This is a genomic window from Dyella kyungheensis (assembly GCF_016905005.1).
Taxonomy (GTDB): domain Bacteria; phylum Pseudomonadota; class Gammaproteobacteria; order Xanthomonadales; family Rhodanobacteraceae; genus Dyella; species Dyella kyungheensis.
The window spans coordinates 57,672-100,930 of sequence record NZ_JADIKC010000011.1 but is presented as its reverse complement, the minus strand read 5'-3'; the positions used below and the strand labels follow the sequence as shown (position 1 = coordinate 100,930).

The 43,259-nt window shown below is 63.8% G+C and carries 27 protein-coding genes and 1 pseudogene (1 of these 28 only partly in view); 1 reads left to right on the top strand and 27 read right to left on the bottom strand.

From position 1 onward, the window contains the following. The 26 genes and pseudogenes from ISP20_RS19875 to ISP20_RS19750 all read right to left on the bottom strand — a co-directional run. Window positions 1–233 (bottom strand): annotated as a pseudogene (locus ISP20_RS19875) (type II secretion system protein GspM); the annotation flags it as partial. Further along, a complete protein-coding gene (locus tag ISP20_RS19870; RefSeq protein ID WP_204637877.1) occupies window positions 230–1,381 on the bottom strand; it encodes a PilN domain-containing protein in 1,152 nt (383 codons plus the stop codon). The pseudogene ISP20_RS19875 and the gene ISP20_RS19870, both read right to left, overlap by 4 nt. Next, window positions 1,378–2,277, bottom strand: coding sequence for a type II secretion system minor pseudopilin (locus ISP20_RS19865; protein ID WP_204637876.1), 900 nt, complete (start codon window positions 2,275–2,277; stop codon window positions 1,378–1,380). The genes ISP20_RS19870 and ISP20_RS19865 overlap by 4 nt, the downstream gene beginning before the upstream one ends. 79 nt (window positions 2,278–2,356) lie before the next feature. Continuing rightward, on the bottom strand, window positions 2,357–3,022 hold the full coding sequence (locus tag ISP20_RS19860; RefSeq protein WP_204637875.1) for a prepilin-type N-terminal cleavage/methylation domain-containing protein: 666 nt from the start codon (window positions 3,020–3,022) through the stop codon (window positions 2,357–2,359). After that, the gene (locus ISP20_RS19855; protein ID WP_204637874.1) at window positions 3,019–3,429 is read right to left on the bottom strand and encodes a prepilin-type N-terminal cleavage/methylation domain-containing protein; all 411 of its coding nucleotides are present in this window, start codon (window positions 3,427–3,429) and stop codon (window positions 3,019–3,021) included. The genes ISP20_RS19860 and ISP20_RS19855 overlap by 4 nt, the downstream gene beginning before the upstream one ends. Then, window positions 3,426–3,917, bottom strand: coding sequence for a GspH/FimT family pseudopilin (locus tag ISP20_RS19850; protein WP_204637873.1), 492 nt, complete (start codon window positions 3,915–3,917; stop codon window positions 3,426–3,428). The genes ISP20_RS19855 and ISP20_RS19850 overlap by 4 nt, the downstream gene beginning before the upstream one ends. A gap of 2 nt (window positions 3,918–3,919) precedes the next feature. Beyond that, window positions 3,920–4,345, bottom strand: a complete 426-nt coding sequence (gene gspG / locus ISP20_RS19845) for a type II secretion system major pseudopilin GspG (protein ID WP_204637872.1) — start codon at window positions 4,343–4,345, stop codon at window positions 3,920–3,922. A 29-nt stretch (window positions 4,346–4,374) separates the two neighbouring features. After that, window positions 4,375–5,592: a type II secretion system inner membrane protein GspF gene (gene gspF / locus ISP20_RS19840; protein WP_204637871.1), complete on the bottom strand. Its 1,218-nt coding sequence runs from the start codon at window positions 5,590–5,592 to the stop codon at window positions 4,375–4,377. A gap of 201 nt (window positions 5,593–5,793) precedes the next feature. Further along, window positions 5,794–7,521 (bottom strand): type II secretion system ATPase GspE, encoded by a 1,728-nt coding sequence (gene gspE, locus ISP20_RS19835; protein ID WP_239536193.1) that lies wholly within the window; start codon window positions 7,519–7,521, stop codon window positions 5,794–5,796. Between the two features lie 348 nt (window positions 7,522–7,869). Further along, window positions 7,870–9,135 (bottom strand): substrate-binding domain-containing protein, encoded by a 1,266-nt coding sequence (locus ISP20_RS19830; protein ID WP_204637870.1) that lies wholly within the window; start codon window positions 9,133–9,135, stop codon window positions 7,870–7,872. Between the two features lie 261 nt (window positions 9,136–9,396). Then, window positions 9,397–9,849 (bottom strand): hypothetical protein, encoded by a 453-nt coding sequence (locus tag ISP20_RS19825; RefSeq protein WP_204637869.1) that lies wholly within the window; start codon window positions 9,847–9,849, stop codon window positions 9,397–9,399. A gap of 178 nt (window positions 9,850–10,027) precedes the next feature. Beyond that, window positions 10,028–23,173, bottom strand: a complete 13,146-nt coding sequence (locus ISP20_RS19820; RefSeq protein ID WP_204637868.1) for a filamentous haemagglutinin family protein — start codon at window positions 23,171–23,173, stop codon at window positions 10,028–10,030. Between the two features lie 232 nt (window positions 23,174–23,405). Continuing rightward, window positions 23,406–23,816 carry a hypothetical protein gene (locus ISP20_RS19815; RefSeq protein ID WP_204637867.1) on the bottom strand — a complete coding sequence of 137 codons (411 nt, stop codon included), beginning with the start codon at window positions 23,814–23,816 and terminating at the stop codon, window positions 23,406–23,408. Next, a complete protein-coding gene (locus tag ISP20_RS19810) occupies window positions 23,813–24,436 on the bottom strand; it encodes a hypothetical protein (RefSeq protein ID WP_204637866.1) in 624 nt (207 codons plus the stop codon). Before ISP20_RS19810 ends, ISP20_RS19815 begins: the two co-directional genes overlap by 4 nt. Before the next feature lie 11 nt (window positions 24,437–24,447). Further along, window positions 24,448–26,211, bottom strand: coding sequence for a putative porin (locus tag ISP20_RS19805; RefSeq protein ID WP_204637865.1), 1,764 nt, complete (start codon window positions 26,209–26,211; stop codon window positions 24,448–24,450). 61 nt (window positions 26,212–26,272) lie between these two features. Continuing rightward, window positions 26,273–26,947 carry a TonB C-terminal domain-containing protein gene (locus tag ISP20_RS19800; protein WP_204637864.1) on the bottom strand — a complete coding sequence of 225 codons (675 nt, stop codon included), beginning with the start codon at window positions 26,945–26,947 and terminating at the stop codon, window positions 26,273–26,275. 17 nt (window positions 26,948–26,964) lie between these two features. Then, complete coding sequence (locus tag ISP20_RS19795) at window positions 26,965–27,369, bottom strand: ExbD/TolR family protein (RefSeq protein WP_046973016.1); 405 nt, start codon at window positions 27,367–27,369, stop codon at window positions 26,965–26,967. 10 nt (window positions 27,370–27,379) lie between these two features. Continuing rightward, the gene (locus tag ISP20_RS19790) at window positions 27,380–29,173 is read right to left on the bottom strand and encodes a DUF2341 domain-containing protein (RefSeq protein ID WP_204637863.1); all 1,794 of its coding nucleotides are present in this window, start codon (window positions 29,171–29,173) and stop codon (window positions 27,380–27,382) included. Between the two features lie 59 nt (window positions 29,174–29,232). Further along, window positions 29,233–30,831, bottom strand: a complete 1,599-nt coding sequence (locus ISP20_RS19785) for a ShlB/FhaC/HecB family hemolysin secretion/activation protein (protein WP_204637862.1) — start codon at window positions 30,829–30,831, stop codon at window positions 29,233–29,235. Between the two features lie 544 nt (window positions 30,832–31,375). Continuing rightward, complete coding sequence (locus ISP20_RS19780) at window positions 31,376–32,344, bottom strand: FecR family protein (RefSeq protein WP_204637861.1); 969 nt, start codon at window positions 32,342–32,344, stop codon at window positions 31,376–31,378. Window positions 32,345–32,348: 4 nt separating this feature from the next. Next, on the bottom strand, window positions 32,349–32,858 hold the full coding sequence (locus tag ISP20_RS19775; RefSeq protein WP_239536205.1) for an RNA polymerase sigma factor: 510 nt from the start codon (window positions 32,856–32,858) through the stop codon (window positions 32,349–32,351). 42 nt (window positions 32,859–32,900) lie between these two features. Beyond that, the gene (locus tag ISP20_RS19770; RefSeq protein WP_204637859.1) at window positions 32,901–33,536 is read right to left on the bottom strand and encodes a secretin and TonB N-terminal domain-containing protein; all 636 of its coding nucleotides are present in this window, start codon (window positions 33,534–33,536) and stop codon (window positions 32,901–32,903) included. Between the two features lie 389 nt (window positions 33,537–33,925). Then, entirely contained in the window at window positions 33,926–34,420 is a 495-nt protein-coding gene (locus ISP20_RS19765; protein ID WP_204637884.1) for a hypothetical protein, read from the bottom strand. A gap of 460 nt (window positions 34,421–34,880) precedes the next feature. Further along, complete coding sequence (locus tag ISP20_RS19760; RefSeq protein ID WP_204637883.1) at window positions 34,881–36,500, bottom strand: alpha-L-fucosidase; 1,620 nt, start codon at window positions 36,498–36,500, stop codon at window positions 34,881–34,883. 182 nt (window positions 36,501–36,682) lie between these two features. Next, window positions 36,683–39,694: a TonB-dependent receptor plug domain-containing protein gene (locus ISP20_RS19755; protein WP_204637858.1), complete on the bottom strand. Its 3,012-nt coding sequence runs from the start codon at window positions 39,692–39,694 to the stop codon at window positions 36,683–36,685. Window positions 39,695–40,165: 471 nt separating this feature from the next. Then, window positions 40,166–41,245, bottom strand: coding sequence for a sialidase family protein (locus ISP20_RS19750; RefSeq protein WP_204637857.1), 1,080 nt, complete (start codon window positions 41,243–41,245; stop codon window positions 40,166–40,168). Between the two features lie 84 nt (window positions 41,246–41,329). On the opposite strand from ISP20_RS19750, the gene ISP20_RS19745 reads away from it, so the two are divergent. Next, window positions 41,330–42,697, top strand: a complete 1,368-nt coding sequence (locus ISP20_RS19745; RefSeq protein ID WP_204637856.1) for an alpha-L-fucosidase — start codon at window positions 41,330–41,332, stop codon at window positions 42,695–42,697. 32 nt (window positions 42,698–42,729) lie between these two features. On the opposite strand, the gene ISP20_RS19740 is transcribed toward ISP20_RS19745, so the two are convergent. Beyond that, window positions 42,730–43,259 carry the end of a glycoside hydrolase family 3 C-terminal domain-containing protein gene (locus ISP20_RS19740; RefSeq protein WP_239536203.1) on the bottom strand. Its footprint extends 1,918 nt past the window's final position, so only the last 530 of its 2,448 coding nucleotides appear in the window; its start codon lies off the right edge, out of view; its stop codon occupies window positions 42,730–42,732.

Genomic DNA, 43,259 nt, shown 5'->3' with positions numbered 1-43,259 from the left:
GCCTGCCCCGCGCCCATCGCGGCAATGCGTTGCTGCAGTTGCGGCTTCTCGGCGATGGCGGCGGCGTAACGCGCATGCGTGTCGCGCAGATCGTCCATCTCCGCGCGAATCGACTGCAGCGGCGCCACGAACCACCAGTGCAGCAAGGCGAAATAGGCGATCACCAACACCACCAGCAACAGCAGCACGGCGGCGATGCGACTCTCGCGCGGCTTGAGCGCGGTCAGCTTCATGGCGCGCTCCCTGCGGCGGCCGGCGCTTTAGGCTTCGCCTCGGCGGCCTTGCGCAGCTGCGCGACCATGTAGAAGCGTTCCTTGCCGGTGGATGGCTCCTTCTGGATCGATCCCTGAAAAGCAGGCTCAACCAGCCACTGCGATCCCTTCAGTGCTTCCAGCAACGACGCTGCCTGCGCGCCCTGCCCTTGCATGCCGATCTGGCCGGCGTGATCGATGGTCAACCGCTCCAGCCATGCATTCTGCGGAAGCCGCGACGATAGTTCCTGCAGAATCGACAGGGCACTCGTGTCTCCCTTCTTACGCTGCGCCAGGAAGCCGGTTGCTCCCGCGTGGTCCTGCAGCGTCTGCCTCAAGGTTGAAACCGCCTGGACATCGCCTTGCATGCGCGCCACTTCGTCGCGCATGACCTGGAGCGCGGCCTCACGGTTGTGCAACCACTGCAGCAAGGAAAGAACGAGCAAAATGCAGGCACCTGCGAACAAGCAAAGATTGAGCCGCAGCCGGCGGTTGACACGCCTCGGCCGGTCGCCCTCCGGAAGCAGGTTCGCCCCAAGCCGCCCGCCATCGAGTCGAACATCCACTGCGTCCAGCGATATGCCCAGCGCACTCAGCTTCACCAGCAACGGTTCGAGCATCGCGCGCGGCACTACCACCAGGTCCGTTTGCAGCCGCGTACCATTCGCCACCAAGGTGGTGGCACCCAAGGCATGGAAGACCTGCGCGGCTCGGAAAGGCGTCTGCCGATCGATCTCATACGCGGCCGCCTGTTCCAGCCGATCACGGCTGGCAACCGGAAATGCGATGCGGCGACGCAAGCCCCATGCACCGGGCACGAGCAACACCAGCCGCAAGGTGTCTGGCGAAGTCCCATCAAACGCCTTCCCGATGATCGCCTGTTGCTGATCGATGGCTAGCGCGTCGCTCCAGCTGGCCATGGGCATCGCGTCATCGGCACGGCGCAGTTGCCACTCCCCTTCCATCCACTCGATGACATGCCAATCGGCATCTTGCGAGAGTCGGTGGCGCATCGAAACCGGAACCATGGCCGCCAGTTCTCCCAGCCACCAGCGGCATAGGCGCGATAAGGGCCAGCGTTGCCACAGGCGTACGGCGGTATCGCGCCACATCTGCATCGACGCGTTCATTCCGCGGCGTCCTCTTGCCAGCGAAGCACGGAATAGCTTCCGCGACCGGGCTGGCGTGGCAGCCGAATCGTGGCACTGATACGCGCGACAGTGCCGTCCGGCGACGAGGCGGATGCCACAATCGTTCTTACCACGCCGCCACGCGCGCTTCCCATGGGAGTGCCATTGGGAAGCATCGGCGGTGGCATCCGCGGATTCAAGGAAGCTCTCAGTGAAGCAAATCGCTGGGCGGTCGCCAGGTCCATACCGGGCAGCGACGCCAACGCCAAGGTGGGCGCAAAGGCAGGCGCCGGTTGCTGGCGATGCGACCACACCGTGAGCAACGGCGCGATCGTTCGATACAGCGCCGGCGTCATGCCCAGCACCGACTGAATTTCGTCGGGCATGCTGAAAACGCTGTATCGAGGACCCTGCGTCAGCCCCGCTTGCGCGTAACGCTGCGTACCTTCTTCCCGATTGAACGCGCCGGTGGGGTCTCGCGATTCGCGAACATTGTCCGCAAGCGTCGATGCCGCCCCCGCATCGAGGCCCGCCGCGACAAACAGGTTCCGCAGCACCGCGGGGTCGGCCGTGTTGATATCGACCTTGCCCAGATCGTCCACGATGCGGACTTCCACGCGCTGGCCGTCGATGCTCAGACCGTACGTGCGGCCATCGCCGATCCATCCGCCGCCATTCTTTGCGGTGATCTCCGCGAGTGCACGCGACACGCCTGCCTCGGCGAGATATCGCAATTGTGCCCGCGTCGCCAGGTAGCGCGTCTGCGTTGCCTCGGTGCGTGCCAATGTGGCGAATCCGCCGAGCAGAATGGCCAGCAGCGTGCAGGCCCACAGCACGACCAGCAAGGCAATGCCGCGCTGGCGATGACCAAACGGATCGAACTGAGCGGCGGGCATCCCTGTCTTCCCGTGGAAACTCGAGTTTGTGCAGCGAGGAACATCCAGCATTGCAGTGTAAGACGACATTTTTGTGCCATCAGTATTGCGTGGCGTTAGGCAACAGCCTCGCCAACGCGCGACTGTTTACCGCATCGGCGCTCTGGCGGATCGGCGTTTGCACCAGCAGCCAGGGCTCGCCGTCGTCTCCGCGCTGAAGCTCGACGCTGACCAGCTCTGGCATGCGGCCGGCGACATGCCATTGGTTCATCCATGCCTTCGCGCTTTTCCCGTCCACGCTTCCGTAGTAACGAAAACGCCCTCTGGCAATGCCTTCCGCCAACGGTTCCGGCGAGAACCCAATGCCATGCGTGGCGCCCGTCGGGCTCATGCCGTCGCTGCTGAGTTCGAGCTGGAATGCGCCGTTGCCGTCGCTGGCCAGCGCAAGGGTCTGCAACTGCGGGCCATTGCGGTCGAGGTAGCCGGGGAGTGGCCCAACGAACTGGATGCGCTGCTCGTCGCCCTCGAACACAATAGGGACGCCCTTGCCGTCCACCTTCCATGGAATGGCGCGCGCCTGGAGCAGGTCATGGCGAATGAAACGCTGTGCGGAGCGCATCTCGTCGACTTGCTCCATCGCACGCGACCCGGCACCGACCATCTTCGTAGCGGTCCGTATGCCGGATAGCACGCCTACCAGCAGGATGCTGAGCAAGGCCAGTGCGCTGAGCACTTCCAGCAGACTGAAGCCACGGACGCGTTTCATCGCGCACTCCGCACAAGTGACACAGGCTCTTCGATGGCCCGCAGCGTGGTATAGCGAAGCGTGTGAGGACGACGCTTCGAACCCCACCGCACATCCAGATCGACGCGGTATAGCGCGAGCGGACTGTCCGCGGGAAGAGTGTCGTCCTGCCAGGGAGCAACGCGCAGGTGCCAGCGATAGTCCTTGCCGAAGTCGCCATCGCTTTCGCCGACGACCAGCGGCTCGGCCACGCCCAGGGCGTCGAGCTTCGCCTGCGCCCACATATCGGCCCGGCTGATCTGGCCCGACTGGTCGGCCAGATGCAGAGACGCCCCCGCCACGTGCAGGAGCGCCGCGAACGCAAGCGCCAGCAAGAGGATGGCGGCGATCACCTCCAGCAAACTGAAGCCGCGCGCGTGCCGCGTCATCGCTTCGGACTCACATCAGCCACACTCACCGCACCGGTGAGCCATGCCACGTTGACGCGCCACTGGCGCTGCTCGCGCTGCAGCGTGATGTGGCCGCCAGTAGAACTGCCGTCCGGAAAGAAACGGATGCGGCCGGTATGGCTGTTGACCTGATCTTCCTTCGCGCTGGTGATCCCTAACTTCATACCCGACGGCAGGCGCACCGAAGGACCGTTGTCGGCGCGATAGGTGTTGTCACGCGTATCGACATCGAAGGTATGTTCATTGCCATGCACGATCGCCTGCGTGCGCACGCCACGCAGCGCGGCGGCCAGTTCGCCGCTGGCCGCATTTACGCGCGCACTGGCCAACCCTTGCGTGACCGACACGGCGACAGCGGCCGCCGCGATGCCGATCAGCAGGATCACGGCGAGCATTTCGAGCAGGGTGAAGCCGCGCGCCGCACGTGACGTACGGTCGATACCGATGCGTGGCGACTTCACCTTCATGCCTACTGCCAGTTGCCTACGTCGGCGTTGTAACCGTCGCCGCCGGGCTTGCCGTCCTGGCCGTAGAAGACCAGGTCGAACGCACCGTGATCGCCCGGCACCTTGTAGCCGAACTCATGGCCCCACGGATCGTGCAGCTCCGACTCCTTCGCATACGGCCCCTGCCAGTTGCGCGCATTGGCCGGCTTCACCATCAGGTCCTGCAACTGCTGCGGCGGGGCGCCGTTGTCGAGTGCGTAGTTCTCGATCTTCTGGCTCAGCGTGGTGAGTTGGGCCTTGCCCGCGCCGTACTTGCCCTTGTCGACGTTCTTGCCGACCTGGGTGACCACCACGGCGCCGATGATGCCGATCAACACGATCACCGCCAGCATTTCCAGCAGGGTGAAACCGCGTGCCGCCGGGTGACGGCCGAAAGTCCTTTGTCGCATGGGGTACCTCATCGTCGTTCGAAAGGGATTTACTGAATGTGGCTGGTGAGATCGAGCATGGGCAGCAAAATCGCCGCCATGATCACCGCCACCAGCAAGGTCATCACGATGGTCAGCGCCGGCACCAGCGCCGCCAGCAGGCGGTCGATGGCGCGGCGGCTTTCCAGCTCGAAGGTATCGGCCACCTTCAGCAGCATGGTGTCGAGCTGGCCGGCCTCCTCGCCCACCTGCACCATCTGCAGGGCGAGGCGGGGGAAGCGTTGCGATTGGGCCAGCGCGAAGGACAGGCCGGTGCCCTCCTTCACCTGCTCGGAGGCCTGCGCCAGCGCCAGGTCGAGTGCCTTGTTGGCGGTGACCTGGCGCGCGATGCCGAGCGAGGTGAGCAGCGGCACACCGTTCTTGAGCAGCGTGCCGAGCGTGCGGGCGATGCGTGCGGTTTGCACTTTGAGCATCAAGGGACCGATCACTTTCATGGTCAGCAGGCGCGTATGCCAGGCCAGTAGCGCGGCCGGATCGCGCAGGCGCGAGCGGGCGATCAGTACGCCCACAATGAGCACGATGCCGATGGCCCACCACCAGGTCTGCAAGGTGTTGCCCACCGCCAGCACGATCTGCGTGATCAGTGGGATTGGCACCTGCATGTCTTCGAAGATCGGCACGAACTGCGGCACCACGTACGCCAGCAACAGCAGCAGCGAACCGAGCACGCCGACCATCAGGAAGGCCGGATAGATCAGCGCATTGATGATGCTGCCGCGCAACTGCTGCGAGCGTTCCAGGTAATCGGCCAGGCGGCGCAGCGTGTCCTCCAGCGAACCGCCCGCCTCGCCCGCACGCACCAGGCTGATGTAGAGCTTGGGAAACACGCTGTGTTCATCGTCCAGCGCCTGCGACAGCGGTGTGCCGCCGCGCACGCGATCGCGTACACGCTCGATCAGTTGCTTGGCGCTGGCACCTTCGGGCAGATCCATCAGGATGCCGAGCGCGCGATCCAGCGGCTGGCCGGCACCCAGCAAAGTCGCCAGCTGATGGGTGAACTGCGCCAGCTGATCGCCGGTAAAGGCGCCGCGCTTGAACCAGCCCGCCATGCCGCTGCCACCGGTACCGCTGTCGGCGGCGTGCGCATCGAGCGGCGTGTGGCCCTGGTCCTGCAGGCGGCTCACCACCTCCTCGAGGCTCGCCGCTTCCATCTGGCCCTGCAGTGTTTCACCGGCGGCGCTGACGGCGCGATAGCGGAATTGCGTCATGGCGATGCCACCCTCCTCTCCCCTTCGGGGAGAGGATTGAGGTGAGCCCCGAAAAGGGGGTAAAGGGTGGGTGCTCGCGGGAACGTCACAACGGGCGACGCTGCAAGCGCGGACGCTCTCGCAAGCACCCGCCCTTTACCCCCTTTTCGGGGCTCACCCCAGCCCTCTCCCCGGAGGGGAGAGGGAGCTAGAGCCAATGCCTCAGCCTTCCTGCGTAACACGCAACACCTCCTCAAGGGTGGTGACGCCGGCCACGGCCTTGGCGATGCCATCCTCGTACATGGTGCGCATACCCTCGGCGCGCGCGGCCCGTTCGATCTCGCCCGCGTCCGCCCGCTGCATCACCAGCCGCCGCAGCGGATCGGTCATCACCAGGAATTCCATGATGGCGCGGCGGCCGCGATAACCGGTGGGATTGGCCGCACTGGTACCCGGCTTCCACAACCGGATCGGACGCTCGTCGGTGTACTTGTGCAGCTCGAACTGCTCGATCACCTCGGGCAGCGCTTCATAGGACGTCGCCGTCTCCGGATCGAGCCGGCGCACCAGACGCTGCGCCAGGATGCCGTTGACGGTGGAGCCGAGCAGATAGTCCTCCACGCCCATGTCGAGCAGGCGCGTGATGCCGCCGGCGGCGCTATTGGTATGCAGCGTCGACAGCACCAGGTGACCCGTCAACGCGGACTGGATCGCGATGCGGCAGGTCTCCAGATCGCGCATTTCGCCGATCATGATCACGTCCGGATCCTGGCGCACGATGGAGCGCAAGGCGCCCGCAAAATCCAGCCCGATCTGCGGCTTCACCTGGATCTGGTTGATGCCCTCGATCTGGTATTCCACCGGATCTTCGACGGTGATGATCTTCACGTCGGGCGTATTGATCTGCGACAGTGCGGTGTACAGCGTGGTGGTCTTACCGGAGCCGGTGGGACCCGTGACCAGCAGAATGCCGTGCGGCCGCTCCAGCACGTCGACGAAGCGCTGCTGGAAGTTATCGGTGAAGCCGAGCGAGGCGAAGTCGAACACCACCGACTCGCGGTCCAGGATACGCATCACCACCGACTCGCCGAAACTCGTCGGCACGGTGGACACGCGCAAGTCCAACTCCTTGCCCTGCACACGCAGCTGGATGCGGCCATCCTGCGGCAGGCGGCGCTCGGCAATGTTGAGCTTGGCCATGATCTTCACGCGCGAGATCACCGCGGCCGTCGAACTGGATAGCGGCGCTTCCACTTCGTGCAACACGCCATCGATGCGGTAACGCACCTTCAGGCGATTTTCGAACGGCTCGATATGCACGTCCGACGCACGTTGTTCCACCGCGCGCTGGAGAATGAGATTGACCAGGCGGATCACCGGCGCCTCGGAAGCAAGGTCGCGCAGGTGCTCCACATCGTCTTCCACGGCAGCGCTGCCGTCGAGGTTCTCAACGATGGTGCCCATCGCGGAACGGCCGGAGCCGTAATAGCGCTCGATCAGATCGTCGATCTCCGAACGCAGGCCGATGCGCATTACGACCGGTCGCCCGGCGGCCAGTTGGATCGCCTGCAACGGGTACGGATCAGCCGGGTCGGAGACGACCAGGCCCAACCCATCCTCGTCCACTCGCACCGGCACCACATGCTGTTGCTTGAGGAAGCGGGCGGAGATGTCCAGCTCCGCCGGGGGCATATCCGGCGCATCGCGCATCGACAGCAGAGGTGTGCGCAGCAGCTCCGACCACGCTTCGGCCAGATCGCGCTCGGACACCAAGCCCAGGCGTGCCATCAGCGCAGTGAGCGTGCCGTCAGGAGATTCCTCGTGCAGGCGACGGGCGCGCACAAGGTCCACTTCCTTCAACCGGCCCCGCGAAAGCAGTTCGCGGAAGAGCGACGTCTCGTCCGCCGGCAACACATCCTGTTGGGCACGGGTAGCGACCTGCGAAGACATGATCCATCCATTACGCAGTGAATGATCGCAGGCTGGCACACGAGGATGACAGATTGCGTTTCCTATCCATGCAAAAACCTTCCCTCCGGCGTGGATCTTGCGTGTGCCGCTGAAACAACATGGTTCCGGCGAACGCGCCATGAGGCGTCTTCACACACGAGCATTCTTGAACGGGACAAGCATGTCGAACTCCTTGCAGAGAAGACGGAAGCAGCCCGATATCCGGATTCAAGACAGCAACCTCGTCCAGTCAACTGAGGCAACGACAAATGGCGAGGCACCTACGCGAAAACGTGGGAGAGGACAAAAGCCCTCTCCCACATTCCACGGCAAACTACTTACGATGGATCAGTTCATGCAGGCGTTGAGCTTGGTCTGGTTGGCGGTCGTGTTGTTGAGGAACGACAGACCGGTGAACGGGCCGACGGTCTGCACCGGAGCGCCCGGGGTACCGGCATTGGCCGTGATCGCGGTGTTGTACGGAGCCCACATCAGGTTCCGCACAGCGGTCAGATCCGAACCGTTGTTGGCGCTGTTGGCCAGGAAGTACGAGATGGCAACGATCGGGTACGTGCCGGCCGGCTGCGTGGCGTAAGCGTCCGGCTTCACCAGCGCGATGCAGGTGCTGGTCGGGCTGGTGCCGCTCATGGAGGCGAGCACCGGGCGGCCGTTGGCGTCCGCACCGTTGATTGCCTGGTTATAAACAACGTCGGAGCTGCTGATGGTGACCGGCGAGCCACCGAAGTTAGCGAACGGGTCCAGGCCATTGATCGTCGCGTACTGGCTGAGCAGAGCACCCGCGTTGGCGGACTCGACGTAGGCGATGGTGCCCGGGTTGTTGGCAACGAAGGTCGCCACGGCCGGGTTGCCGCTCTGACCAACCGAACCGCTGGGCAGACCAAACAGGCTGTCCACGGTGGTGAAGGCCTGGTCGGTCACGAAGTGGTTGGCACCTTGGGCGGCGCACACCTGCGACAGGTGGTTGCTGAAAGCGAACGTGGTGCCGCTGCCATCCGAGCGATACACCACCGTGATCTTGCCCGTGGCACCCGGAGCAAGATCGCTCCAGTTGGTGATCGCGCCACTGAACACGCCGCAAACCTGCTCTTCGGTCAGGTCCAGCGAACCGATGTCCGGGTTGTTGAAGGCGATGGCGACGGAGCCAGCGATCACCGGCTGCTGCACCGGCAGGCTGGAGACGTTGGAGACGTAGGTGTTGAACTCGGTCAGCGACAGCGGAGCATCGGCGCCGGCGAAGTTCGGACGGACCAGGTCGCTACGGCCAGCGGCCGGAGCGCCGAAACCGGTCGGGGTGGGCGTGCCCACGGCGAGACCAGCGCAGGAGTTCTGCACGTTGTTGCCGGCAGCACCCGCCAGGATGTTCTTGCCCGCGCCGCTGCCCGTCTGGCAGTAGGAAACCTGCGGGTTGCCCGACACGGCGGAGTAAGCACCCAGGAACGAACCGGAGATGGGCGTGATCTGACGATTCGTGACGTCACCACCGTAACCAAGCGCCGGCAGCGTGGCACCGCCACCCACCAGGGTGGTACCAGCCTGAGCGGCCGATGCAACAGCGGCCATACCAAGAACGAGCGCACCCGCCAGCGCCTTCATGCGGGCATTTCCATTAGACCCGAAAATCATGACATTACCCCTTGGCAGAAAAAACCTCCCGAATGGAGGCGTAATCAGTTCTACGCGGCATCAGTGACGACGCGATTAAGAATAGAAGTAGAAAAACATGACGGCGCGATTACCGGAAAATGCTAATTCAATTAGACAAATTGGCATCGACATAAACGATGTAATGCAGGTGATGAAAGCATGAATATTGCATGCACGATAAAATCACGACGCAAATCACACTTTTATTTTCTATTCGATAAATTCGCGAATCATCGTCGCAACTTCGATATCGAGTCCGGGCTTTGCGGAAAGTTCGTTGAGATCGGCGCCACCCATTTCTCGAACGACCGATCGCACGGCGGCGCGCCGGCCTTCCTGGCACCAGACATTCAGCACGGAAACCAGCGGCAGCAGCGTGTCCAAGGCCAATTCATCGGGCACCGTGTCAATTTTACGGCGCAGGCGATTTCGCACCACGTAACTGGAACGCGCGTGCCATGCAACGACGGGAAATTCGAGCAGACGCCTCGAGAACGCCCGGCTGCACTGACCGATCATTCGTTCGGCGGCCTTGTCCTGATGCGCCTCGATGAGTTCCCTCAGCGCCAGCGAAAATGCGGCCAGGCGACCGTCGTCCCGGATATGTCCGGGTATCTCCATGGTCATCAGAATTAATAATCCATAGACGACATTCGAGTTCAATGTCGAAAATCCGCGACAAAGAACCCTGTCCGGCCTGAATTAACCGGCCGGGATCGTTGAATTGCTGATTTTTCATTGCGAATGGAAGATCAATCCATATCCATTCGGTGAAGCCCCCGCCGTGGCCGAGGGGAAGAAGACGATCCGCCACGACGGGGTGTTCGATAAAAAGCGTCGTTTACTCCGTCAGCTGGGCACGTTCCTCTGGCGTCAATTGATCGCGCGCACGCATGCTCAACTGTCCCGCGCCAAGCACCTGCACCGGGCTATTGGGGTCGTAGCGACGACGGCGGTTCCTGTCGTCGACCGCACCCGTGCCATCGCCGAAACCGAGCACCTGCACCGAGATCACCGAAGGCATCTTGCCGCGCGCATCGTCCTGCTGCTGCCGGCTCACGTCGTCGACGGCCTTGTTGACCGCGTTGGCGGCGGCGCTTGCCGCGTTGAGTGCGCCAATATTGACGGATGCCGCCACCGGCACGCCGATCTTCTCGCCCTGCACCTGGATGTTGTCGGCGTTGGCCACCTGGGCCGCCGCGACGATGAGATTGCCTGAGACGCGAATGCCCGCATCACCTGCGTCCACCGTGCCGCGCGGCGCGATCAGGTACACATTGCCTTCGGGCGCACCCGGAACGGTCTGCAGCGTTGCGATGCCCGCGCCGCTCACCTGCCCGCGTGCATCGATCAGACACCATGCATCGATGGAGCAGAGGTAGCTCGGCGGCGGAATCTCCGCTGTTGTCTTGGCGCCCTGCCCCGCGTTGATGTCTCCGTTGGAACTCCACATCACCAGGTCACCGCCCTGCTCCGTAAAAATGCGGCTCTGCGCAAGCAGCACGCTACGGTCGGTGAACATGTTGATGTTGCCCTTCTCCAGGGACAGCACGCCCATGCTATTGGGGCCGGCGACGACATTGCCTGCGCTGTTGGTAATCACCGGCGGTGCCGATGCACTGCCGAGCAGTGCCTGGCCGCCCGGCCCAAGGATGGTGATGTTGCCGCCCTGCTGGGTCTGGATGGTAGAGCTGCGGATGTCCAGATCACCGGTATCCACCGTCTTGGCTGCACCATTGATGCCGCCTTCGCCGGTGCCGTTGGCCGTATAGCCGTAGGATGCGGGGAACAACGTGCCGAGCGCGTCGTAGCCGCGCGAATATTGGCCGAAGTAAGGGCTGGCGGCATCGTTATAGTCCGCACCCACTTGCGCCAGGATGGTGAAGAGCGCCTGCGAGACGAACTGGCGTTGCACGTAGTCGGGCTGCTGCGCAAAAAGCTCCCGCGCCTGTTCCGGCGTCAGGTTCACCGTCACCTTGTCCTGCGCGAAACCCGTGTCGATCACCTGCCCGGCTATCCGGCGCTCCATGAAATCAACCAGCTCGGGCATCAGGTTCATGCCGTCGGTACTGGCATCCACGTAATGCGCCACGAAATCGCTGACGGCGACACCCGGGCCAACGCCGAACAGCACATCGATGTCCGCGCTCGCATGGGGCAAGTAGGGATTGACCGTGTTGCCGATACTGTCGATGCCGGTATACGCACCATTGGCAGTGTCCTTCACCGAGGCATTGCCGCCGATTTCTGCCTGACTGGTCAGCGGGCCGATATTGCGGCCCGCTTCCACAAGGAAGCTGCCCGGGCCGCCGAGCAAGAGGCCGGGCGCCAGCTCATAGGCGCCCGGGTCCTTCGCCGCCGCGGGGCCGATGTTCCTGAACGTCGTCGTGACCGGCGTGTCGTAGATGTCGCGACCCGCGGCGATGCGCGTGATATCCGCATCACGCAGATGCTGACCCACGAACGCAAGGTTCACGATGTCCCGGCCCGCGTAGATCAGCGCCTGCTTGTTGGGCAGCAGTTCCAGCGATCGATACTGGAAGCCGCTCGACGGCTGCACGATGCCATCGACAATATCGCCCTGCAGTGCGTAGATCCTCACCGGCTGGGTGTCGTCGCCGTGAAGCGGCGTCGGCGAATGTAGTTCCGCGCTTTGAGGACCGTCGAGGTAACCAAGTCCCCAATAGTTCAACCCGGTACCGCCCGCACTGGTGGAGCCTGTCGGATCGAGCGCGGACGGCAGCAGACTGGCAGGCGCGTCAACCAAACCGAACAGGTAGTCGGCGCTGCCAACACTCTGCCCGATCATGGTGTAGACCTGCTGGCTCAGATTCACGTTGCCCGAGGCCAGCAAGCTCAGATTGCCATTCGCGGAGGGATACAGCGAACCGGCGCCCTCAATGTCCAGGTCGCCGGACAGCGCCTGCAGGTTCAACGACGACGGCAACACCGCGCCAGGGTTGAGGGCTCCAGTCGCGCCGTAGGTAAACAGCATGCCCGGCACGCTCAGGCTGTCGAGCACGACATTGCCCTGTGTCGCGGAGGCGCTGAAGGACGACGAGGCACTGAAGCTTTGCGAGTCGAAATGACCGGCGGGAAGTACCAGATTGATACCTCCCTGTATCGAGCCGCCAAGGTACGACGGGTTGTAGATGCCGCCGATGTCGATGCCGGTGCGCGCCTGTACGTCGAACTGCGCGTCCTGCAAGGCGAACAACGTGGAAACGTCGCTGGCAATGCCGCCATAGACCGGGATCGAGCTGGGCACCTTGTAATTCACGTCGCTGCCGATGCCGCCACCCGCCCGAATGTCGGCGGCGCCCTTGGACACGAAATAGCTGCCGCTGAGAATGTCGCCGCCAGCGCGCACGTCGAGGTTGCCGCCGCCCACGGTAGTGACGCCGGTGCCGTCCGCATTGGCATACCAGGTGGTCGGCAGAGACACCTGCAGCTGGTTGATGTTGCCGCCAGCGTCAACGGTCACATTGCCGCCGGCGCTCATCACGCCCTGGCCGAAGCTGGAAAAGTTGATCGACGACGCAAGACCATCCGCTGCGTTGCCCGTCTGCATCCACGGCCACCAGTACTGCGAGATATCGGTGCCTGCGCCAGCCTTGGTCACATTGCCCGTCGTATCGAGCACATCCTGGATGCCATTGATGCTTCCCTTCGCTTGCAAGCTCAGGTCGCCACCCTGATCGGGATTCACCTGCCCAGTGCTGAGCATGTACGGCAACGTCGCCACACTGGAGTTGATCCAGTTGGGGCGAATCACCGATACGTCGGTGTTCACGCTGGTGCCGTCAGCGGGCACGCCGGCGGTATAGACCACCGCAGGCGCGTCACTGTCGAGCCAGTCGATGTCGCCACCAGCGGCAATGTCGATCGAGCCACTGCCTGTACGCACCGTGGTCGGGAACAGCAGCGTCTTGTTGTTGAAGCTGTTCTTGCTCGGAGCAGTCAGCGCATCGACAACGGCGAAATGTCCGTCGAACGTGACGTCGCCCGCCCCGGCGTCTGTCGCCAGCGGATCCACCGCGCCGATCTGCGCGCCGGCCACCAGGCGATACGACGTGCTCGATCCTCCAAGCAATGTGGCGGAGGCAAGCGATGCAGGGCTTCCCAGCGACGGCATGTTGGACGGACTGTTGTCCGCCGCGCTCGCCGGCACGTCAACCGTCGTGCTGCTGCCCGACGAAGCCACATTGCTGGCCGGCGCGAACGGCGCGTAGAACAGCTCCGTGCCCGAGGTGGGACTGCCGACCTTGGCATAGACGTAGTTGTAGTACGCGTTGTGGCCGGTGATGTAGCTGGCGTAATCGGTCGTGTAGGTCGTGTAGTCCGTATCGATGGGCAGCAGCAGCGGCGACGGCGTGGTGTTGCGCTTGGTCACCGGACTCAGCGCGAAATTGCTCTGCAGCCAGCTCTGATAAGCCGTCACGTAGGCGCTGTAGCTGGTGTAGTTGCCCGGCTGCGGCGCCACCAGCGACGTCGGCGTGTAGATCAGGAAATGGCGAGTGGCAAAGCCGTTGATGTTGCCAAAGGCGATCGCCCACTGGGTCGTGGCCGTACCGGTACCGTCACCGACCTCGCCAATGTATGCGTCGTAGTTGGTGTAATAGTTCGCGGACTGGCCGCTGAGCGGCGCCTGGATGGCCTGGTAATACGGATCGGACGTGATGCTGACCGTGCCGCCACCGGGCGTCATGCCCTGCGCCACCGTGCCGGACTTCAGGTTGATCGTGCCGTTCCAGATGCCGTTGGCATCCAGATACTGCTGCGTTTTCTGGTACGCACTCAAGGCCTGCGCATACAGTGGATCGGCCGGATTCGTCGCTGGCGCGAACGGCGCGTAGAACAGCTCCGTGCCCGAGGTCGGACTGCCCACCTTGGTATAGACGTAGTTGTAGTACGCGTTGTGGCCGGTGATGTAGCTGGCGTAATCGGTCGTGTAGGCCGTGTAGTCCGTATCGATGGGCAGCAGCAGCGGCGACGGCGTGGTGTTGCGCTTGGTCACCGGACTCAGCGCGAAATTGCTCTGCAGCCAGCTCTGATAAGCCGTTACGTAGGCGCTGTAGCTGGTGTAGTTGCCCGGCTGCGGTGCCACCAGCGGCGTCGGCGTGTAGATCAGGAAATGGCGAGCGGCGAAGCCGTTGATGTTGCCAAAGGCGATCGCCCACTGGGTCGTGGCCGTACCGGTACCGTCACCGACCTCGCCAATGTATGCGTCGTAGTTGGTGTAATAGTTTGCAGACTGGCCGCTGAGCGGCGCCTGGATGGCCTGGTAATACGGATCGGACGTGATGCTGACCGTGCCGCCACCGGGCGTCATGCCCTGCGCCACCGTGCCGGACTTCAGGTTGATCGTGCCGTTCCAGATGCCGTTGGCGGTCAGATACTGCTCGGACTTCTGATACGCCGCCAACGCGTTGGCGTATCCATTGTCGTTGACCGGCGGCGGTGGAACCGGCGGATCAGCCAGCGTCGCGCCGTCGTTCTGTTGATAGAAACCATCGGTGATGCTGGCCTGGACGTCCAGATCGCCGGCGGCGCGTACCGTAAGAATGGGCGCCAATCCCTGGTAGCGGTACGCCAGCACGATGCTGCCATCGGACTGGGTGGTGCCTGCACCAAGATTCCAGTTGGTCAGGACCGAGATCTTGCCCTGCTGCGCCCCGTCCGCCGGATTGTCCAGCTCGATGCCCGGGCGAACCTGCACGTTGGCGATGTTCGCGTAGCGATTGCCGAAGCTGTAATCCGGCTGCTGCACGTAGGACATCAGCGTGCCGGCACCGTTGCTCGCATCGCCGCCGATGTAGCCGTAGAAACCGGCATGCGCGGCATCCACGCTGTCCGGGATGAAGTAGTCGTTCTGCAGGTACTGCGCCAAGGTGGCGGCATCGGTCGGCGCGTCGAGAATCTTGCCCGACGCATCGGCCCACTTGCCAGGCACCATGGTGCCTGCCGTGTTGAACTGGTACCAGCCAGCCGGATCGATCACGCCGTCGAAATGCTTGGCCGGATCGGTAGAAGCGTCCTTGGTGCTCCAGATCGCATAAGGCTCGATGGTCACGACGCGTGCGCCCACGATCTGGCCGTCCACGCCGATCTGAACGTCGCCGTTGGCCAGCAGCGGAGCGCGCAGGCTCAGCGAACCACCCGCGTCCGGCGAGCCGCCCGACACATCGATCTTCGCGCTGGCACCGATCTGGATGCGGCCGGAATCTGCGGCCTGCACGTTCTCGTAGCCATAGGTCCCGTTGAGCGTGCCATCCGGCGTTCCGCTGGTGGCGATGGTGACCGTGCCACCACGCTGTTCGGGAATGTCGCTGGTCGCGATGAGCGAGCCCTCGACATCCACGCCCTTGTTGCCGAACAGCGCGATGGTGCTGCCGGCGTGGCCCGCGGCATTGATGGTGCCGTCGATCAGCACCTGGCCACCGCCTGCGTCGCTGCCGTTGGCGCTGAGATACACCTGCTGCGCCGCCAGTGTGTGTCCGGAGGCCAGGCTCAGGTTGCCGGCGCCGCTGACCACCTGGAACAGGCCGGATGCCCCTGCAGCGTTGGCAAGATCCACCAACGCGTCGAGATCGACCGCACCGCCGCTGCCGAGCGTGAAATAGCCGCTGCGATAACCCTGCTGCGCACCACCCGACAACGCACCGTCGAAGGTCGCCTGCGTACCCGCCTGGATCGCAAGGCTGCCTGCATCGCCACCGGCAGCCGCACCGGAGAAGTCGAGCAGGGAACCCGACGCGAGATTCACCGCGCCATGCTCCGATGTGAGACTCAGTGCACCGCCCGGTGCATAGGTCGTGGTGTCGTAGAACGTCTTGTTGATGCCGGCCACGGACAACTTGCCGTTGCCGCCCACGGTGAAATCGCCTTGAGTCGCATCGATGGTGAGGTTGCCCGCCGGCGCGGCGATTGCCGTATCGACGGATACCGAACCACCCGTCAACTGCAGCGCGCCGCCCATCACATCGACCGGTACGGCGGTGCCCGGCGTGCCCGCGATGTTGAGTGCGCCCGTGGTCGTCAACTGCGTGTTTGCCGCGTTGTCGGCGAGCAACAGTGGCGTGTTGAGATTGACGTCGATCGCACCCGCATTGAATGAGCCGGTGCCCTGCCCCTTCATCACCTGGGCCGCCGTCGCGGAGAAGCCGGCGAAACCGCTGAGGCCGGTATCACCCGCGCCGAAATCCACTTCGTTGGCGTGGATGGACAGCTGGCCCTTGCCCGCCGTGAATGCCGGATTGCTCGCACCGAGATCGTTGGACAGGCTGACGCGATCGGCGGTGATTTCGACCGAGCCACCGTCGCTGGTGAACGCGCCGGCGCTGAGGCCAAGATCGTGCGCGAGGTCTACATCCACATCGCCGTAGAAACCGATGTCGCCCCGGCTGCGCAGGGTCACGCTCTGTGCATTGCGCAGCAGGTTGAGCGTGTCGGCACCGATGACGAACCCGCCGGTACCGGCGGCCACGGAGCCGTTGCTGCCGACGAACGAGATCTGATTGCTGTAACTGTCGATGGCCTGCGCTGACAACGCCGCGCTGGCATCCACGTTGGTGGAGCCCGTGGCATCCAGCGTGAGCGCGCTGCCACCTGCCACATGTGCACCCGCGCCGATGACGAGTTGTCCCACGCCCGCGGTCGAGGTGTTGTTGCGCACGATGCCGGCCGCGCCGTTCTGCGAGACGCGCAGCAGCGCACCGTCGCCGTTGACGCCCGCAATGGCGTTGCCATTCGCATCGGTGCCGGCATTGACGCCAAACACCAATGGCACGCTGGCGGCCCCCGACGCGGCGCCGGTGGCGTACAGCGCACTGCCATCCTCCAGCACGACGCCTTGCGCCCCCGCATGCCCCAGGCCGTTGGCGACCAGCACGACTTCCGAACCCTGCAGTGGATGCGCCGCATCGTTGGACAGCAGCACACTGTCTGCAGACACGGTGACCTGATAGCCATCGCCGGTCAGCTGACGCGTACCACCGAGCAACAGGCTACCGGCGCCCAGCGCATTCAGTCCGTCGCTGGTCAATGTCAGATAGCCATCCATACCGGATTGGCCGGCGCTCACTACGTCGATCGCCTGCGCCGCTATGTCCACCAGCGAACTTCGACCGCCGCTGGCCGGCGTTGCCGTCAACGAGGCCCCGAGATTGAGCGTCTGGCCGGCGGCGAGCGCAAGACGCCCCGCGTCGGCCACCGCGGCAGGTGCGACATCGCCGCTCTTCGATGCCAGGTTGGAGAAGAAAGTGTCCGCATCGCTGAGCGTGTACTGCGAGTACTGCTCCCATACCTTGGCCGACTGCAGCAGGAACGTGGTATTTCGCGCATCGCGTGCGCCGCTCAGCGCATCGGCGAAATAGCCGTTGACGCTGAGTGTGCCATCGGGCTGCGTCGAACTGCGGCCGAGCACCGTATCGATCGCACTGGTGTCCTGCACGACGCGATAGGCGCCCGGCAAGGTCGCGTATTTCGCCGGCAGCAAGGTGTAGTAACCCGCAGGCAGGCCGGGCGCGCCCGCCAGGTAGATCTGCTGCCCCACGGCCGGGCCCGCGCCCGCGCCGTTCTGGAGCGACGCATCCTGTGCTGCGACGGGCGAGGAGTAACCGGGAATGATGGCGTAGATCGCGCGACCATCCGCGTACTGCGGCACCTGCGTGCCGGTGGTGCTGTTGACGTAGCTGACGCTGTACTGAGAGAGCACATCGCGCGAACCGCCGGTACCCGCCACCCATTCCGCCGCCTGCAGATGGCCGCCACCGGACACATCGATGCCCGCACCGGCGTCCAGCGACAGCGTACCGCCGTACAGCTCGATCTGCTTGGAAGGCGCCGAGGTGAGATCCGGCGAGTCGGTGAGCGGATCACCGTTGTAGCGCCATTCGACGCCATCGATGGTAGTGCCGTACGGCACGGTCTGCCCATCGAGCGACACCGACGTCAGGCTGCCTGGTGCCAGATGCACCGACTCCGTCGTCGCCAACGGGAACAAGCTCGGATTGATGCCAAATGCAGCGGCTTGGGCCGCCGGATCGCTGACGCCCAGCACCAGCGTACCCGACGGAACGCGCAGCGTGCCTTCCTGCTCGATGTGGTCCGCGCTGATAAGCAGTGCGCCGCCGGCCGACAACGGCGCGCTGCTGCTGCCGTTTGGAAGGATCGTCACGGTGGTCGAGAGCGTTTGGCCCGACGCATCCTTGATGCCCGATCCGTTGGCGTCGATCACGAAGTAATAGTCGCTGGCGGGATAGATCTGCGCCGCCTTCAATTGCAGATTGCCGGTGGTGAACAGCATGCCGGCGCGGCGCGTGCCACTGAGATAGGCAAGATTCGGCGGCGCGTCGAAGCGGATGTCGCTGCTGGAGGTAAAGCCCGCGTTCGCCCAGCCCTGCAGATTCAACCAGCCGCCGAGATCGATGTAATCCGCATTGACCTGCAGCATGCCATCGCCGGCCTTCGCCACGGGTGCCGTAGTCGGCGCGACGCCGCCGGTCAGATTGACGTATGGCGCATTGATCTGCACCTGTCCGCTGCCAGTCGTATAGGAACTGCCCGAAGCGATCGAAGTAGCGCCTTGTGGCAACGCCAGGTAAGCCGAGGCGTTGGCGACGAAGGAGCGACCGAGCGACAGCGTCACGTCGCCTGCGAACGCGAGCGGGGTAACGGTCAACGCGCCGAGTTTCGTGTTCGAGGGGTCGGGGCCGATGGTCAGCGAGCTGATGCCCGAATCCGTCAAACGGTCGACCGCGAAATGCAGTACGCCCGAAGGCGCGCCCTGCTCCGGCGTCATCCCCGCTTCCAGCCCGTCGGGCACGAAGAACCCGGACTGCTGCAGGATGATCGCGTTGGCACCGGGCAAAGCCTGATTCTGCAGATGGGTCAGGCCAGTGATGCTGAGGCTGCCACCTTCGGCCTGCGACGCACCGCCCTGCGCCTGCAGGCGCCCGTCGAAATAGAGTCCGGCCGCCGCCGACAGCGCGATGCTGCCAGCGTCGCTCCATACCGGCGTAGCGACGTACTGGATGGTGTTGCCCAGCGCGCCGACTGCGGTGGGAAGGTCGAACGTATCCGACGCCCCGGCCACGTCGATGGTGCTGCCTTGTTGCGCCACGAGGTAGCCGCCATTGGCCGCCAGCGACACCTGGCCGCCATCGAGCACGGTGCCGGTGCGCGGCACGATCTGGCCCAGTACGCCCGTGGCGGGATTGACCGCATTGACGCCTTGCGCCCAGGGATCGATCAGTGCGACACCCGATGCATCCAGCGTCGAGGACGAACCCAGCCACACTTCCTGCAGAGCGGCCGGCAGATAGGAAGCCCGGACAAACTGGGGGGTGGAAATGCTGATGTCACCGCCGGGCGCGGAAATATCACCGAGCACGGTGACAGCCTGCTTGCCTGCCAGCGTGACGTTGCCACCCGCGTCGACATCGATGCTCGCGCCGTCGCCCAGCGTGACCGCGCCACTGACGCCTGCATAGGTCGGAGCCGGCCGGGGAATCCCGCTGTTCCATTCCAGATACTGGCCCGCACTCAGCGAGAAGCCAGGGCCGTGGCCGGCGGAAGTGTCGCGTGTGACATAGCGATGATAGGCATCCAGCGTACCGACAGTCGCAAAGATCCCGTTGGGATGCGACGCGTCCGTGGCGTACAGGTCCGTGCCCGTCGGCGCGGTGAGCAATGCCTGGTAGTTGGGTAGCAGATTGTCGCGAACCACATGGATCTGCGTCCCCGCGGCAATCGTGCCATCGGTGACCGCCGTGAGCGCGTAATTGTCGAAACCCTTGCCGGTGAAGAAAGACGGATCGAGATACAAGCCGTTCGTCAGCGGCATCGCCGCCGGATCGCCACCGATCAGAATGTCCGACGCCTGCAGGCTGAGCGAGCCGCCGCCGCTGAAACCATTGCCCAGCAATGTGCCATCGAGCACCAGCGAGGCGCCGTCCAGCGCCGAAGTAGGTGCGCCGCCGGAAGTAAAAGCCTCGACGCCATTGTTGGCGGCGTAGGTCGTCAATGCGATATCGCCGCCGTGCCCCACCGGAACGCCTTGGCTCAATTCCACCTGCCGGTTCGGTGAGACGTAACCGCCACCGGACACATCGAGCGTGCTGCCCGATTGGAGAATGATGGATCCCGTGACGTCGCTCGCATCGTTCGAATCGGCCGCCTCCTGCGTGGACAGCGAGATCGTGCCGCCATTCACGTAGCGATCGCCGACCATATTGTCGGCCGCAAGACCGCTGTCGTTCACCCACAGGCCGCGCGTGCTCAACGTGGCGCCAGATCCGATGGTGATGTTGGCGTCGCGCGGGGCGTCATCCTGGACGCTCAAAGTGGCACTGGCCGTTGCCAGCGCCGGCCCGCTGCTCGTTATCGATATGCTGCCCGCCGGCGCACTCAACGCGCCCCATATGTCGATATGCGAGCCCGTCAGCGAAATGCTGCCACCAGGCCTGACGCCCAGTTGGGTACCCGCCTGCTCCACGATCTGTCCACTCGTGTTGGACGATTGATTCGTAAGACTCACGCTGCTGAAGCCGGCATCGCGGATCATGTCGGCGGAGACGGGTAGCCAGTAACGCAAGTCGGCGCTGCCGGAGACATCTGCCGGCTGCGTCGCGTAGACCGTCTCCCAGGGCGTGTCCGCGTCGAAGTCGGGCACCTGATCTTCAAGGGTCAGCGTCGACTGTTGCAGCGAGATGCCGTTGGCGTAGTTGGTGCGCTGGTAGTACGACGCCCCCGTGGCATCGAGAGCGAAGGTGCCGCCATTGGGCTGCTTGCCCTGCCCCACCTGGTCGCGTCCCGCGAACGACTGAGCGGTGATCTGGCCGTCCATGACCAGGGCATTGCCCGCGTTGACAGTGAGGCTGCCGGCATCGGCACCCTGCACAAAACCCGGATCCCAGCGTCCTACGCCCGAAAGCAACGGGCTGTTGTAGTTCTCGGTGATGCCCCAGCGCGCATGATCCACCGCGAAGTTGCCGGCGAAGCCCACGTAATCCATGTCGGGATCGGCGCCCGCAAGGCTATAGATGCGGCCGTTCGCGCCGAGCAGGTTGGGCGTATTCACCCAGCCGGCCTGATACGACAAGTAGCCGCCATCGAGGTTGAGCTGTGCACCGCTGCGCACGATCACTTCGGAGCCGCTGAGCGAGACGTTGCCGCCCTTGGTCATCATCTGCAGGATGTCGCGCGGCACGTTCTGCACGTAGCCGGCCACGTTGAGGATCGGACTGCCGACCCAGTCCAGACCGTCGGCGCGCGTGCCGCTCTGCGTGCTGTCGACCAGCACGTTCTTCTGCGTATAGAGGAAGCTGTTCCGCAGCAGCGGCGAGTCCGCCAGTTCGTTCTGGCCGATGCGGGGCACGCTCACCAGCAACGCGGACATGGGCAAGGTGACGTTGGCCAGGCCAGAAACGTCCACCACCGCACCGTCATCGACATAGATGCGACCGGACGTGGCCCGGCTGTCTTTGTCGTCGACAACCGCCGTGACGGACAGATTGGCGCTGGGCGCTTCCAGCAATGATCCCGACTGCAGCGTGACGGTATTTCCCGTCAAACTCAGGCTGCTACGCTGGAAGGCCGCGTCCGCAGCCGCGGTCGACGATGTCGTGCTGCCATCCTTCTCCGGAAGAATCGCCGTGACCGATCCCGCCCCAAGTACCAGCGCACCGTGAAGAACGTAGCTGACTCCCGCCGCGAGGCTCCCGCCACCGATATCGGCCGCGGTCAGTTCGATGCTGCCCGGATAGCTGATGCTCGTGGACGCAAGCACCACGCCGTCTTGATTGACGTTGTAGCCGAGTAGCTGGATTCCCCCGCGCCGGGATTGAACTACACCGGTATTCGTGACCGTGCCGGGAATGTGGTTTGCCGCCGAGCCTCCGCCCATATTGAGCAGTTGCAACTCGGCCGTTTGCGCGCCGCCGGCGAGATTGGCGAACTGGGTTCCAGCCGCAAGAATCGCCCGGCCGTCATCCGCGACGATCGAGCCGGCATTGGACACGTTAGGTGCGGCGATCAGCGCAAAACCCTGCTTGCCGGTCGTGATCGAAGCCCCCTTCTCGATCACCACGTCATGGTTGCGGCCATCGCTGAAGTTGCCGTCGAACAGAAATCCCTGCGCCGCCGACTGTGCTCCAATGCCCCCGCTGAGAAACGCCGCATTGCTTGCCGTCACATCGCTGCTGAACAGGTTCAACGAACTGGCCAGCAACGACCCCGTATTCACCTGACTCCCCGCACCGAACAGAATGCCGTTGCGGTTGAGCAGGTACACCGTGCCCTCGGCCTTGATCTGGCCGAAGATCTGGCTGGGCCTGCCGCTGGGATCGGTGATGCGGTTGAGCGCGATCCAGTTGTTGCTGCCGTCCGACTGCGTGCCGCCGCTCTGGTTGAAGTACAGCGTGGTGTTGCGGCCGATGTTGAAGCTGTCCCAGGTGAGGATGGCCTTCTGGGCCGTCTGCTTCACTTGCACCGTGGTCTTGCCCGCGGCCACGCTTTGCGTCGGCGCGCTGGCGTTCTGCCAGAGCAGCGGATTGCCGGAGACGCCGGCCGCCACCTGCAGGCCACCCGCGGTGATGCCGTCGGGCACCGGCGAGGTCAGCGACTGCGCGGCCAGCTGGGCGGCCTGCTGCGCGTTCATCTGCGCAGCCACGGCAGCGGCGGCGTTGTTGAGATTGGCGATGGACTGCTGCACCACGCGTTGCTGCAGCAATTGGCCCGACGTCTGGGCGGCCAGGCCGCTGGTATCCGGCAGGCCACTGCCTGGCGTTCCGGCGCTGGGGCTGGGCGCTGCATTGGTGTTGCGCTGGCCGGCGAGCCAGGCCTGGCTCAGCGGCGGTCCGCCGGCGTGAGCGTGCATGGCGCTCATCGCCAGTGCGGCGGCGATCCACTGCGCCAGGGGGCGTCGGCCAGGTATGGCGCGCGACGATGGGGTGGAATCTTGTTGCGACCTGACCGGCTTGCTCACGAGAACCTTATCCTTGTCGATGCATGGCTGCTGGCGTTCGCGTGTCTGACGCGACGAGACTCTCTTCCCTCTCGGGAAGCCCCGCTCAAATACGCCGCATGTCGGAAGTAAAGACGTCCCCGATAGAGCGGGACTGAACCGTTGTCACCAAAACTTCATGAGCGCGCACGCGGCCTGTGATGGACATCCGCATCGACACCAAGCCGTCACATCGGCTGTCATGTGCGCGCATTCAATGCCCCGGGCCCAGTTGTACGGCGGGTGGTGCGGGAGCCGCGACCGGCGGACGTTGCGGATACACCGATTTGCCGAGGTTGGAGCCCATGCGATGGCTCAGCGCGGAAAAGTTGTACTGACCCACCTGCCGGTTCGACGGCTCGTTCGCCACCGCATCCAGCGCCGGCTGCGGCGCTACGGGCTGTTGCGAGCCCGTGGCCAGTGCGCGGCTGAGACAGTCGAACGCCAGTACGGCATGCTGGTTGATGCTCACGTCCACGCAGCTGGGCGAGGCGACCGATGAAGACGACGGCGGCGTTTCCGCCGCCGTCACCTGTCCGGCGCATGCGGTCGCCAGAACCCCGATAAACACGATGAACCACGGTCCGCCCGGCGGCTTTCGCACGCCTGCGCACGATGCCTTCACGGCTGCGCCGCTCCTGCGGCGGGCCGATAGCGTTGCTCGTAAAGGCGGTCGCCGTACCCTTGCGCCGCGTTCTCCAACTTCACCCGAGCTGACGCGGCGAACGGTTGGCGGGACGCCACTATGGTGCCCATGTCGACATGCGCATAGGCATCGACCACTTCGTTGCCGATCGTGTACAGCGCCTCGTTGCGTGCCGTGCAGGTAGCCAGTTCCTTATGGGCCGCGTCCAGCTGCGTCGTCAGCATCGTGTTGCGCGCCTGCTGATCCTGCAGGCGCGATGCGTTCTCCGCGACCGCCTTGCGGTTCTGCTGCATCCCCTCTTCCGCACGCTGCCGCGCATCGCGCTCGCTTTTCAACGCCGCGCCGTCGCCGGCCGCGCCGGATTTGTAGCCAGCCAGCTCGGCCTGCGCCTGTTCCAGCGCCTTGCGGGCCTGGTCGCGCTCGCTCTCCGCCGAGGCCTTCTGGGCCTGCCAGCTGGCCTGGTCGTTCTGCAGATCCTGCAGCTGGCTGCGCGCATCACGCAGCTGGCTGCGCAACTGTTCTTCCAGCGTCTGCGCGTGCAGCGAACCCGCCAGCCCGAGCAACACGAGCAACAGGGCGATACGTGACTTGGCTTTCATGGGCAACCTCCTCAGAACTTGGTGTTGATCTCGAGCTGCACCACGTCGATCGACAGCGGCGGCCCGTACACCTGCTTGGCATTGAAGTAGCGCGCCGACAGCCAGGTGCGCGTGGCAATGCCGTAGTCCGCCGTGAAGATGAAGCCCTTGGCGTTGGTACCGCCGAGGTGGAAGTTCACATCGGTCAGTCCATCGAGCACGGCGTCCGGCTGCAGATACTTGTAGCCGAAGGTGACGTTCCAATCGTTCGCGGCCATCGGGTTGGGATTGCCCAGGATGCCGCGCACCAGCCAGCCCACCGGGCCGCTCTTGTACGGGCCGGTCTCCGTCGCCGTGGTACCGCTTTCGTAGTTGTTCACCGGCGTACCGAGGCCATTGGCGTAACGGGTCAGCGCATCCTTGGCGTGATAGGCCATGTTGCGCACGTAGTCGGCCTGGATGCGTGCCGGCGTCTGCCCGATCTTGAAGTCGAAGGTGGAGGTGACGTTGGCCAGGTGGTAGTCGTACGACAGGCCGACGAACTGCGGCTGCGCGTAATTACTCGGCGAGGCCGGGTCGGGCACGATGTCGCGCAACAGGAATAGCGTGTTGCCCTTGAGCATGTAGGCGGGCGCGTCGTCGTCCGTGCTGCAGTAGTTGATGCCGGTGTAGATGGGGCACGGTTCGGACAGCTTGCCGCGCATGCCCTCGAAGAAGTAGTACGCCACCGCGGCGCTCCACTTCATGTCCTCGTCGATATGCCAGGTCGCGCCCAGCTGCAGGGCCGACAGCCAGCGGTTGTCCGAGTGGTTCTTGTCGTAACCGAACGCCTGCGTCGGGCTGTTGTTGCCGGTGTACTGGATCGGAAACAAGCCGGCGGTGGCGAAGCTCTCGAAGTCGCCGTCGATCGGCACGTTGAACTTGCCGGCGACGCCGTCGAAGTTGAGTTCCGGCGAGTAGATCAGGTCGGTGGCGAAGAACGGATTGGCCATGCGGCCGGCGGTGAGCGAGCCCCAGCTGTACGGCTGCCACTGGATCCATGCGCGATCCAGCCAGAGGTCCTTCTTGACCAGGCCGCCGCCCAGGGCCTGCGTGGTCGAGACCGGGCTGTTGTCGTTGCCGGTGCCGATACGCACGCCCGCCGTCACGGTGTCGGCCACCTTGGCCGTCATCGCCAGATGCGCCTGCATGTCCAGGATCGACATGCGGTTCTGCTGCGAATTGAGCAGCGGCGGGTTGACGCCCTGGGCGATCTGGTTGATGTCGAACGGACCGTTGCGATTGAGCGTCGCGTAGTCGATGAAGTACGGCGAGTTGCTGCGGCTGTACAGCCACGACTCGTCGCGCACGCGGATATCGCCCGACCAGCTGATGCGGTCCAGCCATTCCGGCAACGCATTGGGCGTGGCCCAGTGCTCGCTCTTGGCCTGCGCGACCACTTCCTGCTTGACCTGCTCGCGGATCTCGTTGCGCACGCTCTGCGGCACATAGGTGACCCGCACGTCGCCGGGTTGCGCGCCATCGACCGGCGGTTTCGCTGCCTGCGCCGTGGCCGCCGTGCGTTGCGCCTGCACCGCTTCCGCATTCGCCTGCGAAATCAGGCCGTCGGCGTCGGACTGGCTGATCAGACCCTTCTTCACCATCAGCCGGATCAGGTTGATAGTGGCGTTGGGCGACGGTGCGGCATCCTGCGCCAGCGTGGACAGAGAGGTGACTGCCAGCAGCGTGGCGATGCTGGCGCACAGTGCACGGCGCTTGAAGCGCGCGCCTGCGCGCTGAGCATTCCTGGAACTCATGACTTTCTCCAATGCGTGGTGTTGCCCTGCGGCAAGCAAGGGAAGAACAAAGACGGGGTGTTCATACCGGTCGGCGTCCGCGGATGGCGGCGCGTATCGGCATGCGCATGGTGGGTGGCGGCGGCGTATCGACATGCAGGCCCTGCAGCACGTCGATCAGCGCGCGATCGGTGGTGGACGAGCCGCTGGGCGTGATCAGTTCGATGCGCGACACGCGGCCGTCCGGCTCGATCCACAGGCTGGCCTTTACGTCGAAGGCGAGCCGGCGCGTACGGTCGTCGCGCTCGATCGCCTGCTGCAGCGCGTAGCCCAGGTATTGCTCGTAGGAAGCGCCGCCGACACCGTTGCCGCCGCCGCTGCCGACCATGCCGCCGCCGTCGCCCGCACCGATGTTGAACGAGTCGTTGCCGGCCTGGGCAGGGCCATTGATGGTGACCTGCTTGGCCAGATCCGGCGCCTGCTTGGGTGCATCGACGGGTTTCATCGGCTCGTTGAGCTTGGGCAATTCCTGTTTGGTCTCTTCCACCTTTTTCGGCTCGGGAGGCTTCTCTTTCGGCGGCGGTGGCGGTGGTGGCAACGGCGTGATGGTGGCGATGCGCGGCGCCGAGCGGCGCACGCCCACCTGATGCCCTGCCAGTTGCCAAATCAAAAGTCCGGCCACGATCACGACAGCGGCGACGACGATGCGTCCACGCCAGCGTTTCCATCCGCCATTGCTTGGTGCCGGTGCGTTCATGGCTGGCCCTCGCACCGTCAGCCTTGCTGCTTGCCGGTGACCAGGCCGACCTGCGAAAGATCCAGGCGGCGCAGGAGGTCGAGAATGTCGACCACCTTCTGGTACTGCACATTGGAGTCGCCCTTCACGATCACCGGGAAATCGGGCGTCACCGCTTTCTGCGTGCGCAGGCGCTGCTCCAGTTCGCTCAGGCTCACCGGAAACGCATCGAGGAAGATCTGCCCGCTATCGGACACCGTGATCGCCTTGGTCTGCGGCTTGGCCAGGCTGACCGACGTGCTGGCCTTGGGCAGGTTCACCTTCACGCCCTGCACCGAGGCCGTGGTCATGATGATGAAGATCACCAGCAACACGTACGCCAGGTCGAGCATCGGCGTGATGTTGATGTCGTCGTACGGCTTGTCGTCGTCTTGAACCTGCATGGCATGCTCCTCAGGCGGTGACCGTGGTCTGGTCGATATCCCGATGGAGCTCGGCGAGGCGCGTGACGAATTCGTCGACGAACACCTGCATGTTCGCCGTCACCGCCTTGTTGCGGGTCAACAGGTAGTTGTAGCCAAACAGCGCGGGAATGGCGACGAACAGGCCGGCCACGGTCGCGAGCAACGCAGCGGAGATACCGGGCGCGATGGCGTTGATGTTGACGTCGCCCGCCGCGGCAATGGCGGCGAAGGTGATCATCACGCCGACCACGGTGCCGAGCAGGCCAAGGAACGGACCGCCGGAGATCGCGATGGTGAGCATCACCATGGAGCGCGACAGCTTCTGGTTTTCGCGCACCAGGGTGGAGTCCATCACGGCGCGGATCGCTTCGATCGACTCGCTGGCGATCACCACGCGCCCGTGGCTGTCGCGGCGGCGCCACACTTCCTTCTTGCCCACTTCATACAGGCGATACAGCGAGGAGTCGGAAAATTCGTTCGCCAAGTTCTGTCCGTCGGACATGCCCAACAGGTCGCTGCCCAGGCTGCGGAAGCGATCGATGAAGCGATCGTTGGCATTGGTGACGCTGCTGACATAGCGCCCCTTGTTCCACATCACCACCCAGGAAACCAGCGCCATCACCAGCAGGATCGCGATGACCACCCACGCGTCGACCGTCACCGATTTCACGATGATGCCGAAGTAGCCGAAGCCGAAGCCGGACTTCTTCTCGTCTTCGCCGTACTGCAGCAGGCGCGACTCGGCGCCCTGGGAGGCGGCATCCATGGCGATCAGCGCAGCGGGACGCGCCACCCGCGATAGGCGCAATTCGTCCAGTTCGCCGGTAAGGTTGGCGAGCGCCGATCCGGCGACTGCCGTATCGCCACCCAGCGTAGCGGCCGTGCTGAACGCAGGCATCGATGCCGCCACTTCACCGTAAGCGCGGCCGTTGACGTAGAGGCGGACATGGCCCGCTTCGCCGGTCACCGCAAGATGCGTCCACTGGCCCGCCTTCAGCGGCTCACCGGCGGGCGAGCGCTGCGATTGCTCGCCGTCCACTTCGACGAACGGCGCACCATCGGCCAGTCCGATGACCAGCGCGCGGCCTTCCTGGCGGCGCACATAGATCGCCGTGGGCGCCGTGGGAACCGCATCGAGCTTGATCCAGGTGCTGAAAGTGAAGCCGCTGCCGTCGGTGGTGTTGAGCGACGTGCTCGCCGGCACTTCGACCGGCGTGCTTCCGTCGAATCGCGCCGCGCGGCCGACCACGCCGCCGTCGACCGTGCGCACCGCACCCTTCGGCGCGTTGTTGGCATAGGCCGTGGCGTCCTTGGGCGGCGTGCCGGCACCTTCATCGAAGTGATAGACCGCCGTGTAGTCGGCATCGAACGTTGCCGCGCCGCTGCTCTGCACCGGCGCCTTGCTGTTGCCGTAGTACATCCAGATGGTCTGCTGGCCGTTCGTGGGCAAGTCGGCGCTGTCCACCCAGACCTGGCCGACGCCCATCACGGGATCGAACGTTTCCACTTCGTAGTTCAGCGGCGTCTTGCCATCGGCGGCGATGAAACGCAGGTCGGCGCCGTTCTTCGCCACGCCGTCGAACTGGAAGTTGCCCGAGTGCAGGCGTATCAACAGCGGTACGCGGCCGGTGGCCGGCGTCATGCTGGCACCCTTGGGCGTGGTGTCGATGGTGATCGGCTTTCGATAGGTCCAGTCGTCGTTCCACCAGGCGACGTCGGCGGCCTGGACGGGGCGCGCCATCCACGAAAGGCATAGCAGGCATGCAAAGATCAGGTAACGCATCGTAGTTCCACCCTTAAACGTCGGGAATCCATGGAGTGAGCGAGTCATGGCCAGGTCCTTCACAGGTTGGCTTTCAGGCTGAAGAGCACCTGCCCGTTGCGCGCGCGTGTGCGCGTGCCGTCATGCAACGGATAAGCGAATTCGATTTCGCCGCTGAGCATCCGGAACACGCTGAAACGCGTGCCGACGCCGGTGCTGAGCAGGTTGAAACGGCTTTGCTGGTCGGGCAGCGGATCGATCAGCAGCACGCGGCCGCCGTCGAGAAACAGATGGAAGCGCCAGTCGTCGACGAAATGCCCCACGGCACCGGCCAGCGACGGGCTGCGCAATTCCACCGAAGCCACCGCGCCGTTGTCGCCGGTTTCCTCGGCGGACAGATAGCCGCGCACGCTGCTCGCGCCACCGGCCGCAAACTGTTCGCTGGAGATCAGCGGCGAATCGGACAGCTGCACGCTGCCGCGCACGGCGAGGGAGAAGTCGCCGCCCAGCAGGTGGGTGTAGTTGAGATCCGAATGCACGTAGATGTAGTTGTCCTTCGCCTTGTAGCGAAGGTTGTCGAATTCGGTGCGCGAGCTGCCCAGGCCGCTCCAGCCCAGATTGCCGGTCAGCGAGAAACCGAGGCTTGAACGCTCGCCGCTGCGTTGGCCGCTATAGGTGATGCTGAGCGGGTCGTAGGTGATCGGCACCTTGGAGGTCTGCTCGCCCAGCGTGATGTTCTGGTCGAAGTGCTTGTGGCTGATGCCGAACGAAAGCGACTGGCTGTACGCACCGAGCAGCGGCAGGTTCCGCGTTGCCTGCAGGGTTTCGGAATTGCCCTTGCCCAGCACCGTGGTGCCGCCCAGCGTGTTCGCGTTGCTGTTGGACTTGTAGCCCGAGCCCAGCAGCGACCAATCGCTGTTGAGCGGCGCAAGGTACGACAGCGCATAGACCTCGGCCGCATGGCGATCCTGCGGCGCAACGATATACGTGGCGGAAATCGTGTGGCCCGCCTGCCACAGGTTGTCGTAGCGGACGTTGGCGACGGTGCGCAACTCCGGCGTGTCGGCGCTGTGGTCGTTGTTCACTTCCACGCTGGCGTGCAAGGGGTACGTGTCGTTGACCTTCAACGTCACGTCCATGGTCTGCGGCAGGCTGCCGGGCTTGAGCACCGGCACGACCTGCTGGCCGGGCTGCGTATTGACCTGCGCCAGTTCCGCCTGCGCCTGCGTGAAGTTCGGCACGCGTCCTTCGGCGAGCGCGGGCACGGCATCGCGAATGGCTTCGGGCGAGTGGTATTTCGCGCCTTCCACGCGCACGCGGCCGATGCTGTTCTCGGTTACCTGCAACAGCAGCACGCCATCCTTCACTTGCTGCGGCGGCAGTTCCACCACCACGGACTGGTAGCCCTTGGCCTGGTAGACCTTCTGCAACGCATCGCGGGCCGCGTGCACGTCGTCAAGACTGCGGCCCGGACCGAGATACGGTTCGACGGTCTGCTCGATTTCCACCGGGTCCAGCAGATGGTTGCCGCGCACTAGGTATTCGTTCACGTCGAAACGTGCGGGCGGCTGGGCCGTGTTGCTGGCTTGCTCGGCGTGTGCGGCGCCATAGGCGCACATCAACGCGAATACCAGCGGCTTGAAACGCCCGCGCCACGCCATTCCCTTGCCGTCGTTCATGCGCACACCCGCCCCCTGAGCGCTCGCGCTACGCTTCGCGCGAGCGCGACGTGCGAGGGTACGCCTGCGGTTCTAACCAAAAGACGACAAACGCATGTCCGATTCGCGTCGCCTGTCTCGGCGGCACTCGAGTAGCTGCCGTGCCGGGTCGGGCAAGCCAGCCTGCGTCGACGAAAAGTGCCGCGCTCCCTTCCACTGGATGGCCTTCCCAACATCCCGATGTCGCTCGATCCTTTCACGCAAAACCTTCCCTGGGCCAGGCCGTGCGGCCTTGCCCTTCCCTCTCGTCAATACGGCCGTCCGGAGCGGGTCCGGGCGGAAGAGAAAGTGGGCATCCAAGCCCCAGCATTTGTCCTTGCCCAGAAAGACGGCCTGCCGATGAAGGGACTGAACCAAGTCACGAAAAATTCATGTCAGCGACTGTTTCAGCGGTTTTGCGCGGCAACGGAAACCAAACTGTCATTCAAGCCGTCACGCTCACACGCGCACGCACCCACGCCGCGCCTGCCGAGAAGCGGCGATGTCTACGACAAAGGGAGAAAGATCAGCTGACCAGCACGATGCCGCCGGGCAACGAGCGCACGGACGCACCAAAGGCCTGGTGGATGAGCGAGGCGACGTCGCCCAGCTGGTTGAGCGACACCTGGGCGTGCACCTTGCGCGACGCCAATTGGTCGTTGGTCAGGATGATCTTGCCGGGACGGTAGCGGTTGATCTCCGCAATCACTTCGGAGAGCGGCCGGTCGTCGAAGACCAGTACGCGGCGACGCCAGGCGATCGCTTCGTCGGTATCGGCCGGCGCCACCGGCGACAGCCCATCGCTGCCGTAGCCGGCTTGTTGGGCGCGACCCAACGACTCCGACCGTCCCTGGTAAGCCACGCGGATGTTTCCGTCCAGGCCGGTCACTTGGACCCGGCCATCAAGGCAGCGCACGTTGCAAAGCGCGCCCGAGGCCGCGTGGATGCCTCCCTGCAAAGCCTTCACTTCGAAGGCACCGGCATACCCGTCCGATACCTGCAACTGGATTTCCCCCGTCAGCAATTCGATGCCTACGGCGCGCCCTTCCGACCTGCGCACATTCATCGCCGTCTGCGTGTTCATTTCCACCACGACGCCGGGGCTCACTTCGATCTGCCGCTGCTCGCCGGTGGCGGTACGGTAATCCGCCATCACGTCCGGCAAGCTGGGCCACATATGCAGCGGCGAACGGGCCACCAGCAGGGCGGCCGACGCGGCTACCGCGCCGCCCAGGAAGGCGCGGCGCGTCATGCGTCCGTGCCTGGCGACCGCTGGCTCGCGTTCGCGCAGTTGGCGCCCGGCCGTGCCGAGGTTTTCCCACAGGAGCCGCGTTTCGGCGAATGCCTGCGCGTGCGCCGTGCTCTGTGCGCACCACTGCTTGAAGCCCGCGGCATCGTTGGTGGTGGCACGGCCTGAGGTCAGTACAAGCAGCCAATCGCGCGCCTCGCGATGAAGCGCCGAAGCGTGACCCTGGACGGAAGAACGTGAACTCATACCCTTAAGACTCTTTTCCGGCCCCGGGACCGAACCGCTGAACCACACGACGATCGAGACGCTGTCCACAATGTTCGAGCGCCCGCTTGAGCTCCTTGCCCACCATGCGCACCGAAATCCGGAAGCGGTCGGCGATTTCCTGCTGCGGCAGGTCGTCGACCCGGGCGGCAATGAGGATGGCGCGCTGCCGCTCGGTCAGCTCGCCCATGGCCTGCTCCAGTGCGGCCACCTCGATCCGCGCATGCACGATCCGCGCGGGATCGAGCGCGTCGTCGGCGAAGTGCAGCAGCTCTTCCACTTCTTCGCCGGTCAGATAGCGCGAATCCGCCTGGCGCTGGTCGGCGGCGACGTTCAACGCCATCCGAAACAGATAGCCCTCGGGGTTGTGCGATATCACCGAGGTATCGCCCATCCGCTCCACCCGCAGATAGGTTTCCTGCAGCACGTCGTTGACCAGTTCGTCCGACCCCAGGCGGCGGCGCAGGCGCCGCCGCAGTTCCGGCCGCCATTGCATGAACAAGCCCAGCAGCGAGAGCGATGACGGCTCCATCGCGGCTCAGGCTCGCGAGGCGACGGGCGCCCCGCAGGTCGACGCATGCGGTTTTCCTGCCGGCAATAGCAGCAGCGTCATGGGTTGATCCAGGCCGGCCGGCGGCGGCTCCAATCGCACGCCTTCAAGCGCGCTGCTGATCGCGGCATCGCGCGCCTGTATTCCGGTGCTGCCGAGCAAACGTACGCGATCCACCCTGCCCTCATCGTCTATCCATACTTGTAATGCCAGCCGGTAGGTGCCGGGCTTCGCATTCGGCAGCTGGCACAATTCGCGTTCCAGCGACGCCTGTACCGCAGCACCGTAACCCTCCCAGGCATCGTCGTTGGCCGCTTGAGAGCCGTTCTCGCCCATGCTCTGCGTGCCATTGCCCCCGGACGATTCGAGCGTGAATGCCTTGTCCGATGCATAACGCTCATGCAGACCCGTGCCCGCCAGCAACCGACGAAGCGCGTCTTCCGCGGCGAATTCACCGCGCACACCCGGCGATACCTTGCCGAGCAGCAGCCGCTCGTCGACCAATAACGATTGCCCCGTGATATCGCTGAACGCCTTCACCGCGGCGCTCAACGGCTGCGGGCCAATGTCGAACTGATAGATGCCGGCCGCCGTACTGGCAGCCGTGCCGGCAGAAGACTGCAATCCACCTGCATGGCTCGTCCCCCAACAAAGCCAACCCGACAACACGAGCATCCACCAAGCGTGCGACATGACGTGCATCCAGAAGACCGAGTGACTGCCGCTTGCGTTGAACGCCGCCACTCGAATATCCCGAAAAGACTAACGTTAACTTATGTCAGTTGGATAACGCGACACTCAATATCGCTGGATTAAACCTTTGTGAATGTGACGGCCAAGATGTCCAATCGGTGACAGTGGCTGCATAGCCGGGCTGCCCACTTTGCATCCTTATGGCACGTGTCGCCGAGGTTGGGCAGAGACCAGCAGACCAGACACAGTCAAGCAGGCCCCTGAAGGAGCCTGCTTTCCTTTTCCACATTATTTAGAACAGCGTGACCGCTGCCTGGAGATTACTTCTGCTGGGAACCGAGCTTCTCGCTCAATGCACCGCCGAAAGGCGTCGCATCGCTGGTGACAAGGCAGTTGTAATCCTTGCCCTCGTTAAGAACCAGCACGGACGACTTGGCTCCCTTGAAGTCCAGGCCGATCGAGAACAACACGTAGTTGTTCGGCAGTACCGGCGGACGAAACGCGCCGAACGCATACTGGCCTGCAATACCCAGCGGCGGCATGTTCACGGTGAGCTGCAACGGCTGCGTAGCCTTCGGCGACGGCAAGGACGACGATGCGGTCATGATCATCGACTGTGCATCGATGGAGTACTGCGTCGTGACGGTAATGCCCAGATACCGGGAACCCGGGGCCGACACCTGCTTGCGGCAGGCTTCGACGTCTTCCGGCTTCTTATCTTCCTGCCCGGTCTGCAACGTCGCGAAGACGTGAGTCAACTTGACCGATGCCTTTCCTTGGACAGGTGCCGCGAAAGCAGCGCTGCCAAAAGACATGGCGATCGCGCCACAGGCCAGGAAATAACCTAAACGACGGCTTTTAAAGCGCATATTTTCCCCTTGATTATTGAGTGAGATACAACCGAGGCATTCAACCAATGCTAATCGCAAGAAAACACGGATGGCCAAAAAGCGCGCATTATTCAATGGCAATCGAACCCCTGTTCGATTACGCACAAAGACGCAATGAATCACGCCGACCGAAGCCGGCGCGCCAAGGCCATGAATAGCAACACCTAAAGGACGTCAAAAGCCCAATCAGCCGAAGCTTGACGGGGCGCTGAGCCCCATCATTGGCCGACTAAACCTGATACCTGAATTCCCCAAATAGCGGCGAGAAGCTATCACGCAATTGCGTGTAAATGGCGTGAATAATCAACGAAGGGCCGCCTGAGCTGAGGCTTTCGTTTCTGTTGCTATAAATAAGATCACTTATGGATCGGCGTATGCCGTCGCGTTAGCGCTGTTCTTTCAAATCCATTCGACCCGACGCCACCTGGGTATCGATGCGATACACGTAGGCATGTAATCCTGATGGACGCTTCGGCAACTCCAGATGCAGGCCGTCTGCGTTCTGCCTGAAGGCGATCGATGTGCCTGTTGCCAGCAGCGTTACCTTCCGAACCGCCATGGAAGGCGTGATGGAATGAATCACCGCCTGCCCATTCGCAGGCCACTCCATCTCGATGGCATAGAGGTGGCCATCGTGCGTGGTGAACCGGAAGTCTTCCGGCGTATAGGGCTTGGTCTTGGTGTCTTGCATGGTGCCGGCGGCGACCTGGGTTGGGCCTTCGCCGAAGCGCTGCCAGGGTCGCGAGCCGTAGATGGCATCGCCGTTGAGCTTCAGCCACTGGCCCACGGCGAGCAGAATGCTTTTTGCCTCGTCGGGAATCGTACCGTCGGCCTTGGGACCGATGTTCAACAGCAGGTTGCCGTTCTTGCTCACTACGTCGGCGAGCAGTTGCACGATCTCGTCGGGCGACTTGTAGGTGTCGCCCTCGGCGTAGCCCCAGGAGTCAGGGCTCACGGAGGTTTCGGTCTGCCAGGGCTGCGCAAGGATATCGGCCGCCTGCCCTCGCTCGATGTTCAAGGTGCCGGTGCCGGGCATCATGTTGTCGAGCTTGTAATTGAGCACGACGCCTTGATCGCGCGATGCCGCCTGGTTGTAGTAGAAGGCGGCAAATTCGGCGAGCGCCCCGCGAAAACGCGGCTGGCCCACCCACCAATCGAAATACATCAGATCCGGATGGTAGTCCTGCACGATTTCAGACGAACGTGCGAGCCAGTCGTTGAGATAGGCATCCGAAACGAAGGTCCAATCGACGTCCTTGCCATCCGCACCCTTGGCCGACTCAGTCGGATGTGCCGGCCCGTACAGCGCGGCGTACTTGGGGTCGTTGACGTCGGAATCGAAGCTGCGTCCGTACTCGTAGAACCAATCGTGTTCCGCGCGATGGGAGGAAAGGCCAAGCTTCATGCCTTGCGCGCGAATCGCCTTGGCCAGCTCGCCGATCACATCGCGATGGGGCCCCATCTTCACGGCAGTCCAGTCGGATAGCTTGGAGTCGTACATGGCGAAGCCGTCGTGGTGCTCGGCTACCGGAACCACGTAACGCGCACCTGCCGCATGGAACAATGCCGCCCATGCCTGCGGATCGAAATGCTCTGCCTTGAAGCGCGGGATCAGGTCCTTGTAGCCGACCTGCGGCATCGCTCCATAGGTGCTCACCTGATGTTGGTAGTAATTGGCGTACTCGCCGCCGCGTTCGTACATATGGCGCGGATACCACTCGCCCTTGTACGCCGCCACGGAGTACACGCCCCAGTGGATGAAGATGCCAAACTTCGCATTCTGATACCACGCCGGTGTGCGATACGCGGTGAGGCTTTTCCAGTCCGGAGACATGGGGCCTTGCCAGGCTACCTTATCCGTTTGCGCGAGAACGGACTGACGCGCGCCATCGAAGGGGCGGTTCGCATCCACCCATTGATGTTCGATCGTTGCTGCGTCCGGCGGCACAAAAGCTTTCGGTGGATCGCCGGCAACGGCCGCTGTTGTACATAGCGCACACGCCATGCCTAACCAGCGCCGGCCACGGTGTCGAGTGATCTTCTTCCAGGACGGCATACGCCTCACTCCTTGATCCACACCGGAACGTGCCCTCCCTTGCCGTCATGAGCGGATCGACCTCGGCAACGCCGAGGCCGACCCGTCAGACAGGGGAGACTCATGCCTGAAGCAGGCTGGGAATCACAGCCTTATTTGAACTTGTAATCGAACGTCAGGAAAATCTCGCGACCGTTGTATTCGTCGGCGGTCTGGCCCGTCGTGACGAACTCGAAGCCGCCGGCGTAGTACGGGATCGCACCGACCTTGTCGAAGATGTTGGATACGGTGAGCTTCAACGTGGTATCCGGGTTGAACTTCCAGCCAACAGCGGTGTTCCAGGTGATCCACACCGGCGTCCTGCCGCGATACGTCGCGGAGTCCACGGCCACCGGGTTGCCGTCCTGCGTCACCTGGCACACGCCCGTGCTGATCGACTCGCTGCCGTTCTGCACGTTGACCATGCCCGGCTGGATGCCATTGGGCAGCACGACGCAACCAGCGTAGTTCGGGGCACGCATGCTGCCATCGCGCACACCGGAGATCGACACGTTCCAGTCGCCCTTGGTCCAGTCGGCGATCCAGGTCATGCGGCTCGCCACGTTGTTGTAGCGGGTGTTCTGCAGCGGATCGGAAGCCAGCACGCGCTGCTTGTACGAGAGGTTGTCGGTGTAGTTGATGCCGGCGCGGAAGTTGCCGTAATCGTCGGTGTGGATCTTGTAATCCAGCGACGCATCGATACCGCTGACATACAGCGAGGCTTCGTTGATCGGGCCCGACTCTTCCGAGATGATTTGGCCAGCCGCGTTGCGCTGAACCATCTGGGTGACCATCTGGCAATAGGCCGAACCCGGCACGTGCGCCGTATACGGCGACAACGCCGATGTGCCGTTGGCCTGCAGGCCGGTCAAGCAACCGGCCTCGTCCACCAGCACGGTGTCCTTGTCCAGATACTCGATCGCGTTGTCCACGCCCATGTGCCAGTAGTCTGCCGACACCGACAAGCCCTGCACGCCCGGAATCTGCCACACGAAACCGTAAGTCCAGGAATGGCCGGTCTGCGGCTCCAGCAAGCGGCTGCCGTTGGTGTTCAAGTTGTAGTACTGCGAGGTGGGACGCTGCACCAGGCTGCACCAGGTGCTGTTGGTCACGCCCGACTTGATCGCGTTGATGCACTGCAGGGGATCGAGGTAATCACCCACCGGCGACGTGGAGCCGGTCAGGTAGATGGCCTGCATGTCCGGCGCCTTGAAGTTGGTGCCGTAGCTGCCGCGAAGCAGCAGGCCGTCGTATGGACGGTATTCCAGGCCGGTGCCCCAGGTCTTGGCGATGTCGGCCATGCTGGCGTCGTTGTACTTGTCGCCGCGGCCGGAGATGGTCCAGGTCAGCGAGTCGAGGATCGGCACGCGGAACTCAGTGCCCAGCGAGAAGCGCTGACGCGTGCCGCCGCCGGTGAGGTACGCACCGAACGGATTCTGGAACGTGCTCGGATCGGCCGAACGCGGATCGGGCGAAAGCAGGAAGCCGTTATGCGCGGCTTCGAGCACCGCAGCCCAACCTACCGACTCATCCACCCACGGCAGCTTGAACAGATCGCCGTTGATGCGGAACTGCGCCTGGTCCAGCCACGACGACGAGGTGTTCTCGCCATTGACCGCGAACTGGCCGTACTGCTGCGGGGTGATCGGATTCCACCACTGCTGCCAGTTCATGTTGTAGATGGGCAGGCCGTCGGCGGTGGTGCCTTGCTGCTTGCCGAGGAAGAAGTTGTTCATGCCATCGACGTTGATGCCCGTATAGTCTTCGCGCACCGTGTACTTCTGGCTGTTGAGGTTCAAATCCCAGTTGAACCGGTTGTCGAACATCGTGCCCTTCAGGCCGACCTGCAGGTTCCAGTTCTGCTCGCGGTCATGCGTGTTGGCCGCCGTGCCCATCTCCTGCGCGGTCAACTGGCGGATGCCCTGGTTGATCACCTGCCCCGTGCTCTGGTCGTAGAACTTGCCAGTCACTTCCACCGGCAGCTGAGTGTTGGAGATGCCGGTGGTGTCGTACAGCGCGGCCGAACCATACAGCTGCAGGCCGTTGCTGAAATCGTACTCGCCGGCGATGTAGCCGTTCTGGCTGCGGCTGCCAGGCGTCAGCACCCAGTTCTGGAACAGCGCAGGCTGCGAACAGTAGTAACCGTTGTTGGTCGAGCCGGTGACCTGGGCGCCGTTGGTGGTGACCGAATGCGACTGGCTGAGCTGCGAGTTGGTGAACTTCGAGCAGCTGCCCGCCGGCGGCGTGATGTACTGGCCATTGGCATCCGTCGCGGAAAGCGCGATGGCGCCGGCAGCGTCGTACTGATAACCGAACATGCGCGACGCCGGACCCCAGGCGCCGTAGCCCGCATCGGACACCGAGTCCTGATACGGACGATCCATGCCCCACAACGCCGTGCGATTGGACTGCTCGAGGTTGTAGAGGATGTGCCAGTTGCTGCCGGACTTGCCGCCGAAGAAGTTGATGTCGCCGTAGTTGCGGCCGCCACGGGTGGCACCGCCGCCGGTGATCTGCAGTTCGTCACCCTGGTAGTTCTTCTTCAGGATCACGTTGATCACGCCGGCCACCGCGTCCGAACCGTAGATCGACGACGCGCCGGAAGCCAGCACTTCGACATGATCGATCATGCCGATGGGAAGATTGTTGTAGTTCTGGAAATTGCTCTGCTTGTTGAGCGGCTGCGGGTAATCCACCACGCGATGGCCATCGATCAACAGCAGGCTGAAGCCGGGGCCGACGCCGCGCAGGTTCACCGAGCGCGCATTGACCGAACTGGAACCCCAGGACGCCGGATCCGAAGTCTGCTGACCCACCTGCGGCAACGAATCGAGGAATTCCCACAGCGTGGTGAAGCCCTGGTCCTTGATCTGCTCGGCGGTGATGGAAACCACCGGCGCCGGTCCTTCGACTTGCGAGCGCGGGATCATCGAGCCGGTGACGGTGACGCCCTGCAAGTCGACGGTCTTGTTCGACTTGCCGGGCGCCGGCGCGTCCGCGGGTGCCTGCTGCGCGGACGACTGATCGCTGCCGGACGGCGCCGACTGAGCGAAGGCGAGTGGCGCGAAAAGCGCGAATGCCAGGGAACTGGCGAGTACGCTGCGTCGCAAACGGATTGTGTTCATGGTTAACCCTCTCCCCGTAAAGCTTCAATGTTGTGATTGCCGTTGAGCCTTGCGCTCGCCAGCTCTATTCACTTCTTGTGCGCTGTGTTCGCTCGCCTGCACCGGTCCGCTCTCGCGGTCCCTGACCCGGAACAGGCGCTTGTGCCGCCCTGCTCGCGACAAAGCGGCGTGACGGCTTTATCGACCTTTCTCCCGCACCACCCGCTGGCGATGCCCTCTCTGTCGTTGCCGACCCCGCGCTTCATCGCTGCTGCCATCCATCCCGCCCCACGCGAGAATAGATTCATATACGAACTCGTAGTTCATATTTGATGTAGTTATAAGCCGAAACTAGATCGATGCAAGTTGCATCGCAGCAATTCTCGTGAGGGCTGGCTCCGGGGTGGCATGGACGTCAGGGGTACCAGCAAGCACTGGGCTCGAGCTGGTGCGGGGGCGAACAAGCTGCCAGACAAAGCGGACGAAATCCTTTCAGCCGGATGGTGCCGGCGTGGGCAGCAGGGCGGGGTCGATCACCACATGTCGCATGCGCGTTCTCTGCCACGTATACAAGACATGGACCAGGCCATCGCGCGACTGGATGACGGCCGGATAGGAGTACTCCCGACCGGGCTGGCTCTCGAGCGTAAGCACCCTCTTCCAGCGCAGGCCATCGGCACTGAGGGCGACCGCCAGCGTCCCTCGCCCATCCCACCATTGATGGCCAGGCAACGTGGGGTTGTAGACCAGCAGGTAGCGGCCGTCCGCGAGCGACACGGCGTCGATGCCGGCATTGGGGTTGGTCACCTCCAGCAAGCCCAGGGGCGACCAGTGATGCCCTGCATCGCCGGACCGCGACCAGAACAGTTTGCCCTGGCGCGTGCGACCGACGGCCTCGATGGTGCCGTCCCGCATGGAGAGCAGACTCGGTTGAATGGCATCGATGCCGGGAGACGAAATATCGTTGCCGGCCACCCAGGTTTTGCCGTCATCCACAGATCGCTCGGTATGAACTCGCCAGCCGCCTTGCTCCGTACTGGACGGACTGAGGATCTCGCCGTTGGCGAGCTGGATGGGTTTGTTCTTGATTGGCCCGAGGATGCCTGGCGGAAGCCGTCGCGGCGCGGACCAGCTGGCGCCGTCGTCGTCGGAGGTCATCAGCATGCCCCACCAATGCTGCGGGTCCGGCCCGATCTTGTAGAACAGCATCAATCGGCCGGTCGCCGAGCGGAACAGCACGGGATTCCATGTGGGCAACCGCGAGCCGTCCGGCTGCCTGCCGTTGGCGACTTCGCGCGGCCTGGTCCATTGGCCGGAAAGATGTCGGGATAGCCAGATGCCAACGCTCGGGTCGCGCTCCTGCTTGCCGCCAAACCATGCCGCGACGAGCCCGCCCGGCGTGTCGACGATGGTGCCCGCATGGCACTGCGGCGTCGGCGGGTGCGTCGATACGAATTCGGTCGAAACAACCGATGACTGCATCGCCCCGGCGCGAAACGGCATGACGATGAGCAAAGCGAATGCGAGGCGAAACCCAAATGATCTCGCCTGCAACAGGACGCCATATTTCATTGACACGACCGCGTTTCCCGTCCTCTAATGAAATCTTCCATAAGGACGTATTTACGTCCAAATGATTTTTGACGAAGGTGGCTAATGAAGCGTCTTGCCCGAACCGTTCTTGGCGCCGCCCTGGCGCTCTCTCTTTTTTCGTCGGCAGCGTCGGCGCAAGGCGCAGCGGATACCAAGCCCTCTCCCCAGCAGATTCACTGGCAGGATCTGGAGTTCGGCGTGATCGTCCATTTCGGCACGAACACCTTCCTCGACCGCGAATGGGGCGACGGCACGGCCGATCCCAAGGTGTTCAATCCCGACCATGTCGATGCGGCGCAATGGGCGCGCGCCAGCCGCGCGGCGGGAGCGCGTTACCTGGTCATGGTGGCCAAGCACCACGATGGCTTTGCCTTGTTTCCGACGGCGCAGAGCGATTATTCGGTGAAGAGCAGTCCGTGGATGGGCGGCAAGGGAGACCTTGTTCGCCTTGCGTCGGATGCCGCACGCGCCGAAGGGTTGGAGTTCGGCGTCTACCTGTCGCCGTGGGACCGGCATGAGCCGCGCTACAAACAACCCCAGGCCTACGATGCGTACTACCGCGCCCAGATGGAGGAACTGGTCCAGCACTATGGACCGCTGGTCGAATGGTGGCTCGATGGCGCGGGCAGCGCGGGCCACGTCTACGATTTTCCGAGTTACATCGAAACGCTGCGTACCTACCAGTCGAACGCCATGGTGTTTGCCGACATGGGCCTGTTCGAATACGGCGACATCCGCTGGGTGGGCCAGGAGGATGGCTACATTCGCGGAGAGAACTGGAACGTGATCGACCGCCATGGCTACCAGCGCTGGCGCCCGGTGGAAGTCGACACTCCGCTGCACGACCTGCACTGGTTCTGGCATCCGAATGACGAGGCGACGCTCAAGAGCGTGGCGAAACTGATGGATACCTGGGAAAACAGCGTCGGCCGCGGCGGCCAGCTGATGCTGGGCATCGCGCCGGATCGCCACGGCCAACTCCCCGATGCCGACGTCGCGCGCCTCGAAGCGTTTGGCAAGGCGCTGCGCGAGCGTTACGGCGATGCCAGCAACCTGGCCCGTCACCACGTGGATGCGGATGAGAATACCGAGGCGGCGCTGGATGGCGACAAGAACACGTTCTGGACTGCGCCGGCCGGCTCCCGGCATGCCACGCTCGAAGTGAACTTCGGTCACCCGGTCACGTTCGATCGCACGCTCACGATGGAATGGCTCGACGACGGGCAGCACGTGCGCAAGTACGCCATCGAGGTGTTCGACGGCAAGGCGTGGCATCCGGTCGCCGGGGCCGAGGCCATCGGCCATATGAAGATCGATGTGTTTCCGCGAGTCACCGCGCAACGCGTCAGGCTGAACATCCTCTCCAGCGTGGGCGATGCCTCCATCCGCGAATTCCAGGTGTTCGACGCCAGCCCGTTGCCTTCGAAGTGAGATGACGCTGGCCAGGCCATGCATTGGCATGGTCAGCGCGGCATCCCGGTATGCCCCGTCATGGTGAACGTTGCAGGCTGCTGTCCCGCCGAGGGTTGCTGGCCGCCCACGAACAGGCCGTAGCGCCCTGCCCTGACCGCGCGAGTACCGTCGGCATCCACCAGGCTCAGCGTGCGCGGATCGAGGTGGAACGTCACGCTTCGTTGCTCGCCTGCCGCGAGGGAAATGCGCTGGAAACCCACCAAGGCCCGGCGCGGCGCATCAGGAGCGTCGGGATACGCAAGATAGACCTGCACCACTTCGTCGCCGGCACGCGTTCCGGTATTGCGCACATTTACTGCGACGTCGAGCGACTCGCCGGCCTTCAGGCTTTGCGTGGACAGCTTTGGCGCGTCATAGGCAAACGTGGTGTAGCTCAGGCCGTCGCCGAACGAATAAAGTGGCTCGCCCTTGAAGTAGCGATAGGTGCGGCCCTTCATGCCGTAATCGATGAAGGGCGGAAGATCGCGCACGTCGCGATAGAAGGTCACGGGAAGGCGGCCGGCAGGATTGATCACGCCGG

Coding starts and splice junctions, on each gene's coding strand:
- ISP20_RS19870 (WP_204637877.1), bottom strand. CDS start 1,381: ATGAACGCGTCGATGCAGATGTGGCGCGATACCGCCGTACGCCTGTGG.
- ISP20_RS19865 (WP_204637876.1), bottom strand. CDS start 2,277: ATGCCCGCCGCTCAGTTCGATCCGTTTGGTCATCGCCAGCGCGGCATT.
- ISP20_RS19860 (WP_204637875.1), bottom strand. CDS start 3,022: ATGAAACGCGTCCGTGGCTTCAGTCTGCTGGAAGTGCTCAGCGCACTG.
- ISP20_RS19855 (WP_204637874.1), bottom strand. CDS start 3,429: ATGACGCGGCACGCGCGCGGCTTCAGTTTGCTGGAGGTGATCGCCGCC.
- ISP20_RS19850 (WP_204637873.1), bottom strand. CDS start 3,917: ATGAAGGTGAAGTCGCCACGCATCGGTATCGACCGTACGTCACGTGCG.
- gspG (WP_204637872.1), bottom strand. CDS start 4,345: ATGCGACAAAGGACTTTCGGCCGTCACCCGGCGGCACGCGGTTTCACC.
- gspF (WP_204637871.1), bottom strand. CDS start 5,592: ATGACGCAATTCCGCTATCGCGCCGTCAGCGCCGCCGGTGAAACACTG.
- gspE (WP_239536193.1), bottom strand. CDS start 7,521: ATGTCTTCGCAGGTCGCTACCCGTGCCCAACAGGATGTGTTGCCGGCG.
- ISP20_RS19830 (WP_204637870.1), bottom strand. CDS start 9,135: ATGAAGGCGCTGGCGGGTGCGCTCGTTCTTGGTATGGCCGCTGTTGCA.
- ISP20_RS19810 (WP_204637866.1), bottom strand. CDS start 24,436: ATGAAAGCCAAGTCACGTATCGCCCTGTTGCTCGTGTTGCTCGGGCTG.
- ISP20_RS19805 (WP_204637865.1), bottom strand. CDS start 26,211: ATGAGTTCCAGGAATGCTCAGCGCGCAGGCGCGCGCTTCAAGCGCCGT.
- ISP20_RS19800 (WP_204637864.1), bottom strand. CDS start 26,947: ATGAACGCACCGGCACCAAGCAATGGCGGATGGAAACGCTGGCGTGGA.
- ISP20_RS19795 (WP_046973016.1), bottom strand. CDS start 27,369: ATGCAGGTTCAAGACGACGACAAGCCGTACGACGACATCAACATCACG.
- ISP20_RS19790 (WP_204637863.1), bottom strand. CDS start 29,173: ATGCGTTACCTGATCTTTGCATGCCTGCTATGCCTTTCGTGGATGGCG.
- ISP20_RS19785 (WP_204637862.1), bottom strand. CDS start 30,831: ATGAACGACGGCAAGGGAATGGCGTGGCGCGGGCGTTTCAAGCCGCTG.
- ISP20_RS19780 (WP_204637861.1), bottom strand. CDS start 32,344: ATGAGTTCACGTTCTTCCGTCCAGGGTCACGCTTCGGCGCTTCATCGC.
- ISP20_RS19775 (WP_239536205.1), bottom strand. CDS start 32,858: ATGCAATGGCGGCCGGAACTGCGGCGGCGCCTGCGCCGCCGCCTGGGG.
- ISP20_RS19765 (WP_204637884.1), bottom strand. CDS start 34,420: ATGTCTTTTGGCAGCGCTGCTTTCGCGGCACCTGTCCAAGGAAAGGCA.
- ISP20_RS19760 (WP_204637883.1), bottom strand. CDS start 36,500: ATGGCGTGTGCGCTATGTACAACAGCGGCCGTTGCCGGCGATCCACCG.
- ISP20_RS19755 (WP_204637858.1), bottom strand. CDS start 39,694: ATGAACACAATCCGTTTGCGACGCAGCGTACTCGCCAGTTCCCTGGCA.
- ISP20_RS19750 (WP_204637857.1), bottom strand. CDS start 41,245: ATGAAATATGGCGTCCTGTTGCAGGCGAGATCATTTGGGTTTCGCCTC.
- ISP20_RS19745 (WP_204637856.1), top strand. CDS start 41,330: ATGAAGCGTCTTGCCCGAACCGTTCTTGGCGCCGCCCTGGCGCTCTCT.